Source organism: Pseudoxanthomonas sp. (assembly GCF_035999195.1).
GTDB lineage: Bacteria > Pseudomonadota > Gammaproteobacteria > Xanthomonadales > Xanthomonadaceae > Pseudoxanthomonas_A.
In genome coordinates this window covers 2,088,684-2,144,582 of record NZ_DASYGY010000009.1, presented here as the reverse complement: position 1 = coordinate 2,144,582, position 55,899 = coordinate 2,088,684, and the positions used below count along the sequence as shown (strand labels likewise).

At 68.6% G+C, this 55,899-nt stretch carries 51 protein-coding genes (2 of these 51 running past the window's edge); 34 read left to right on the top strand and 17 right to left on the bottom strand.

Annotated features, from left to right (window positions below; all coding sequences use genetic code 11):
• The 8 genes from VGN58_RS16975 to VGN58_RS16940 form a co-directional block, all read left to right on the top strand.
• A protein-coding gene (locus VGN58_RS16975) for a histidine phosphatase family protein (protein ID WP_327484346.1) crosses the window boundary here: on the top strand, window positions 1-300 show its 3' portion. Its footprint begins 177 nt before the window's first position; the window shows 300 of its 477 coding nt (coding positions 178-477); its start codon lies off the left edge, out of view; the stop codon is at window positions 298-300.
• Window positions 297-881, top strand: coding sequence for a YceI family protein (locus tag VGN58_RS16970; protein ID WP_327484345.1), 585 nt, complete (start codon window positions 297-299; stop codon window positions 879-881). The genes VGN58_RS16975 and VGN58_RS16970 overlap by 4 nt, the downstream gene beginning before the upstream one ends.
• A complete protein-coding gene (locus tag VGN58_RS16965; RefSeq protein WP_327484344.1) occupies window positions 878-2,851 on the top strand; it encodes a phospholipase D family protein in 1,974 nt (657 codons plus the stop codon). The genes VGN58_RS16970 and VGN58_RS16965 overlap by 4 nt, the downstream gene beginning before the upstream one ends.
• 97 nt (window positions 2,852-2,948) lie before the next feature.
• Window positions 2,949-3,371, top strand: a complete 423-nt coding sequence (locus VGN58_RS16960) for a hotdog fold thioesterase (RefSeq protein WP_327484343.1) — start codon at window positions 2,949-2,951, stop codon at window positions 3,369-3,371.
• Between the two features lie 115 nt (window positions 3,372-3,486).
• On the top strand, window positions 3,487-4,284 hold the full coding sequence (locus tag VGN58_RS16955) for a lysophospholipid acyltransferase family protein (protein ID WP_327484342.1): 798 nt from the start codon (window positions 3,487-3,489) through the stop codon (window positions 4,282-4,284).
• 91 nt (window positions 4,285-4,375) lie between these two features.
• Window positions 4,376-5,365, top strand: coding sequence for a YheT family hydrolase (locus tag VGN58_RS16950; protein WP_327484688.1), 990 nt, complete (start codon window positions 4,376-4,378; stop codon window positions 5,363-5,365).
• 50 nt (window positions 5,366-5,415) lie between these two features.
• Window positions 5,416-7,482 (top strand): tetratricopeptide repeat protein, encoded by a 2,067-nt coding sequence (locus tag VGN58_RS16945; protein WP_327484341.1) that lies wholly within the window; start codon window positions 5,416-5,418, stop codon window positions 7,480-7,482.
• 25 nt (window positions 7,483-7,507) lie between these two features.
• On the top strand, window positions 7,508-8,116 hold the full coding sequence (locus tag VGN58_RS16940) for a YbhB/YbcL family Raf kinase inhibitor-like protein (protein WP_327484340.1): 609 nt from the start codon (window positions 7,508-7,510) through the stop codon (window positions 8,114-8,116).
• A 43-nt stretch (window positions 8,117-8,159) separates the two neighbouring features.
• Here the strand turns inward: VGN58_RS16940 and VGN58_RS16935 are convergent, their stop codons facing one another.
• Both VGN58_RS16935 and VGN58_RS16930 read right to left on the bottom strand, forming a co-directional pair.
• The gene (locus tag VGN58_RS16935; protein ID WP_327484339.1) at window positions 8,160-8,981 is read right to left on the bottom strand and encodes an META and DUF4377 domain-containing protein; all 822 of its coding nucleotides are present in this window, start codon (window positions 8,979-8,981) and stop codon (window positions 8,160-8,162) included.
• Between the two features lie 232 nt (window positions 8,982-9,213).
• Window positions 9,214-10,011 carry an undecaprenyl-diphosphate phosphatase gene (locus VGN58_RS16930; protein ID WP_327484338.1) on the bottom strand — a complete coding sequence of 266 codons (798 nt, stop codon included), beginning with the start codon at window positions 10,009-10,011 and terminating at the stop codon, window positions 9,214-9,216.
• 213 nt (window positions 10,012-10,224) lie between these two features.
• On the opposite strand from VGN58_RS16930, the gene glnA reads away from it, so the two are divergent.
• The 6 genes from glnA (at window position 10,225) to VGN58_RS16900 (ending at window position 17,085) form a co-directional block, all read left to right on the top strand.
• Complete coding sequence (gene glnA / locus VGN58_RS16925; RefSeq protein ID WP_327484337.1) at window positions 10,225-11,634, top strand: type I glutamate--ammonia ligase; 1,410 nt, start codon at window positions 10,225-10,227, stop codon at window positions 11,632-11,634.
• 431 nt (window positions 11,635-12,065) lie between these two features.
• Complete coding sequence (locus VGN58_RS16920) at window positions 12,066-12,404, top strand: P-II family nitrogen regulator (protein WP_055941078.1); 339 nt, start codon at window positions 12,066-12,068, stop codon at window positions 12,402-12,404.
• A 16-nt stretch (window positions 12,405-12,420) separates the two neighbouring features.
• A complete protein-coding gene (locus VGN58_RS16915) occupies window positions 12,421-13,896 on the top strand; it encodes an ammonium transporter (RefSeq protein WP_327484336.1) in 1,476 nt (491 codons plus the stop codon).
• A 61-nt stretch (window positions 13,897-13,957) separates the two neighbouring features.
• Window positions 13,958-15,010 (top strand): two-component system sensor histidine kinase NtrB, encoded by a 1,053-nt coding sequence (locus tag VGN58_RS16910; protein WP_327484335.1) that lies wholly within the window; start codon window positions 13,958-13,960, stop codon window positions 15,008-15,010.
• Window positions 15,000-16,433, top strand: coding sequence for a nitrogen regulation protein NR(I) (gene ntrC / locus VGN58_RS16905; RefSeq protein WP_327484334.1), 1,434 nt, complete (start codon window positions 15,000-15,002; stop codon window positions 16,431-16,433). The genes VGN58_RS16910 and ntrC overlap by 11 nt, the downstream gene beginning before the upstream one ends.
• Before the next feature lie 79 nt (window positions 16,434-16,512).
• On the top strand, window positions 16,513-17,085 hold the full coding sequence (locus VGN58_RS16900; protein ID WP_327484333.1) for a superoxide dismutase family protein: 573 nt from the start codon (window positions 16,513-16,515) through the stop codon (window positions 17,083-17,085).
• A 75-nt stretch (window positions 17,086-17,160) separates the two neighbouring features.
• Here VGN58_RS16900 and VGN58_RS16895 read toward each other — a convergent pair whose 3' ends face one another.
• Entirely contained in the window at window positions 17,161-18,045 is an 885-nt protein-coding gene (locus VGN58_RS16895; protein ID WP_327484332.1) for a hypothetical protein, read from the bottom strand.
• A 107-nt stretch (window positions 18,046-18,152) separates the two neighbouring features.
• Here VGN58_RS16895 and VGN58_RS16890 point away from each other — a divergent pair, with 107 nt between their 5' ends.
• Window positions 18,153-19,433 (top strand): acetyl-CoA C-acetyltransferase, encoded by a 1,281-nt coding sequence (locus VGN58_RS16890; protein WP_327484331.1) that lies wholly within the window; start codon window positions 18,153-18,155, stop codon window positions 19,431-19,433.
• Window positions 19,434-19,463: 30 nt separating this feature from the next.
• Window positions 19,464-20,387 (top strand): restriction endonuclease, encoded by a 924-nt coding sequence (locus VGN58_RS16885; RefSeq protein ID WP_327484330.1) that lies wholly within the window; start codon window positions 19,464-19,466, stop codon window positions 20,385-20,387.
• Window positions 20,388-20,448: 61 nt separating this feature from the next.
• Here the strand turns inward: VGN58_RS16885 and ggt are convergent, their stop codons facing one another.
• The 4 genes from ggt to VGN58_RS16865 all read right to left on the bottom strand — a co-directional run bounded on the left by ggt (window position 20,449) and on the right by VGN58_RS16865 (window position 25,449).
• Complete coding sequence (gene ggt, locus VGN58_RS16880) at window positions 20,449-22,194, bottom strand: gamma-glutamyltransferase (RefSeq protein ID WP_327484329.1); 1,746 nt, start codon at window positions 22,192-22,194, stop codon at window positions 20,449-20,451.
• Between the two features lie 158 nt (window positions 22,195-22,352).
• Complete coding sequence (locus tag VGN58_RS16875; RefSeq protein ID WP_327484328.1) at window positions 22,353-23,612, bottom strand: heme biosynthesis HemY N-terminal domain-containing protein; 1,260 nt, start codon at window positions 23,610-23,612, stop codon at window positions 22,353-22,355.
• Complete coding sequence (locus VGN58_RS16870; RefSeq protein ID WP_327484327.1) at window positions 23,609-24,634, bottom strand: uroporphyrinogen-III C-methyltransferase; 1,026 nt, start codon at window positions 24,632-24,634, stop codon at window positions 23,609-23,611. Before VGN58_RS16870 ends, VGN58_RS16875 begins: the two co-directional genes overlap by 4 nt.
• 44 nt (window positions 24,635-24,678) lie before the next feature.
• The gene (locus VGN58_RS16865; protein WP_327484326.1) at window positions 24,679-25,449 is read right to left on the bottom strand and encodes a uroporphyrinogen-III synthase; all 771 of its coding nucleotides are present in this window, start codon (window positions 25,447-25,449) and stop codon (window positions 24,679-24,681) included.
• A 16-nt stretch (window positions 25,450-25,465) separates the two neighbouring features.
• On the opposite strand from VGN58_RS16865, the gene VGN58_RS16860 reads away from it, so the two are divergent.
• The 5 genes from VGN58_RS16860 (at window position 25,466) to VGN58_RS16840 (ending at window position 28,590) form a co-directional block, all read left to right on the top strand.
• On the top strand, window positions 25,466-25,924 hold the full coding sequence (locus tag VGN58_RS16860) for a YiiD C-terminal domain-containing protein (protein ID WP_327484325.1): 459 nt from the start codon (window positions 25,466-25,468) through the stop codon (window positions 25,922-25,924).
• A gap of 27 nt (window positions 25,925-25,951) precedes the next feature.
• Complete coding sequence (locus VGN58_RS16855; protein WP_327484324.1) at window positions 25,952-26,374, top strand: hypothetical protein; 423 nt, start codon at window positions 25,952-25,954, stop codon at window positions 26,372-26,374.
• A 63-nt stretch (window positions 26,375-26,437) separates the two neighbouring features.
• On the top strand, window positions 26,438-26,881 hold the full coding sequence (locus VGN58_RS16850; RefSeq protein WP_327484323.1) for a rhodanese-like domain-containing protein: 444 nt from the start codon (window positions 26,438-26,440) through the stop codon (window positions 26,879-26,881).
• 100 nt (window positions 26,882-26,981) lie between these two features.
• Window positions 26,982-27,500, top strand: coding sequence for a protein-export chaperone SecB (gene secB / locus VGN58_RS16845; RefSeq protein WP_327484322.1), 519 nt, complete (start codon window positions 26,982-26,984; stop codon window positions 27,498-27,500).
• 52 nt (window positions 27,501-27,552) lie between these two features.
• Window positions 27,553-28,590 carry an NAD(P)H-dependent glycerol-3-phosphate dehydrogenase gene (locus VGN58_RS16840; RefSeq protein ID WP_327484321.1) on the top strand — a complete coding sequence of 346 codons (1,038 nt, stop codon included), beginning with the start codon at window positions 27,553-27,555 and terminating at the stop codon, window positions 28,588-28,590.
• A 150-nt stretch (window positions 28,591-28,740) separates the two neighbouring features.
• Here the strand turns inward: VGN58_RS16840 and VGN58_RS16835 are convergent, their stop codons facing one another.
• Window positions 28,741-29,298 carry an Ax21 family protein gene (locus VGN58_RS16835; protein WP_327484320.1) on the bottom strand — a complete coding sequence of 186 codons (558 nt, stop codon included), beginning with the start codon at window positions 29,296-29,298 and terminating at the stop codon, window positions 28,741-28,743.
• Window positions 29,299-29,579: 281 nt separating this feature from the next.
• Here VGN58_RS16835 and VGN58_RS16830 point away from each other — a divergent pair, with 281 nt between their 5' ends.
• Window positions 29,580-30,002: a transposase gene (locus VGN58_RS16830; RefSeq protein WP_327484319.1), complete on the top strand. Its 423-nt coding sequence runs from the start codon at window positions 29,580-29,582 to the stop codon at window positions 30,000-30,002.
• Window positions 30,003-30,258: 256 nt separating this feature from the next.
• Here VGN58_RS16830 and VGN58_RS16825 read toward each other — a convergent pair whose 3' ends face one another.
• The 5 genes from VGN58_RS16825 to VGN58_RS16805 are packed head-to-tail and all read right to left on the bottom strand — an operon-like array spanning window position 30,259 to window position 35,742.
• A complete protein-coding gene (locus VGN58_RS16825) occupies window positions 30,259-31,524 on the bottom strand; it encodes a dicarboxylate/amino acid:cation symporter (RefSeq protein WP_327484318.1) in 1,266 nt (421 codons plus the stop codon).
• Entirely contained in the window at window positions 31,521-32,309 is a 789-nt protein-coding gene (locus tag VGN58_RS16820; protein ID WP_327484317.1) for a L,D-transpeptidase family protein, read from the bottom strand. Before VGN58_RS16820 ends, VGN58_RS16825 begins: the two co-directional genes overlap by 4 nt.
• Window positions 32,309-33,166, bottom strand: coding sequence for a MurR/RpiR family transcriptional regulator (locus VGN58_RS16815; RefSeq protein ID WP_327484316.1), 858 nt, complete (start codon window positions 33,164-33,166; stop codon window positions 32,309-32,311). Before VGN58_RS16815 ends, VGN58_RS16820 begins: the two co-directional genes overlap by 1 nt.
• Window positions 33,167-33,220: 54 nt before the next feature.
• The gene (locus VGN58_RS16810) at window positions 33,221-34,318 is read right to left on the bottom strand and encodes a dipeptide epimerase (protein ID WP_327484315.1); all 1,098 of its coding nucleotides are present in this window, start codon (window positions 34,316-34,318) and stop codon (window positions 33,221-33,223) included.
• Window positions 34,315-35,742 (bottom strand): SH3 domain-containing protein, encoded by a 1,428-nt coding sequence (locus tag VGN58_RS16805; protein ID WP_327484314.1) that lies wholly within the window; start codon window positions 35,740-35,742, stop codon window positions 34,315-34,317. The genes VGN58_RS16810 and VGN58_RS16805 overlap by 4 nt, the downstream gene beginning before the upstream one ends.
• A gap of 184 nt (window positions 35,743-35,926) precedes the next feature.
• Here VGN58_RS16805 and VGN58_RS16800 point away from each other — a divergent pair, with 184 nt between their 5' ends.
• The 5 genes from VGN58_RS16800 to VGN58_RS16780 all read left to right on the top strand — a co-directional run bounded on the left by VGN58_RS16800 (window position 35,927) and on the right by VGN58_RS16780 (window position 43,503).
• The gene (locus tag VGN58_RS16800; protein ID WP_327484687.1) at window positions 35,927-36,673 is read left to right on the top strand and encodes an N-acetylmuramoyl-L-alanine amidase; all 747 of its coding nucleotides are present in this window, start codon (window positions 35,927-35,929) and stop codon (window positions 36,671-36,673) included.
• Window positions 36,674-37,001: 328 nt separating this feature from the next.
• Window positions 37,002-39,881 carry a TonB-dependent receptor domain-containing protein gene (locus tag VGN58_RS16795; RefSeq protein ID WP_327484313.1) on the top strand — a complete coding sequence of 960 codons (2,880 nt, stop codon included), beginning with the start codon at window positions 37,002-37,004 and terminating at the stop codon, window positions 39,879-39,881.
• Window positions 39,882-39,990: 109 nt separating this feature from the next.
• Window positions 39,991-41,535 carry a serine hydrolase gene (locus VGN58_RS16790; RefSeq protein WP_327484312.1) on the top strand — a complete coding sequence of 515 codons (1,545 nt, stop codon included), beginning with the start codon at window positions 39,991-39,993 and terminating at the stop codon, window positions 41,533-41,535.
• A 1-nt stretch (window position 41,536) separates the two neighbouring features.
• Window positions 41,537-42,241 carry a M15 family metallopeptidase gene (locus VGN58_RS16785; protein ID WP_327484311.1) on the top strand — a complete coding sequence of 235 codons (705 nt, stop codon included), beginning with the start codon at window positions 41,537-41,539 and terminating at the stop codon, window positions 42,239-42,241.
• On the top strand, window positions 42,238-43,503 hold the full coding sequence (locus VGN58_RS16780; RefSeq protein ID WP_327484310.1) for an NAD(P)/FAD-dependent oxidoreductase: 1,266 nt from the start codon (window positions 42,238-42,240) through the stop codon (window positions 43,501-43,503). The genes VGN58_RS16785 and VGN58_RS16780 overlap by 4 nt, the downstream gene beginning before the upstream one ends.
• Before the next feature lie 192 nt (window positions 43,504-43,695).
• On the opposite strand, the gene trmL is transcribed toward VGN58_RS16780, so the two are convergent.
• The 3 genes from trmL to VGN58_RS16765 form a co-directional block, all read right to left on the bottom strand.
• Complete coding sequence (trmL, locus tag VGN58_RS16775) at window positions 43,696-44,175, bottom strand: tRNA (uridine(34)/cytosine(34)/5-carboxymethylaminomethyluridine(34)-2'-O)-methyltransferase TrmL (RefSeq protein WP_327484309.1); 480 nt, start codon at window positions 44,173-44,175, stop codon at window positions 43,696-43,698.
• Between the two features lie 107 nt (window positions 44,176-44,282).
• On the bottom strand, window positions 44,283-44,663 hold the full coding sequence (locus tag VGN58_RS16770; RefSeq protein WP_327484308.1) for a hypothetical protein: 381 nt from the start codon (window positions 44,661-44,663) through the stop codon (window positions 44,283-44,285).
• Between the two features lie 400 nt (window positions 44,664-45,063).
• Window positions 45,064-45,768, bottom strand: a complete 705-nt coding sequence (locus VGN58_RS16765) for an SDR family oxidoreductase (RefSeq protein WP_327484307.1) — start codon at window positions 45,766-45,768, stop codon at window positions 45,064-45,066.
• A 142-nt stretch (window positions 45,769-45,910) separates the two neighbouring features.
• Here VGN58_RS16765 and VGN58_RS16760 point away from each other — a divergent pair, with 142 nt between their 5' ends.
• The 5 genes from VGN58_RS16760 to VGN58_RS16740 all read left to right on the top strand — a co-directional run bounded on the left by VGN58_RS16760 (window position 45,911) and on the right by VGN58_RS16740 (window position 52,547).
• A complete protein-coding gene (locus VGN58_RS16760) occupies window positions 45,911-48,778 on the top strand; it encodes a pitrilysin family protein (RefSeq protein WP_327484306.1) in 2,868 nt (955 codons plus the stop codon).
• Between the two features lie 105 nt (window positions 48,779-48,883).
• Window positions 48,884-49,201 carry a DUF4156 domain-containing protein gene (locus VGN58_RS16755; protein WP_327484305.1) on the top strand — a complete coding sequence of 106 codons (318 nt, stop codon included), beginning with the start codon at window positions 48,884-48,886 and terminating at the stop codon, window positions 49,199-49,201.
• A 124-nt stretch (window positions 49,202-49,325) separates the two neighbouring features.
• Entirely contained in the window at window positions 49,326-50,342 is a 1,017-nt protein-coding gene (locus VGN58_RS16750) for a 3-oxoacyl-ACP synthase III (RefSeq protein ID WP_296281297.1), read from the top strand.
• Window positions 50,343-50,474: 132 nt separating this feature from the next.
• Entirely contained in the window at window positions 50,475-51,635 is a 1,161-nt protein-coding gene (locus VGN58_RS16745) for a Fic family protein (RefSeq protein ID WP_327484304.1), read from the top strand.
• Window positions 51,636-51,656: 21 nt separating this feature from the next.
• Entirely contained in the window at window positions 51,657-52,547 is an 891-nt protein-coding gene (locus tag VGN58_RS16740; protein WP_327484303.1) for an alpha/beta fold hydrolase, read from the top strand.
• A gap of 252 nt (window positions 52,548-52,799) precedes the next feature.
• On the opposite strand, the gene VGN58_RS16735 is transcribed toward VGN58_RS16740, so the two are convergent.
• Window positions 52,800-53,180, bottom strand: a complete 381-nt coding sequence (locus VGN58_RS16735) for a YkgJ family cysteine cluster protein (protein WP_327484302.1) — start codon at window positions 53,178-53,180, stop codon at window positions 52,800-52,802.
• Window positions 53,181-53,272: 92 nt separating this feature from the next.
• Here VGN58_RS16735 and oleC point away from each other — a divergent pair, with 92 nt between their 5' ends.
• Both oleC and VGN58_RS16725 read left to right on the top strand, forming a co-directional pair.
• The gene (gene oleC, locus VGN58_RS16730; protein ID WP_327484301.1) at window positions 53,273-54,922 is read left to right on the top strand and encodes an olefin beta-lactone synthetase; all 1,650 of its coding nucleotides are present in this window, start codon (window positions 53,273-53,275) and stop codon (window positions 54,920-54,922) included.
• Window positions 54,919-55,899 carry the 5' portion of a hypothetical protein gene (locus tag VGN58_RS16725; RefSeq protein ID WP_327484300.1) on the top strand. It continues 456 nt past the right edge of the window, so 981 of the gene's 1,437 nt are visible here — the first part of the coding sequence; its start codon is at window positions 54,919-54,921; its stop codon lies off the right edge, out of view. The genes oleC and VGN58_RS16725 overlap by 4 nt, the downstream gene beginning before the upstream one ends.

Sequence of the window (55,899 nt, the reverse complement as noted above, 5' to 3'; positions counted from 1 at the left end):
CGGGAAACCCTGGAAGCGGTGCTGGGCGCGGTGGGCTACGTGGAGCAGCGGCTGGAAGAGCGCATCTACGAAGCCACGCCCGGCACGCTGGCCGATCTGGCCGACCAGCACCGCGAAGCCGAGCGCCTGCTGATGGTGGGGCACAACCCGGGCTTCGAGCAGCTGGCGGCGCTGATGTATTCCGGCGTGACCAGCGAATACCGCGGCATGCCGCCGGCCGGCGTGGTGGTGCTGACGCTGCCGGTGGATGCGGCCATCGAGCCGGGAGTGGCGCAGCTTTCCGCTTTCTGGTGGCCATGACGCCGTTCTTCCCCGGCATGGTGCGGTTTGCCGTGCTGGGGCTGGGGGCGCTGCTGGCGACACCGGCCCTGGCGGACGGGCGCAACGATTTCGATCCCGCGCACACGCGCCTGGGGTTCGAGCTACGCACGCGCTGGGGCCAGGTGCTGGACGGCGTGTTCCCGCGCTACGAAGGCTCGGTGGAGCACCTGCCCGACGGCCGCCAGCAGGTGCGCCTGCGCATGTACACGCGCGAGGTGGAGATCGACGGGCACCCGCGCTACAGCGAGTGGGCGCGGGGCGGGCAGTTCTTCGACGCCGACCGCTATCCGGTGGTCACCTTCACCTCCAAACCCTATGACCCGATGCTGCTCTACGACGGCGGCACCCTGGAGGGCGACCTGAGCATCAAGGGCATCAGCCGGCCGCGCAGCCTGCAGGTGGCGCCGGCGGAGTGTTCGTTGCCCGCGATCGGCTGCGACGTGGTGGCCACGGGCGCGGTGCGCCGCAGCGACTACGACATGGACGACTGGATGCTGGCCGTCAGCGACCGCGTGGTCTTCGTGCTGCGTGCACGCATCCGGAGCGCCAGGACCCCGTGAATTCCGAGTTCCCCAGATTGGCCGCGCGCTGCGTGGTGCTCTGCCTTGCGCTGCTGGGCACGGCCTGCGCCAGCCTGTCCGACCGCCAGCGCGACCGCGCCGCCGCCATCGCCGCGTCCGCCCGGTCCACCGTGGTGGAATGCACGCAGGCCGATGCCTGTGCGCTGCCGTCGCCGCTGTACGACCTGGCCGGCCAGGCCGAGGCCTCGTCCACGCCGGCCGCGCCGCGCCACTACGCGGTGATCCTGGACCAGGGCTCGGATGCGCTGCTGGCGCGCCTGAACCTGATCCGCAGCGCGCGCCAGCGGATCGACCTGCAGACCTACATCTTCGACAAGGACGACAGCGCGCGGCTGGTGCTGGACGAACTGCTGGCGGCGGCGCGTCGCGGCGTGCAGGTGCGCGTGCTGATCGACCAGCTGTCGGCGATCGCCGACCTGGAGATCCTGGCGGCGCTGTCCGGCTCGCACGAGAACTTCGCCATCCGCATCTACAACCCCAGCTTCGGCAAGGCCAAGCTCAACTACTTCGACTATGCCGGAAGCGTGCTGTGCTGCTTCCGCCGCTTCAACCAGCGCATGCATACCAAGCTGCTGCTGGTGGACGACCGCATCGGCATCAGTGGTGGGCGCAACTACCAGGACGACTACTTCGACTGGGATGCGGAGTACAACTTCCGCGACCGCGACGTGCTGGTCGCCGGCCCGGAAGCGGCGGCGATGGCGGCGAACTTCCAGGCGTTCTGGGATGCCCGCCGCAGCGTGCCGGCCGAGCGCCTGAACGATGTCGGCCGCACGCTGCTGAAGACCGGCGTGCCGGCGATGCCGGTGCCGCGCTACCTGCGGCCGGAGCGGGTGGAGGCGGCGCGCGTGGAGGCCAGCGACCCGGCGGTGATGCGGGAGCGCTTCGTCGAACCCGCCTTCGCGGTGGGCGCCGTGCGCTACATCGCCGACCTGCCGCAGAAGCACCGGCGCGAGCGGCGCGACGACGATGCGCCGGCGGCGCCCGAACTGGAGGCGCTGATCCGCAGCGCGCGCGACGAAGTGCTGTTGCAGACGCCGTACCTGGTGATGTCTAAGCAGGCGCAGACGATGTTCCGCGAGATGCGCCAGCGCCAGCCGCCACCGCAGGTGATCGTGTCGACCAACAGCCTGGCCGCCACCGACAACCCGATCGTCTATTCGATGTCGTTCAAGTACAAGCGCCGCTACCTGCGCGAGTTCGGCTTCCGGATCCACGAATACAAGCCGTTCCCCGAAGACGCGCCGGTGGACTACGCCGCGCTGATGCCGGACGGCCCACCGGTGGCGTCGCCGGACGAGGGCGGGCGCGGCGGCAGTGGTGGTATCCGCGGCCCGTCGGGCTCGATCGGGCCTTCGTCCGGTAGCGCGTCCGAGGCGGGCGGCGAGACCACGCGCCGGTTGCAGCGTACCGAGTCGCGTCCGTCGTTCTTCAGCAGCGGCGCGGCCGCCGAACCGTTGCCGCTGAAGCGCGCCGGCGTGCGCATGGGCCTGCATGCGAAGTCGATGGTGATCGACGGTCGCGTCGCGGTGATCGGCACGCACAACTTCGACCCGCGTTCGGAGAACTACAACACCGAGGCGGCGGTGGTCATCGAGGACCCGGTGTTCGCGCAGGCGCTGGCGGGCAGCATCCGCCGTGACATGTCGCCCGAGAACGCGTGGGTGATCGCCCCGCGCGCCAAGCCACCGGTGTTCTCCGGCCTGGACTACAGCCTGGGCAAGGTGTCCGAGGCGCTGCCGATCTTCGACATCTGGCCCTGGCGTTATGCCACCAGCTACGAGTTCCAGCCCGGCCCCGACTGTCCGCTGCCGGTCACGCCGAAAGACCCGGCCTTCCACCGCTGCTACGTGGCGGTGGGCGACTTCCCGGAGGTCAATGTCGGCGCGAAGTGGTTGTACACGCGCGTGCTGACGGCGTTCGGTGCGGGCCTGGTACCGATTCTGTAAGGCAGTAGTGAGGGGAGAGGAGTGAGGAGTGAGTAACGCTCGCGCTCCTGCCCCCTCACTTCTCACTTCTCTCCCCTCACTCCTCCAGAGAACCGCCATGGCCTTCCGCGCTCCCGTCGATCTCGCCGCCGTCAACGCCCATGCGGCCGGCACGCTGGTGTCCCACCTGGGCATCGTCATGACTGAAGCCGGCGACGACTGGCTGCGCGGGACCATGCCGGTGGATGCGCGCACCGTGCAGCCGTACGGGATCCTGCATGGTGGCGCGTCGGTGGCGCTGGCCGAAACGCTGGGCAGCGTGGCCGGCAACCTGTGCGTGGACATCGAAAAGGAGATGGTCGTGGGCCTGGAGATCAACGCCAACCATGTGCGTGCGATGCGCGGCGGGGTGGTCACCGGCACGGCGCGCGCGCTGCACGTGGGCCGCAGCACGCAGCTCTGGGAGATCCGCATCGAGAACGACGACGGCAAGCTGGTCTGCGTGTCGCGGCTGACGCTGGCGGTCGTGCCGCGGAGCTAGTGGGAGCGGAGAGGAGTGAGGAGTGAGCGAAGGCAAAGGCGGTGGCTCTCCTCACGCCTCACTCCTCTTCACTCACGCCTGCCCTTCACCCCCTCACTCCTGCTATCGTGACGGCATGACGCCGCCCCCTGTTCATGTTGCTGGCGGCAGCGGCGTGGCGCGGGTGTTCCGCTACGCGTACCGCGTGCCGTTGCTGCTCATCCACCTGCTGATCTTCCTGCCGATCACCCTGCTGTGCCTGTCGCCGCTGCTGGTGTGGATCCGCGTGGGCGAGGAAAGCCTGGGCGACGTGGCGGTGCGGCACTGGTCCGGGGGGTTGATGCGGATCTTCGGGTTCCGCCTGCGCCGCGTCGGCACGCCGCTGCCGGGCGCCACGATGTTCGTGGCCAACCACGTCAGCTGGATCGACATCGAGGCGCTGCACAGCCAGCGCATGATGGGTTTCGTGGCCAAGCAGGAGATCCGCGGCTGGCCCGTCGTCGGCTGGCTGGCGGCCCAGGGGCAGACCATCTTCCACCAGCGCGGCAGCCAGGAGTCGCTGGGCGGCGTGCTGCAGGCGATGATGCGCCGCCTGCGCGAGGGCCGCTCGGTCGGCGTGTTCCCCGAAGGCCGCACCCGCGACGGCCACGCGGTCGGTCCGTTCCATGCGCGCATCTTCCTGGCCGCGGTCGAGGCCGGCGTGCCGGTGCAGCCGGTGGCGCTGCGCTACGGCGCCAGGGGCAGCGCGCAACCGGTGGTGGCGTTCGGGCCGAAGGAGAGCTTCTTCGCCAACTTCGTGCGCCTGCTGGGGGAGCCGGCGCGCGCGGCCGACATCTGCTTCCTGGAACCGATCCGCGTGGCCGATGTCGAAGGCCGCCGGCGCATCGCCGAGCTGTCGCGCGAGCGGATCGTGCAGGCGATGGCGGACGCCTGAGCGGCCGGCTTGACGGTCCTGCGACGTATTGGAGGGAATACTCGGTCCGTGGGTGCCACCCTCGTGCCGACGCTGCCGCGATGACCCCATGATCACTGCCGCCGATTTCCGACCGCCGCGCTGGCTTCGCAACCCCCACCTGCAATCGGTGCTGGGGTCCAGTGCGCTGCGCCGCCGGCGTGCCTTGCGCGCGTTGGCCGGCAGTGGCGCGGTGACGCTGGAGCACATCGTGGACGGCGGCGACGGCGTGCGCCTGCAGGGCTTCCACAGCCAGGTGCCCGGCCGCGAGGCGCAGGGACTGGTGCTGCTGCTGCACGGCTGGGAAGGCAGCGCCGATTCCAACTACATGCGGCTGACCGCCGCGCAGCTGCTGGCGCGCGGCTTCGACGTGTTCCGGCTGAACTTCCGCGACCACGGCGATACCCACCACCTCAACGAGGACCTGTTCCACTCCAACCGGCTGGACGAAGTGGTGCACGCCGCGCTCGATGTGTCGCGGCGGTTCGCCGGCGGGGCGCCGATGCGGGTGGCGGGCTACTCGCTGGGCGGCAACTTCGCGCTGCGGCTGGCGCTGCGCGCGCCGGAGGCCGGGCTGGCGCTGGCGCACGTGGCGGCGGTCTGCCCACTGCTGGACCCGGCCATCACCATGGACCGCATCGAGCGCGGCCTGCCGCTGTACGACTGGTACTTCTCGCGCAAGTGGCGCCGTTCGCTGGAGCGCAAGCGCAGCCTGTTCCCGCAGCGGCACGATTTCGACGACACCGTGCTGGCGCTGGACATCCGCGCGCTGACCGACTGGCTGGTGCAGCGGCACACCGCGTTCGGCACGCTGGATGCTTACTTCGACGGCTATGCGATCTCGGGTGACCGGCTGGCGGGCCTGACGGTGCCAGCGCACATCCTGATGGCGGAAGACGACCCGGTCATTCCCTTCGACACGTTCCGCGACTGGGTGCTGCCGGCCCAGGCCACGCTGGAGATCGCGCCGTGGGGCGGCCACTGCGCCTTCATTGAGAACGCCGCCGGCGACGGCTACGCCGAGCGCTGGGTGGCCGAGCGGCTGGCCGGCAGCGCCGCCTGAGCCGGGAAGCCCCGCTACAATCGGCGTTTGACCGAACGCTGGTAACCGCAATGTACGACCCGATTCTGGACGCCCTGCGCCGTGGCGCCGTGGCCGAGGCCCTGACCGCCGCCGAGGCTCTGGTGGCCGAACGCCCCGACGACGCGCAGGCGCTGCGCTGGCTGTCCACCGCGCAGATGCAGGGCGGCCAGCCCGATGCCGCGCTGGCATCCATCGACCGCGCCATCGCGCTGGCGCCGGACAACGCCGACCTGCACCTGGCCCGCGCCGGCGTACTGGTGGGCAGCCGCCGCCACGAGGACGCGCAGGCCGCGCTGAGCCAGGCGACGGTGCTGGACCCCAACCAGTTCACCGCGTACGTGATCCAGGGCCAGCTGGCGCTGGGTCGCGGCGACCTGGACGAGGCCGAGCGGCTCAGCCGCCTGGCCGGCCGCGTGGCGCCGGACCATCCGCAGCTGGCCGCCATCGACGGCATGGTCACCCTGCGCCGGGGCAAGGCCGACGATGCGCTGAAGATCGTCTCGGCGGCCCTGCAGCGCGCACCGGACGATGTGCAGCTGCGCTACGCGCTGGGCTTCATCCACATGGCGCTGGGCCACTGGGCGTTCGCCGAACAGGCCTTCCGCGGCGTGATCGAGAAGGTGCCCGGGTCGGACAATCTGCGCAGCCTGATCGCCGACCTGATCCGCCGGCAGGGACGCCCCGCCGATGCGGCCGATGAGCTGGTGCCGCTGGTGGCGATCAACAACGCACCGGCCCTGCACCGCTACATCGGCCACCTGCGCCTGGCCGCCGGCCAGAACGAGGAAGCCCTCGCTGCGTTGCGCATTGCCCTCGCAGGCCAGCCGCGCGACCGCGACACCGTGCTGGCGATCATCGAAGCCTGGCGCCGCCTGGGCGCGCAGGACGACGCGCGCAACACGCTCGATGCCGCGCTGGCCACCGCCACCGACGTGCACTACCTGTGGCTGGCGCGCCTGCTGTTCGAGGCCGTGGGCAGCGCCGAGGCGCGTGCGGTGGTCGAGCGCTGGGTGGCGGCGATGCCGCAGCACGTGCCCGCGCTGGAAGCGCAGATGTCGGTGCTGGACGCGGCCGACGACGAGGAGGCCGCCGAAGCCGTCGCGCGCCGCATCGTGGAACTGGATCCGGGCCGCGCCAGCGGGGAACGGCGCATCGTCGAAGGCCTGCTGCGCCGCGATCCGATGGCGGCGATCGCCCATGTCGGCGAGCTGGCGAACAAGGCGGACGATCCCGACCAGCGGCGCGGCCTGCGCAGCTGGCAGGCGTTCGTGCGCGACCGGGCAGGCCGCTATGCCGATGCGGTCGACACGTGGGCGGCGCTGGCGCGGGAAGCGGCACCGTCGCGCCTGCCGCTGTGGGCTCGTACCGAGGCCCCGCCTGCCTGGCCCGAGCGCGCGGTAATGCCGGACGGTCCTGCCGTGCGTCCGTTCCTGCTGTGGGGCGCGCCGGGCACCGTGGTCGAATCGCTCGCCGGCGTGCTCGGCTACATCACCGACGAGTTCCGCGGTGACCGCTACCTTCCGCAGCCGCCGAACGACGGCTTCCAGAACGTCTTCTCGGCGGCGGCACTGCAGTCGGGCGAGATGTCCGCCGAAAGCTTCATCGGTGGCTGGCGCGAGGCGCTGCCCGCGCGCGGCGTGAACGAAGGGCGCGTGGTCGACTGGCTGCTGGTGTGGGACAACGCGTTCCTGATGGCACTGCGTCCGCAGTTGCCGCAGGGCCATCTGCTGCTCGCCGTGCGCGATCCGCGCGACGCGTTCCTCGACTGGCTGGCGTTCGGCTGCCCCGCGCCGCTGGCGCTGGACGGACTGCAGGAGGGCGCCGAATGGCTGGCCGGCCTGTTCGAGCAGATCGCGACCCTGCACGAGCAGGACCTGTATTCGCACAGCCTGATCCGGATGGACGCCATCAAGGACGATGCCGGCGCCGTGGCCGCCGCCCTCGGCGACGCGCTTGGCGCGCGGTTGCCGGTGCCGCCCTCGTCCGGCGCGCGCCGCTTCCCCGAAGGCCACTGGCGCCACTACGCACAGGCACTGGCCGGTCCGTTCGCCGCGCTGACGCCGGTGGCCGTGCGCCTGGGCTATCCGGCCACCTGATCCCCCCTGTCGAAGGAGAGAACGCATGCGCCTGTGGAGTGACAGTTTCGAGCACACCAAGCCCATCCCGGCCGAGTTCGCGATGGGCCAGCCCGACGGCTTCGCCGCCAACCGCAACCCGCACCTGGCGTGGGATGAGGTGCCGGACGGGACGAAGTCCTTCGCCCTGCTGTGCATCGATCCCGATGCGCCGACCGTGCCGGACACGGTCGGCCGCGACGACCTGCAGATCCCGGTCGAACAGCCGCGCGCGCACTTCATCCACTGGGCGATGGCCGACATCGCGCCGGACGTGCGCGAGATCGCCGCCGGCAGCTGCAGCGATGGCGTCACCGCCAAGGGCAAGCAGCAGCCGGCCGGGCCGGCCGGCGCGCGCCAGGGACTGAACGGCTACACCGGCTGGTTCGCCGGCGACGCGCAGATGGGCGGCGAGTACTACGGCTACGACGGCCCGTATCCGCCGTTCAACGACCTGCGCGTGCACCGCTACTTCTTCCGCCTGTTCGCGCTGGACGTCGCCACGCTCGACCTGCCGGCGCGCTTCACCGCCGCCGACGTGGAGCGCGCGATGCAGGGGCACGTGCTGGCCGAGGCGCTGGTGTACGGGACCTACACGCTGAACGCCAACGCTTGATGCGAGGGCACCGGGCACGTGGTGCGCCCGGTGCCAGTCGACATCAGGGGGTCACGCGCTCCGACTCCACCACCATGTCCAGCACGTACGCCTGCGGCGACGCGTCGGCCGGCGGGTTCTTCACCGTGTAGCGGTCCACGCGCAGCACGTTGCGGATGCCGGGCTCGTGCGTGTAGCCCTCGATGCTGTCGTGGAAGGGCTGGAACTCGCCCGGCGTGCCGATCTTCAGTCCCTTGTCGTCGTACGTGATCTCTCGCACCTGCAGGCATCGCTTGTCGGGGATCAGCGGGTGGCTGCAGGGCGTGGTGTCGGCGGCGACTTCGAGGAACACGCGTTCGCCGGGGCCGCCGTAGCGCGTCTCGGCGGTCGGTTGGCCGGCGAACAGCAGCCGGTCGCCGGTCGCGGTGGTCAGCGTGAGCCGGGCGACGCCGTCCTGGCTGGCGGCGAGTTTCAGCGTGCCTTCCAGCCGCTTGCCGGCTTCCTGGTCCAGCGCCATCAGGGCGGTGTCGGTGCAGGCCATCATCGTGGACGTCAGGCGGCCGAGGGTCAGGCTGGCGTCCGACAGGGTGTAGGTGCCACCCATCCGGTTGCAGGTATTGGCCACGCCCAGGCGACCGTCCTTGAAGTCCAGCTGCAGCGGCTTGTCGGCGCGCGCGAACAGGGCATCGATGCGGTTGCCCTGCGCGTCGGTCGCGTCCGTGAGCTGCCAGTGGTACTGCGGGAGCAGCGTGGAGAGGTCCGCAGACGCGGTCTCGGGCGTTTGCGGTGCCGTGGCCGCGACGGGTGCAGGCGCATCGGCCTGTTCCGCCGGCTTGGGGCAGCCGGCCAGCGCCAGCGGCAGGGCGAGCAGCAGCAGTCGTTTCATGGCGTTCTCCGTCAGGGTGGCGGTATGCAAACGCGCGGCGGGTTGGAACGGGGTGAAGGTCCAGCATCGCGCTTGTCGTGGGAGCGACGTCAGTCGCGACCGCGCCCCGATGGCGGCGCTCCCTGCAGGAACAGGAGCGCGCCCGGAAGGAGAACCACCGGCCTTCCACGCAAACGGTGGCTGTGCGGTCGCGACTGACGTCGCTCCTACAGGGAGCAGGGAGCGCGGCGGCTCAGCTGCCCACCGGCATCAGCAACAGCAGCAGCGCGCCCAGCACGATGCGGTAGATCGCGAAGCCGGTGAAGCGGTGCGCCTTGATGAAGCCGAGCAGCCACTTCACCACCACGAAGCCGGTGGCGGTGGCGGCGGCGAAGGCCAGCGCCACTTCACCCCAGTTCTCGCTGCCCAGGGCGTCGTCCTTTACCAGTTCCAGGAAGGCGTAGCCGCTGGCCGCGAACATGGTGGGAATGCCCACCAGGAACACGAACTCCGCCGCCGACGAGCGCCGGCTGGTGCCGGCCAGCATCGCCATGAAGATCGCGGCGGCCGAGCGCGAGGTGCCGGGGAACACGCCCGCCACCACCTGTGCCAGGCCGACCAGCACCGCCACCTTCCAGGTGATGGTGGCCACGTCGCCGCGCTTCTCGGCGAAATGCTCGGCCACCAGCATCCACACGCCGCCGATGATCAGCGCCCACGCGACCGGCGTGACCGTCTCCGGCAGTTCCCAGCCGGCCAGGCGCACCGGCAGGCCGACCACGGCGGTCACCAGGAAGGCGGTCGCCAGCTTCAGCGAATAGTCGCGGGCCTCGGCATCGCGCCAGCAACCGGTCGTCAGCTCCCAGATGCGGCGGCGGAACACCAGCGTGGTCGCGAGGATGGCGCCGGCCTGGATGACGATGTTGAAGAAGTCCGAGCGCTCGCCCAGCCAGTGCTGGGCGATCAGCAGGTGGCCGGTGCTGGAGACCGGCAGGAACTCGGTCAGGCCTTCGAGGATGCCGAGCAGCAGCGCGGCGAGCAGGTCGGTCATCGGGGGCGCGGACAGAGGGGCGGCGGCAAAGAATAGTGGAAACCGCCATGCCCCGCTTTGGTGCCCAGTGATGAAATGTCGCACCAGAACGGGGATAAAGAGTGATGATCGTGTCAATGGCACCTTTACGGATCAATCATTTACGTCGCCCAGAAGGTTGGCACGGCGATTGCTCTAACCCGTCACACACTTATCCAACCCGAGGTTCCCAAGATGTCCCTGGACAACGTTGAGAAGCTGATCAAGGAGCACAAGGTCGAGTTCGTGGACCTGCGCTTCGTCGACATGCGCGGCATCGAACAGCACGTCACCTTCCCCGCCAGCATCGTCGATGCGTCGCTGTTCGAGGATGGCAAGATGTTCGACGGCTCGTCGATCTCGGGCTGGAAGGGCATCAACGAATCCGACATGGTGCTGCTGCCCGACCCGAGCACCGCCTACCTTGATCCGTTCTACGCCGATCCGACGCTGGTGCTGGTCTGCGACATCCTCGACCCGGCCACCATGCAGGGCTACACGCGCGACCCGCGCGGCATCGCCAAGCGCGCCGAGGCCTACCTGAAGTCCAGCGGCGTGGCCGACCTGGCGTTCTTCGGCCCGGAGCCGGAGTTCTTCATCTTCGACTCGGTGCAGTTCGCCAACGAGATGGGCAACACCTTCTTCAAGGTCAATTCCGAGGAAGGCGCTTGGAACAGCGGCAAGAGCTACGACGGCGCCAACAGCGGCTACCGTCCGGGCATCAAGGGCGGCTACTTCCCGGTGCCGCCGACCGATTCGCTGCACGACCTGCGCGCCGAGATGTGCAAGACGCTGGAACAGGTCGGCATCGAGGTCGAAGTGCACCACCATGAAGTCGCCACCGCCGGCCAGTGCGAGATCGGCGCCAAGTTCAACACGCTGGTCAAGAAGGCCGACGAACTGCAGCGCATGAAGTACGTGGTGCGCAACGTCGCCCACCGCAACGGCAAGACCGCGACCTTCATGCCCAAGCCGATCGTCGGCGACAACGGCAGCGGCATGCACGTGCACCAGTCGCTGGCCAAGGGCGGCCAGAACCTGTTCTCCGGCGACGGCTACGGCGGCCTGTCGCAGCTGGCGCTGTGGTACATCGGCGGCATCTTCAAGCACGCCCGCGCCATCAACGCCTTCTCCAACTCGGGCACCAACAGCTACAAGCGCCTGGTGCCGGGCTTCGAGGCCCCGGTGATGCTGGCCTACTCGGCGCGCAACCGGTCCGCGTCGTGCCGCATTCCGTGGGTGGCCAATCCGAAGGCGCGCCGCATCGAGATGCGCTTCCCCGATCCGCTGCAGTCCGGCTACCTGACCTTCACCGCGCTGATGATGGCCGGCCTGGACGGCATCAAGAACCAGATCGATCCGGGCGCTCCGAGCGACAAGGACCTGTACGACCTGCCGCCGGAAGAAGAGAAGAACATCCCGCAGGTCTGCTCCAGCCTGGACCAGGCCCTGGAGGCGCTGGACAAGGACCGCGACTTCCTCAAGGCCGGCGGCGTGATGACCGACGACTTCATCGATGCCTACATCGCGCTGAAGATGCAGGAAGTGACCAAGTTCCGCGCGGCCACGCACCCGCTGGAATACCAGCTGTATTACGCCAACTGATGCCGGCGTACGCGCACATCGCCATGCACGCGGAGGGCCCCGCACCGGCCCTCCGCACCGCAGCGGCAGCGCACTGAGTTCTCGCGGCGATGGCGACGGATCTCCCCTCCCACCCGTCGCCATCGCCGCACCTTATTGGGCGCATCGTCCTGCGATGCGTTCGACCGGTTGGGGAACCGGGGCACCACCCGTCTTCGATTCACGGAGATCGCACCAACGCTGTACCGGGGAAACACAGGAGAGGTCCATGAACCGCAGCTCCCTCCCACGTCATCCGTTCCCGCCGCAGACGACCGCGGCGGGCACGGATGCGGTTCATGCATCGCTCCGCACCGATCACGTGCTCGCGACCAGGGGGTTGCGCGCACCGGTGACCTGAAACCGCCGGCCGGCTCCGGCCGGCCGGTTCCATCCACCATCGGGGTATGCGCATGAAACTGATCACCGCCATCATCCGGCCGTTCAAGCTCGACGAGGTCCGAGAGTCCTTGTCGCAGGCGGGCGTGTCCGGCATCACCGTGACCGAAGTGAAAGGCTTCGGCCGGCAGAAGGGCCACACCGAGCTGTATCGCGGCGCCGAGTACGTCGTCGATTTCCTGCCCAAGATCAAGATCGAGACCGTCGTGACCGACGAGCGACTGGAGGCCGTCATCGAGGCCATCCAGCAGGCCGCCGGCACCGGCAAGATCGGCGACGGCAAGATCTTCGTCACCACCATCGACCAGGTCATCCGCATCCGCACCGGCGAAGTCGGCGCGGACGCGCTCTAACACTCGGAGCCCCCACATGAAGACTCGACTGTTGTCCGGGTGGAAGACCCGTGCGCACGTGCTGTGCCTGGCCGCGCTGTGCGGCCTGATGACCCTGGGCGTGGCGGCGACCGCCATCGCGCAGGACCCCGCGCCGCCCGCGGCGGAAGCGACCGCCGAAGCCGCACCCGCCGCTGAAGCGGTCACCGAAACGGTCGTCGAGACGGTGACCGAAGCGCCTGCGCCCGAAGCGGCGCCGGCCGAAGAAGCCGCTGCCGAACCGACCGTCGACAAGGGCGACGTGGCGTGGATGCTGACCTCCACGCTGCTGGTGCTGCTGATGGTGGTGCCGGGCCTGGCGCTGTTCTACGGCGGCATGGTGCGGGCCAAGAACGTGCTGTCCGTGCTGGTGCAGGTCATCACCGTGTTCTCGCTGCTGGTGGTGCTGTGGATCGTCTACGGCTACAGCCTGGCGTTCTCGGGCGAGGGCGCGTGGCTCGGCAACCTGGACAAGCTGTTCCTGACGGGCGTGACGCCGGAAACGCTGGCGGCCACGTTCACCGATGGCGTCAGCCTGCCGGAGTACGTGTTCATTGCGTTCCAGTCGACGTTCGCCGGCATCACCGGCGCGCTGATCGTCGGCGCGTTCGCCGAGCGCATCAAGTTCGCCGCGGTCATCCTGTTCTCGGTCATCTGGTTCACCTTCGGCTACCTGCCGATCGCGCACATCGTGTGGGCCACCGGTGGCTACCTGTTCGAGCTGGGCGCGCTGGATTTCGCCGGCGGCACCGTGGTGCACATCAACGCGGGCGTGGCCGGCCTGATCGGCGCTTACTTCGTCGGCAAGCGCCTGGGCTACGGCCAGACCGCGCTGAAGCCGCACAATGTGACCCTGACGTATGTCGGCGCCTCGCTGCTGTGGGTGGGCTGGTTCGGCTTCAATGCCGGTTCCAACCTGGAGGCGAATGCGGGCGCCGCCCTGGCCTTCATCAACACGCTGGTCGCCACCGCCGCCGCGGTCATCGCGTGGGCGCTGACCGAGAAGATCTTCAAGGGCAAGTCGTCCGCGCTGGGAGTCGCCTCGGGTGCGGTGGCCGGCCTGGTCGGCATCACCCCGGCCGCCGGCCTGGTGGGTCCGTTCGGTGCGGTGGCCATCGGCTTCATCGCCGGCGTGGTCTGCGTGTGGGGTGTCACCGGCCTGAAGCGGCTGTTGAAGGTCGACGACACCGCCGACGTGTTCGGCGTGCATGCGGTGGGCGGCATCGTCGGCGCCCTCCTGACCGGCGTGTTCCATGCGCCGTCACTGGGCGGCACCGGCGGCGAGGACTTCGACATGGTGGCGCAGGTCATCAAGCAGGCCACCGGCGTGGGCCTGACCATCGTCTGGATCGGCGTGGTGTCGGTGGTCGGCTTCCTGATCGCCAAGCTCGTGTTCGGCCTGCGCGTGGCCGAGGATGCCGAGCGCGAGGGCCTGGACATCGCCTCGCACGGCGAATCGGCCTACGAGGCCTGAGGGATTGCCGGGGACGGCTTTGCACTAAACTGGTGCAATGTCGTCTCCGGCCCCGTCCCCGATGCGTTTCGAACCCACCACCGACGCGCTGAGCACGCCGGTGGCCTGGGCGGATGCCGCCGGCCTGATCCGCGGCGTGAACCCTGCCTTCGCCCGCTGGCTGGGCGTCAGTACCCGCCGCCTGATCGGGCAACCGCTGGCGGCCCTGGAGATCGAAGGCGACGCCATGGCGCGGTTCCTGGACAACACCGACCGCGATGTCCTGCGGTTGCACCGGCTGGCGCTGGGCATGCCCGGCGAGTCGCCGTGCTTCGCCGAAGGCTGGCTGTCGCGGCTGGACGGCGGCGGCTGGCTGCTGGAAGCGCACCCGGTGGACGAGTTCCCCGCACTGGATCCCACCCAGGCCCTGCCGAACGCACTGAGCGCGGCGCTGAAGGGGCTGGCGCACGAACTGCGCAACCCGCTCGCCGGCCTGAAGGGCGCCGCGCAGCTGCTGGCGCGCCGGGCCGCGCACCGCAACGACAACGACGACGAGCGCGAGCTGATCGAGCTGATCGAATCCGAGATCAACCGCCTCAACACCCTGCTGGAACAGCTGCTGTCGCCCTCGCCGCAGCGGCCGCATGCGCTGCTGAACATCCACACCGTGCTGGAGCGCGTGCTGCGCCTGGCCGAGAACGAGGGCGGCTGGTCGGTGCGCCTGCAGCGCGACTACGACCCCAGCCTGCCGGAGCTGTCCGGCGACGCCGACCGCCTGACCCAGGCGGTCTGGAACCTGGTGCGCAACGCCCTGCAGGCGGGTGCGGCCAACATCATCCTGCGCACCCGGGTCGAACACGGGTCGCGCATCCACGACCACCTGCACGCGATGGCGCTGCGGCTGGAGATCGTCGACGACGGCCGCGGCGTCCCCGAAGCGCTCGCCGAGCACCTGTTCCTGCCGCTGGTCAGCGGCCGCGCCGAAGGCAGCGGCCTGGGTCTGGCGCTGTCGCAGCAGGTCGCGCGCGAACACCGGGGGTCGCTGACCTACCGCTCGCGCCCCGGCCACACGGTCTTCACCCTGCTGCTGCCGCAATCGCCGCACGACACCGACGAGGAACGTCATGTCCACTGATCGCCTGACCGTCACCACGGCCGCCGACGCACGCCGCATCTGGGTGGTCGACGACGACCGCTCGGTGCGCTTCGTGCTGGCCACCGCCCTTCGTGATGCGGGATACACGGTGGACGGCTTCGACAGCGCCGCCGCCGCCCTGAGCGCGCTCGGCGCACGCGGCGCGCCCGACCTGCTGTTCACCGATGTCCGCATGCCCGGTGACGACGGCCTGGTGCTGCTGGACAAGCTCAAGGCCACGCATCCGCAGCTGCCGGTCATCGTGATGTCGGCCTACACCGATGTCGCCAGCACGGCCGGCGCCTTCCGCGGCGGCGCGCACGAATTCCTGTCCAAACCGTTCGACCTCGACGATGCGGTGGCGCTGGCCGCGCGCACGCTGCCGGATGCGGAAGAAGCCGCCGAGGCGGCGCAGGAGAGCGACGCGACGCCCACGCCGCAACTGATCGGCGACACGCCGGCCATGCGCGCGCTGTTCCGTGCGATCGGCCGCCTGGCGCAGGCGCCACTGTCGGTGCTGGTCACCGGCGAGACGGGCACCGGCAAGGAACTGGTCGCGCACGCGCTGCACCACGAGTCGCCGCGATCGCGAAAACCGTTCGTGGCCCTGAACACGGCCGCCATCCCGTCCGAGCTGCTGGAGAGCGAGCTGTTCGGCCATGAAGCCGGCGCGTTCACCGGCGCGCAGAAGCGCCATATCGGCCGCTTCGAGCAGGCCGACGGCGGCACGCTGTTCCTCGACGAGATCGGCGATATGCCGCTGCCGCTGCAGACGCGCCTGCTGCGGGTGCTGGCCGAGGGCGAGTTCTTCCGTGTCGGCGGACGCGAACTGATCCGCGTGGACGTGCGCGTGATCGCCGCCACCCACCAGGACCTCGACGGCCTGGTCGCCGAAGGCCGCTTCCGCGCCGACCTGCTGCACCGGCTCAACGTGGTCCGCCTGCAGCTGCCGCCGCTGCGCGAGCGTCGCGCCGACGTGCCGCAGCTGGCCGAGAACTTCCTCGCCATGGCCACGCGCAAGCTGGATATCGCGCCCAAGCGTTTCAGCAATCCGGCGCTGGACCTGCTGCAGGCCCACGACTGGCCGGGCAACGTGCGCGAGCTGGAAAACGTCTGCTGGCGGCTGGCGGCGCTGGCGCCGGCCGACGTCATCAACACCACCGACCTGCAGGGCGCGCTGTCGCATGCGCCCATCGCCGGCGGCCGCGGCGAGTGGGACCATGCGCTCGGCGAATGGGCGCGCCGGCGCCTGCTGGAAGGCGCGGAGTCGCTGCATGCGGAAGCGCGCGAGCGGCTCGACCGCACCCTGCTGGAAGTGGCGCTGGAGCTGACCCATGGCCGCCGCGCCGAAGCCGCGGCCAAGCTCGGCGTGGGACGGAACACGGTGACGCGCAAGCTCGGGCCGGGCCGCAAACGCGCCTGAGCGGGGGCGCCGGCTTTCATTGAACGTGAAGGTAGCGCTGGTTACGGTAGCGGGCCACGACCTGCACCCGGAGCTTCCCATGCGCATTGCCCTGCTGGCCGCCGCGACGGCCCTCACGCTCGCCGCCTGCGGCACCACGCCCGCTCCGTCATCGTCGTCGCCAACCGCCACGACCGTCGTGCCCACCACCAGCACCGCCAAGCAGGCGGTCGCCGTGCTGGCCTCAGCGTCCGGCAGTCTCGTCAGCGGCAGCGTCACCCTCACGCAGATGGGCAAGGGCCTGCACCTGACCGGTGAAGTCGGTGGCCTGCCCGCCAACGGCACGCATGCGTTCCACATCCATGAGAAGGGCGACTGCAGCGCCGCCGACGCCAGCAGCGCCGGCCCGCACTTCAACCCGTTCAACGCCGCGCACGGCAAGGCCGGCAGCGGCGCGCACCACGCCGGCGACATGAACAACCTCACCGCCAATGCGGATGGCGTGGCGAAGGTCGACGCACACATTGAAGGCGTCACGCTCGGCGGTGGTGCCGTCAACGATGTCGCCGGCCGTGCCCTGATCGTGCACGCCGCGCCGGACGATTACGCCAGCCAGCCGGCCGGCAACGCCGGCGCGCGCGTGGCCTGCGGCATCATCAAGGTCACCCAGTAATACCCAAGACCGTAGCGTGCGCCGCGCGCACGACCGCACGATGTGTCGTTCAAGTGGTCGTGCGCATAGCGCGCGCTACGACTGCAGGGTTTCCCGTGCGTCGGTCTTGCCCGGGCAATGCGCGAAGGTCACCGGGATGCCATGCGCTTCCAGCACGGCGGCGATCTGCTGCTGGCGCGCCTGGAAGTGCTGGTAGGCGCGCTCCAGGCGTTCGTCGGTGGCCTCCTGCGGCGCATAACGCGCGCGCCAGGCGGCCGGCTCGAACAGGGCGATGTGCACTTCCCCGTTCGCGTAACGCAGCAGGGGCTCCGGCGGCGCATCCAGCCACTGCTCGTCGGTCGGCGCCATCAGGGCGGTTTCGATGACCGGCCACAGCGCGCCGAGGCCGCCGTGCTCGTACTGCATGGCGGTCATGGCCGCCAGATCGTGCAGGGTCATGTAGCGCGCGTGCTCGATCTGCGCGCCGAACGCGGTCTGCGCGAGCAGCGCGGTATCGGCCTGGGCCATGCCGGTTTCCAGCAGGACGGCTTCCAGCCGTTCGCCGACGGCGTCGACCGTCGCGTCGTCGCCGGTCAGCAGGAATGGGACCACGCGCAGCAGCCCGCCACGCAGGCCCTCGTCCGCCTGCAGCGGCAGTGGAACACCACCCTGTTCGTCCGCGCCGAACGCGATCAGGCGTGCGCCCTCGCCGCGGCCGGGCGCGCGCTGGTGCAGCTCGCGCAGCCGCTGGTGCAGCGACCAGCCGGGGCGCAGCGCCTCGGCCGGGTCGAAATGCGCCGCGGCCAGGACGAGATCCAGATCGCGGACCTGGGAGGCGTGTGCAGCGAGGTCGCGACCGAGCTTGTCCGCCAGCTCGCTGGCCTCGGCCGCCCCGAGCGCCGCGCGCTGCGGCGCATGGCCGGCGGCCAGTTCCAGGGCCATCACGCCCATGACGACAGGGCCGGTTGGGGATCGAGTCATGTCAGCGGTTGGAGGCGATGGAGGGGCGCATTACACTCCCCCATTATGCCTGCCGTACGCAGGCGCATCTTCACCCTCCCGTCATCGCCATCCGTACCGAGGTCCCCATGCCCGCTCCCCGTCCCGTCGCCATCCTCGGCGGCGTCCGCATTCCGTTCTGCCGCCAGAACACGGCCTACGCGGATGTGGGGAACCTGGGCATGTCGGTGCGCACGCTGGGCGCCCTGGTCGAACGCTTCGGCCTGCACGGCCAGCAGCTGGGCGAAGTGGCCATGGGCGCGGTGATCAAGCATTCGTCCGACTGGAACCTGGGCCGCGAAGCCGCGTTGTCGTCGGGCCTGTCGCCGCTGACCCCGGGCATCACCCTGCAGCGCGCCTGCGGCACCAGCCTCGACACGATCATCCACATCGGCAACAAGATCGCGCTGGGCCAGATCGAGTCCGGCATCGGCGGCGGTTCCGACACCACCTCCGAGGTGCCGATCGTCTACGGCAAGAAGCTGCGCGCGCGCCTGCTGGCCGCCAACCGCGCCAAGACCACGCAGGACAAGATCAAGGCGCTGGTCAGCGGCTTCAGGTTCGGCGAGCTGAAGCCCGAGTTTCCCGGCGTGGCCGAGCCGCGCACCGGCAAGAGCATGGGCGAGCACTGCGAGGACATGGCGAAGGAGTGGAGCATCTCGCGCGATTCGCAGGACGAACTGGCGGTGGCCTCGCACAAGAAGCTGGCCGCCGCCTACGAGCGCGGCTTCTTCGACGACCTGATCGCGCCGTTCCGCGGCCTGGAGCGCGACAACATCCTGCGTCCCGACACCTCGCTGGAAAAGCTCGCCACGCTGAAGCCGGCGTTCGACAAGACCTCCGGCCGCGGCACCCTGACCGCGGCCAACTCCACGCCGCTGACCGACGGCGCGGCCGCCGTGTTGTTGGCCAGCGACGAGTGGGCCAGGGCACACGGCCACGAGCCGCTCGCCTACCTCAAGGATGCGCAGGTATCCGCCGTCGACTTCGTCCATGGCGAAGGCCTGCTGATGGCGCCGACGGTCGCCGTGCCGGAAATGCTCAAGCGCCACGGTCTGACGCTGCAGGACTTCGACATCTACGAGATCCACGAAGCCTTCGCCGCGCAGGTGCTGTGCACGCTGCGCGCATGGGAGAGCGAGGACTACTGCCGCAACCGCCTGGGCCTGGACGCGCCGCTCGGCAAAATCGATCCGGCCAAGATGAACCCGAACGGCTCCTCGCTGGCGACGGGCCATCCCTTCGCCGCTACCGGTGCGCGCATCGTCGCGACCGTGGCCAAGGAACTGAAGCAGCGCGGCGGTGGCCGCGCGCTGGTGTCCATCTGCACCGCCGGTGGGATGGGCGTGGTGGCGATCATCGAGCGTTAGTATCGTTTGATTGTTTGGCAAGGAGGCTGCATGCCGGTTCCGACCTACGATCAATTGATGTTGCCTCTCCTGAGGTTGGCGGCTGCCCGGCTCGCAAACGACCTACCAACCGCCGAGAGGCTGTTGGGCGACGAGTTTGGGCTGACCTCGGAAGAGCGCACGACAATGCTGCCGAGCGGTCAGCAGACGGCGCTCAGAAACAGGACAGGCTGGGCCAGTTTCTATCTGATGAAAGCGGGCTTGCTGGCCAAGCCGAAACGAGGGTACTTCGAGATCACCGAGCGAGGTCGCGAAGTACTTAAAGCACCGCCTGTCAGTATCGACAAGACGTTCCTTGCGAGCTTCCCGGAGTTCAGGGAATTCCTGATGGGATCCCCGGAGCAGTCGGTCGCGAATGTCACCCAGGTGTTGTCCCAGTCGACGGCAACAGACCAAGTGACGCCGGATGAGGCGTTACAGGGCGCTTATCAACAGTTGCGAAGCGAGCTCGCATCGCAAGTCCTTGAGCGGCTGCTGCAAGCCAACCCCGAGTTCTTTGAGCAGATTGTTGTGGAGTTGCTGGTCGCCATGGGATACGGCGGATCCAGGCGGGACGCGGGAGAGCGTATCGGGCGATCCGGTGATGGCGGGATCGATGGCATCATCAAGGAGGATCGTCTGGGCCTGGACGTGATTTACCTGCAGGCCAAACGCTGGCAAGGAACCGTCGGCCGTCCCGAGATCCAGAAGTTCGTCGGCGCGCTGCATGGTCAGCGCGCGCGAAAAGGCGTCTTCATGACGACCAGCGCTTTCTCCGCAGAAGCCAGGGACTACGTCTCGCACATCGACGTCAAAGTGGTGCTTCTGGACGGCATCCAGATTGCCAGTCTGATGATCGATCATGGCGTCGGTGTAACACCCGTGGCGACCTACGTGGTGAAGCGTCTGGATTCGGACTATTTTGAAGAAGTCTAGATCCCTGGCTTTGCGGAGCCTATTCGATCACCTCAACCCGAGCAGCCGGATTCTGTGTGGGTCATCTGGCAGGCGTCTGCACCCCCGCACTCCCCACCCCATGCCGACGGCCTTCGCTCACCGCCGTCACCGTGCCGTCCGCATTGAACACCAACGCGTTCGCCGCACCGATGTCCTCTGCCTGCGCTGACCAGCGTTGCCCGCGCGCCATCAGCGCCTTCGCCTGTTCGCTGTCCGAGTAGCCCGGCTCGATGTCGGTGGCCGCGCTGTTGCGCTGTGAGAGCCGCGGCGCGTCGATGGCCTGGTCCATCGGCATGCCGAGATCGATGTAGTTGACGATGGTCTGCAGCACGGTGGTGATGATGGTGGAGCCGCCGGGACTGCCGATCGAGAACGCGGGCTTGCCGTCCTTCAGCGCGATCGTCGGCGTCATGCTGCTGCGCGGGCGCTTGCCGGCTTCGGGCACGTTCGGGTGTGGGCCGGTGAAATCGAAGTCGGTCAGTTCGTTGTTGAGCAGGAAGCCGTAGCCCGGCACCACCATGCCGCTGCCGCCCCAGTCCTCGATGGTGAAGGTGTAGGCGACGACGTTGCCCTCCTTGTCGGAGACGGTGAGGTGCGTGGTATGCGCGCTTTCCGGCTGCAGCGTGCGCGGTGCCGGACGCAGTGGAGGACTGGGATCGTGCTGGAACGGGTAGGGGTCGCCGGCCAACACGACGCCTGACGCGGCCCGGTTCGGATCGATCAGCGCGCGGCGTTGTGCGGCGTAGTCCTTGCTCAGCAGGCCCGCGACGGGTGCGTCGACATATTCGGCATCGGCCAGGTAGGCATCGCGGTCGGCGAAGGCCAGTCGGCTGGCTTCCAGGTACAGGTGCTCGACCTCTGCGCGTGGCAGCGATGCGAGGTCGTAGCCTTCCAGGAGGTTCAAGGCCTCGAACACGGTCACGCCGCCGCTGCTCGGCAGCGGCATGCCGTAGAGCTCGTAACCGCGGTAGGTCGAACGCACCGGCAGGCGCACGCGCGCATCGTAGTTGGCCAGGTCCGCCAGCGTCATGCGGCCGCCGCGCACCGAGACGCCGCGCGCGGTCGGTGGGCGGTTGACCGTGTCGACGATCGCGTTGGCCAGCGGACCCTGGTAGAACGCGTCCACGCCGCCGCTCGCGAGCAGGCGATACGTGCGTGCGAGATCCGGATTGCGAAGCATCGCGCCGGCCGGAATCGCCTTGCCATCGCGCAGGTACAGCGCGGCCGTGGCGGGGAAGCGGGCGAACTTGGCTTCATTGCGCGCGACCAGCCCCGAGAAGTTCGCATCGACGCGGAAGCCGCGTTCGGCTACGTCGATGGCCGGGGCAAGGACCTGCGCGAACGGCAGGGTGCCGTAGCGCTGCAGTGCCTCATGCCAGCCGCGCACGGTGCCGGGCACGCCGACGGACGGGCCGCTGGCGACGGCCGTGTCGTAGTCGATCTCCTTGCCGCCTTCGACGAACAGGGTCGGCTGCGTGGACGCCGGCGCCGTCTCGCGATGATCGAGGGTGATCACGCGCCGGTCCTTCGCCAGATACACCACCATGAAACCGCCACCGCCGATGCCGCAGCTGAAAGGATCGGTGACGCCGAGCGTGGCGGCAGCCGCCACGGCGGCATCCACCGCGTTGCCGCCCTGGTCGAGAATGGTGATCGCCGACTGCGTGGCCTGTTCGCTGATCGTGGCGGCCGCGCCTCCCGTTCCCCGGGCCACCGGCGTCTTCGCGTGCAAGGTGACCGCGAACAGCAGAACCAGCAGCGGCCAGAGGCGCAGGCGTCGGATCATGATCGGTCACCGGAGAGGGGATATCCGGATTGTCACACGCGTCCCCGGGTCATGCCGGGTCAGCGCAGGTGGCCTGCCTGAAGCGCGCGGAACCCGCCAGATGCGCGGCACAGCGTCCGGATCGCGCCGCTGGAGCGAGCGCGCGGCTGCCATCGCCGTCACTCCTTCAGCCGTGGCAGCCCATGCGCGTCGCGCTCTTCGACGACGGCGGCGTCATGGATCTCCTGCCGCATGTCGCGCACCGGCAGTTTCACCGGCAGGTCGCCGCGCGCGGCCCTGACGGCGTTGGCGTGGCATTGCTGGGCCGATGCGGTGTCGCCGGCTTCGTTGAAGCCGATCGCCAGTTCTTCCCACGCCTCCGCCCCTGCGCCCTGGGCAACCGCGCGATGCAGGAATTCCTGTGCCGCCGTCCACTGACCCTGCTGGCGCGCCAGTCGGCCCAGCGTCACCAGCAGCGCCGGACTCGAAGGATGCGCGTGCAGCCAATGCTGGGCGCTGGCGCGGCGGGAATCCAGCTTGCCGACCGGCAGTCGGCCGTACAGCGCCACTAGATTTTCGTCCCAGCGCGATTCCAGCGCCTGTTCGATGCTGCGCGTGGCCGCATCCTCCCAGCGTAGCGCCGCGGCGCGTTCGGCATAGGCGGCCACCACCGACGGCTGCAGGCGCAGCGGCTTGGTGAGGACTTCCCAGCGCTCGGCCAACACGTTGGGATCGGCCGCTTCGCGGAGCGACTGCTCGGCCAGGCGTACTTCCAGGGCATCGAACGCGGCGGGGGCGAGGGCCTGCTGCTGTTTCAGAGCGCCCAGCAGTCCGTAGGCCTCGCCTGCGCGCGCGGTGCCGGCCAACGCGTCCGCGCGCAACGCCAGGCCGCGCGGCGGCAGTGGTTGCACCTCGGCCGCATCCAGCACGGCCAGCGCCTCCTGCGGGCGGCCGGCGTCGATTGCGATCTGCGCCGCGGTGATCGCATGCGCCTGGACGGAGCGCTCGCGCAGGGCGAGCAGATGTCGCTGCACCGCTGCGTCATCGTCGCGGGCCTGGGCGGCGCGGACGGCGGCAGCGCGTGCGACGGTGCCGACCTCGGCATCCTCCGACGCGCGCTCCAGCAGTTTCTCGGCTTTCTGCCAGTAGCCGGCGTGCAGCGCATCCAGGCCATCGATGAGGCGTGCGCGCGCCTGCTTGCGGCGATGGCGACTCCAGGCGCGGAACGGCAGGCTCAGCAGGCGCCAGGCGATCCACAGTGCCGCCGCCACCAGCACCAGCGAAAGCAGGGCGCGCGGAACATTGGTGTGCAGGTCGTAACCGCCGAGCCGGACGAACACCTCGCCCAGGTCGCGATCGGTCGCCGCCATCCATTGCGCGGCCAGCACGCCGGCCAGCAGCAGCAACAACAGCATCACGACGGTACGGAATGGCTTCATGGCGCGACCTCCGGTGTATCCGAGGATGGCGTCGGCACCTGCAGCCTCAGGCCCGCACCACGCAGCGCACGCAACTGCTGCAGCGTGCTGCCCAGTTCCGTGGGGCGAGGCGCCGACACCGCCTGCAATGTGCGCAACTGCGCGTGAACCTGCCGTCGTTCGGGTGAATTCGGCCACAACCGCGGCAGCCAGCCGTCGATGCGCGCCAGGGCCGCGCGCCAGGCCGCCTCGTCGTTGCGTTCCAGCGCGGCGCGCGCCAGGCTGATCTCGACCTGCAGCGCCGTCTCGGCCGTCGTGCGCGCGTCGGGCGCCACCAGCGTGGTGTCGCGCGTGGGACGCACATCGACCAGCGGCGCCAGCCAGCGCTGCCAGGTCGGCCGGGCGGTGGCATCGGCGGCCGGGGATGTATCGCGGGGCAGACCGGACAACGCCGCGGCGATGGCGTCCAGGCGTTTCGCTGCGGCGGCCTGCGGTCCCTCTCCCAGCGCGTCGAGCGCACTGCGTTCCTGCGCCAGCGCCTGCTTGAGATTGAGCAGGCGATGGTCGTCGATGCCGTCCAGCGCGCCGGCCGCCAGCGCGTAGGCACGACGCGCGCCGGCGACGTCGTGGGCGATGTCCAGGCGCTGCGCCGCCAGCGAGAGCAGCAGTTCCACTTCGTCCAGCCGCAGCGCCTGCGCGCCGTGGCGGGTGGGGTCGGAAAGTTTGGCGACGCTCTCTTCCAGCAGGGCGCCGCGCTGGCCGAGGCCGAGCACTTCGTCGCGCAGCACGCGGTTGGTCGCGGCGGCGTCGAGCAGGCGTTGCGCCTGCGCGCGCTGGTCGCGACGCAGCGCCTCGGTACGGGATTCCAGCGCGTCGAGGCGCTGTTCCGCCGCCGATTGCATCGATTGCGCCTGCGCACTGCGTGCCTGCCACCACGCCCAGCCCCGCCAGGTGCCGATGGCGACGACGATCAACGCCAGCGCGACGAACGCAAGGCGTGCCCGATGGTCGGCGCGGGGCGGAGAAGCGGACTGGTCGTTCACAGGCGTCCTTGGCGACAGGCAAAACGTGATGGGTGCCGCAGATGCTACCGGATGCCGGCGGGTCCGATCGTGCACGCCGCCTTCATCAGCTGCGCGGGGCGGGGGCCGTCGGCGAGCACGACACGCGCGAAGCCGGCTTCGTCCGCTGCCCGCGCCAGGCGTTCGCTCGCGGCGACGACCGGCATCGTCCTGAGGCGTACGGCCAGCGGCGCGCTGAGCTGCGACAGGACTTCGTGCAGGGCACCGCCGCTGCTGAGCAGCAGGCAGGCGGGCGCCTGCAGGGCCGCGAGCGCCGCCAGCGCGGGAGCGGCCAGCGGAATCGGCTCGCGCCGGTACACCTCGGCGCGTTGCACGCGCGCGCCACGGGCTTCGAGCGTCGGCACCAGCAGATTGCGGCCGTCCGGCGCGGTGACGAACCCCAGTCGCTGGCCACGGATCGCGGCCAGCGGCGGCAGCGCGAGCAGGCCTTCGCTGTCCATGCGACGGGGAAACCCCACGTCGTCGATGCCGCAACGACGCAGGGCCGCCGCCGTGCCCGCACCCACCGTCAGCCAGGTCTGCCCGGCGCCCGCCCGCAGGGGCTGCAGTGCGTGCGCGGCGGACACGGCCGCCGGGCTGGTGAAGACGACGATCGGACACGCGAGCGCATCGCGCAGGGCGCGCCGGGTGCCATCGTCGTCGCAGCGACGGATGCGCCATGGCGACAGCGCCAGCAGGCCCGCCCCGTGTCGCCGCGCGGCGCGCCTCAGCGCATCGTGCCCGCCCTGGGGCCGCAACGAGATGACGTACCATGCCGGCGGCGTTGGATGTCCCATACGCGGATTATGAGCGATGAGCCCGGAGCAAGCCCTGCAGGAACTGCGTGACTACTGTCGCGGCATGCCGCCGGTGGCGGCGATGCGCGTGGAGGTCGACGGTTTCCACGACGACGCCCTGCGACTGACCGCGCCGCTGTCCGCCAACGTCAACGACAAAGGCAATGCCTTCGGCGGCAGCCTGACCTCGCTGATGACCGTGGCGGGCTGGGGCCTGGTGACGCTGAAGCTGCGGCTCGCCGGACTGAAGGCGGAGGTCTACGTGGCCGACAGTCAGATCCGCTATCTGGCACCCCTCTACGGCGACCTGGTCGCCGAGGCCCGGTTCGCCGAGGGCCAGTCGCTGGAGGCCTTCGTCGACACGCTGGTGCAGCGCGGTCGGGCCCGCATCCAGGTGGACGCGTACGTCCGCCTGCCTGAAGGCGGCATGGCGACCACGCTGAGCGGACGCTTCGTGGCCATCGCGAAGCGGTAGCATGGGGCCATGACGAAGGGGACGCGCATGCATCGGATCGGAACGTGGCTGCTGGCGATGGGCCTGTTGGCGGTGCTGGTACCGGCAGCGGCGCAGAGCCGGCTGCAGCGCGGCAAGCTGCAGCCGATGCAGGATGCCTACGCCGCCGCGATCCGCTGGGGCGACTTCGAGACCGCCTGGCAGCTGGTCGACCCGGCCTACCAGGCCGAGCACCCGATGACCGAGCTGGAGTTCGAGCGTTACCAGCAGGTGCAGATCTCCGGCTACCGCGACCTGACCACAGGCAGTGGCCCGGACGGCACGGTCGAACGGGTCATCGAGCTGCGCGTCATCAACAAGCACACCATGGCCGAGCGCACGATGCGCTACCGCGAACGCTGGCGCTGGGACCCCGAAGCCAAGCGGTGGTGGCTGGTCGTGGGCCTGCCGGACCTGTGGAACGGCGAGTAGCCGTCCGGCGCCCCCTCGGCGTCCTGTGCGACAATCGCCGCCCGCTCGAAGATCGCCCGCCCTGTGAATTTCGAAGAAGTCCTGGCTTTCGCCACCCGTTCTCCCTACAACCAGATCCTGTCGCTCGGCCTGGTGGCCCTGACGGTCGGCATCGTCTACACCGAAGTCGCGCGCCTGTTCCGGGGCTACAAGGTGCTGCGCCCCGCCGAGCTGACCCACCTGGTCAACAGCGAAAACGCCCTGGTCATCGACCTGTCGGCGAGCAACGACTTCGAAAAGGGCCACATCGCCGGCAGCCGCAACGTGCTGCCCAGCGCGTTCGACCCGGAAGGCAAGCTGCTGGCCGGGGCCAGGTCCCAGCCGGTGGTGCTGGTCTGCCGCACCGGGCAGGCGTCCGGCGCCGCCGCCAAGCGGCTGAAGAAGGCCGGCTTCGAAAAGGTTTACGTGCTGGAAGGCGGCATCGCCGCCTGGCAGCAGGCCGACCTGCCGCTGATCAAGGGCCGCTGAGCCCCCGGGTGGCCGCGGACCCGCCCTTGAAGCGGGCCCCGCGTGTCGCCATGACATACTTTCCATTCACCGCCGCAATCCAGATTCCGGAGTCAAAGAAATGTCCGACGAGACCACCAACGGCGCGGTTGCGCCTGCCGCCGAAGCCGCTGGCCCCGCTTTCACTGTCGAGAAGATCTACGTCAAGGACGTTTCCTTCGAAGCCCCGGGCGCGCCGGCCGTGTTCGCCGAGAACGTGCAGCCGGAACTGCAGCTCAACCTCAACCAGCGCGTGCAGCGCCTGGGCGAGAACGCGTTTGAAGTGGTGCTGGGCGTGACCCTGACCTGCAAGGCCGGCGACAAGACCGCTTACGTGGCGGAAGTGCAGCAGGCCGGCATCTTCGGCCTGATCGGGCTGGAGCCGCAGGCCGTCGACGTGCTGCTCGGCACGCAGTGCCCGAACATCCTGTTCCCGTACGTGCGCCAGCTGGTCAGCGACCTGGTGCAGGCCGGCGGCTTCCCGCCGTTCTTCCTGCAGCCGATCAACTTCGAAGCGCTGTACGCCGAGTCGCTGCGCCAGCGCGCCAACCAGGGTGGCGACGCCAGCCTGGCCAACTCGGAACCGGCCGGCAACGCCTGATCGCCGGTGCGTGGTCCTGTCAGGGCGGCGCTGCCGCACACAGGGGTGACGGATGTCTGACCCGAAATCCGCCGATGTCCTGAAGATCGCGGTGCTGGGCGCCGGATCCTGGGGCACCGCCCTGGCCGCGCTGATGGCGCGGCACGGGCACCAGGTGACGTTGTGGGGTCGCGACCCGGTGGTCGCGGCCGCCATCGACGGCCAGCACGAAAACACCCGCTACCTGCCCGGCATCCCGTTGCCGGACAGCCTGCGCGCCACCACCGACCTGGCCGCATCGCTCGCCGATGCCGACCAGGTGCTGGTGGTCGTGCCGTCCCATGCCTTCACCGAAACCCTGCGCAAGCTCGCGCCGCTGCGCCCGGCCAGGGCCGGCGTGGCGTGGGCGACGAAAGGCTTCGAAACCGGCTCCGGCCGCTTCCTGCACGAGGTCGCCGAGGAAGTCCTCGGCCCCGACGTGCCGATCGCCGTGGTGACCGGCCCTTCCTTCGCCAAGGAAGTGGCGCTGGGGCTGCCCACCGCGGTGACCGTGCACGGCGCGGACCCGGTGTTCGCGCAGGCGGTGGCCGACGTGATGCATGGCCCGGCGTTCCGCGCCTACACGGGCGATGACATGGTCGGCGCCGAACTCGGTGGCGCCATGAAGAATGTGCTGGCCGTGGCCACCGGCGTGGCCGACGGCATGCAACTGGGCCTCAACGCCCGCGCCGGCCTGATCACGCGCGGACTCAACGAGATGCTGCGCCTGTCCGCCGCCATCGGTGCCAAGCCGGAGACCCTGATGGGCCTGGCCGGCCTGGGCGATCTGGTGCTGACCTGCACCGGCGACCTGTCGCGTAACCGCCGCCTGGGCCTTGCGCTCGGTCGCGGCCAGTCGCTGCAGGATGCGGTGCGCGACATCGGCCAGGTGGTCGAATCGGTGCAGACGGCTGACGAAGTCATGCGCCAGGCGGACCGCCACGGCATCGACCTGCCGATCTCCAGTGCCGTACGCGCCGTGCTGCACGGTGACCTGACCCCGCGCGATGGCTTGCAGCATCTGCTGGCCCGCGAACAGAAGCCGGAGTACCCCGAGACGCTGTTCAAGTAGGACGCGTCCGTATGCGAACAGACGAGCCCGGCGATGCCGGGCTCTTTTGCGCCCGTCATCCGGCCAAAGAAAAGCCCGGCCACGAGGGCCGGGCTTGGGGTGCGACGCGGGGAGAGAGGGGACGCGTCGCGGGGGAGAGCGCCTTGCGGATTACCAGGTGAAACGCGGGCCGACGAACCACTGGGTGTCGTTGTCGGCGAACTTGACGTCGCCGCTCAGGCCCCAGTTCTGGTTGAACTTCACCTGGGCGCCGAGGCGGCCGTAGAAGTCACCGTCGAAGTCGCTGCCGTCTTCGTAGCCGACGGTCGCATAGCCCTCGAACTTCGGCGCGATCGCACCACGCACGCCGACTTCGGCGCTGTAGCCGTTCAGATGGTCGCCCGGCACCTTGTAACGCTCATAGGCCACGCGCGTGATCAGATCCGCGCGCTGGCTGATCTCATGGTTGTAGCCCAGGCCGAACCGGTAGTTGTCGATGTCGACGTTGGTGTTGTCGAACTCCTGGGTGGTGTAGTCGCCGAACAGATGGAAGTTCGGCGCGATCGCGACCGAACCCTTCACGCCCCAGCCATCGGCATCCGGCAGGCCATCGCTGAGGTTGGAGGCGACGTAGCCGCCTTCCACGTAGTTGTAGGAAACGCCTTCGGCCGCCGAAGCGGCAAACGGAGCGGCGGCCAGCAGGGTCAGGGCAAGCAAGGACTTCTTCATGGGACGTGTTTCTCTCTTGTTGTTGTGTGTCCGCAGCCTCGCGGGAAGCGGCGGTGGGCGAAGTATCCGCCTCGCCTCACAACACCTCCTGAATATCAAACTGACCGGTACATAAATTCAGCGCGGACAGGGGAACTTCTGGCACACGCGTGATGACCGTCGCCATTGACGCATGACGCGTGTCCGCTTTTTCTATCGGATAGCGAGTCGAAGAAAAAAGCGGATGGATTCCGCGGCGCGTGGATACGCGCAGGCTTTTTCCGGGCGTCAGGAGATACTCGATGATGGAAGAACGGAGCTGGGAGCAGGGGATCGGCGCCGGCGATGCCGAGATGATCGATTCGTTCGCGGTGGTGCAGCTGGACCAGGCGCGCTGGGACGCGATCGTCGCGACGCTGCCGCGGCTGGTGCGTGCGCGTGCCGTCAATGGTGAGCGCACGCGGGCGTTTCTTGAGGCGGTGCTGTGGGTGGCGGTGACCCGGCAGCCGTGGGGGCGCCTGCCGCGCATGTGGGGTCCGTGGCACAGCGTCTATGTCCGTTTCACCCGCTGGGCGCAGGACGGTATCTGGGATGAAGTGATCGCGTCGCTGCACGCACACGCGGACATCGCCGAACCGCTGCAGCGACTCGTCAATACCTACCTGGAGTCGCGGCACCCCGCCTCGGTCGCGCGGCGCGAAGGCCCTCGATTCCGTCCGTTCTGACGGCCGACGATCTGGCCGCAGGCTCGCACCCGAGAGCCGACAGGACCGCCTGCGACATCCTCATGGTGAGCGAAGCGGCGTCCTGGCCGGTCACTGGCATCCCGCCTGTCCGGCGAGCAGGCGGTCATCTGTCGATGCATGATTTCATGGGCTTCGCATCGTCTACTTGCGCGATGTGGCAACCGCCGGGCGCGGTGGTGGATCGAGTAGAGATGGGATCAATCGAGAGCGATTGATCCGAGCCTGCAGACGCCTGTCAGCCGGCTGCATCCCCATCGCCATCGCGGGCATCCGGCGATTGGCGTGCCACGATACTGGTGGCGGTGAGATCCCCGGTGACGTTGCCGGTGGTGGCGAACACGTCGGGAATCGTGTCCACTGCCAGCAGCAGGCCCAGCGGCTCGATCGGCAGGCCCATCGACTGGGTCACCGGCATCACCGTGGCCATGAAGCTCACCTGCCCAGGCAGGCCGATCGAACCGAGGCTGATCACGACCGCCAGCGCGGCGCCGGCCGCCAGCGTCACCACGTTCACGTCGATGCCGTAGGCCCATGCGACGAAACAGGCGGCGACGATGTACTGGATCGGACTGGTGATGCGGAACAGCGTCACCGCCATCGGCAACACCAGGGCCGCAACGGCGCGCGGATGACCCAGCCGAAAGCGCGCGCTCTCCACCATCGCGGGCAGCGACGCCAGCGAAGACTGCGTACTGGCCGCCACCACCTGTGCGGGCAGGATGGCCTTGGCGAACGCGAGCGGCGACTGCCGTGCCAACACCGCCACGAGCACGTAGCAGATCAGCGTCGCACCCAGGTACATGCCGCACTGCAGGGCGATGTAGCCGGCGAGCGCGCCGATCACGCCGATGCCGGCCTGTGCGCACACCGCGAGCACCAGCGCGAACACGCCGACGGGCGCGGCCAGCAGCATCCAGCGCACGATCACGATCATGGTGTCGGCGATGCCGTGGCAGAAGCCGATGACCTGGGCGCGGCGATCCGCCTGCACCCGCGTGAGCGCGAAGCCGAAGAACAGCGCAAACACCACCACCGGCAGCATCGCGCCCTGCGCCGCCGCCATGATCGCATTGCTCGGCACGATGGATCCGATCCAGTCGGCGAGCGCCGGCGCGCCGCCCGCACCGGCGGGCGGAAGCGTGCCGTGCAGGGTGGCCGTCAGCGCTTCGCTCGGCGGCACCATCGCCAGCACGAGGGGCGCGACGATGGCCGCATACGCGGCGAACAGCGACAGCAGGGCGATGAACACCACCATCGCGCGACGCGCGACGCGGCCGGACGCGGCGGCATCGCTGGCGGTGGCGACGCCGAGGACCACCAGCGACAGCACCAGCGGAACCACGGTCATCTGCAGGCCACTGAGCCACAGCTTGCCGATCGGTTGCGCGATGGCCACGGCCGTGGCGGCGGTCGCGGGCGACCAGTGCGCCAGCGACAGGCCGACGATCGCGCCGGCCGCGAGTCCGAGCAGAACGCGCGCGGTGGCGCCCGGCCACCTCATCGCGCCGCCTCCGGCAACCGCCAGTCGCGGGCCAGGCGGCGATATTCGGCGCGGGGCAGCAGCACGAAGACCGGGCGCGCCTCCGGACGCAGCCACGCCAGCAGACGGTTCATCGTCTCCGAGGCCATCGCCGTGCAGCCGGCGGTCGGCTCCCCGGGCGTCCGCCACAGGTGCGCGAAGATGCAGCTGCCCGCACGCGGTGTGGCGGTCGAGTTGTGCCCGATCACCAGCCCTTCGCGATAACGGACATCGCCGTCGTTGTGCAGGTCCAGCCGCATCGGCTCGGTCGATCCCTGCGCGGCGGCCTCGCCCTCGGTGCGCGTGTCGATGATGCGGTTGTACAGCGGCGAATCCGGGACATCGATGCAGTAACTGGTCGCCTGCATCGCGCGGTACGGCATGGCGGTATCGATCTTGTCCGCATAGCCGAAGGCCTCGCCCAGGGTGAACACGCCTGCCGGTGCACGGCCATCGCCTTCCTGCTTCTGTGGTCCTTCAACTTGCACGGGGTGAAGGCCGAGACCCCACGCGGTGCCGTTGCGGCCCACCGAGATCGGTGCCGCTGCCGCGTCCGCACGCCAATGCCCGTCGCGCAACTCGAAACGCTGCAGCGTGCCGGTCGTGGCATTCCAGTCATCCGTCAGCACCAGCACCAGCTGGCGGGCATCGCGCCAGGGATACGGCGTCGGCGGTTCCACCGCATGGGCGCGGATGCTGCAGGCGAGCAGCACGGCGGCGAGGGCGAGCGAGCGCAGCGGAACAGGCGGTAGCGACAGGGTCGGCATCACGACTCCAGCAGGTGATGGATGCGCTCGAGGTTGATGGCGAGCTGGCGGTGACGGTCCGGATTGGTCTCGCACAACAGCACGAAGACGAAATCCAGCAGGGACTGCAGCGATGAGCGGTAGAGCAGCTGTTCGACGTGCGGCGCCGGATCGTGCGCCGAGATCACCAGCGCGGCGTCCGCATGCGCGCGCAACGGGTTGGCGGTGTGGCGGGTGATCGAGATGACCTTGCCTTCGCAGGCCTGGAACTGGCGACTGACCTGCGACAGCTCCGGCAGCTTGCCGAATTCGGAGAACATCAGCAGCACATCGCCGGGACGCGTGGCCGCCAGGTTGGCCATCATCAGGATGGGGTCGGCGTGATGCACCGTCAGCAGGCCCAGCAGCGAGAGCCGCATGGCGAACTCGCGCGCGAACAGGCCATCGTCGCCCAGCCCGCAGACGAACACCTTGTCGGCCCGGTCGATCAGGCCGACGATGGCGTCGATGTGGGCGCGCGGATTGAGGCTGCGGGTTTCTTCCTCGGCCGCCATCTTGCTGCGGCGCAGGCCCTCCTGCAGCCGCTCGTAGGCATCGCCGGCATCCGCCTTCTCCGCGTCCGGTGGCCGCGCGTGGCTGCCGCCATTGCGGGCGACCGCCTCGCCGATCGTGTACTTGAGGTCCGGATAGCCCTTGAAGCCGAACTTCTGCGCGAACTTCACCACGCTCGACTGGCTGATGCCCAGCGCACTGGCCAGCTGCTGCGAGGAGTAGTCGCGCAGCAGGTGGGCGTTGTCGAGGATGAAGTCGGCGATGCGGCGTTCGATGGCCGACATCTGGTCGCGTTCGGAGCGGATCTTCACCAGGGGCGCTGTCATGGAGTGAGTGTGCTGGCGGGAGACGGGGCTGACAACGGGCCATCGCCGCCGGGCTCAGCCCGGCAGCATCTCCAGGCCGCGGATCTCGCGGATGCCCAGGCCGGGCGCCTCGGTGATGGTGATCTCCGACTCGTTGAAGATCACCCCGCCCTCGACCGGGTTGAACTGGCCCAGCGACGGACCGTCCAGGTCCACCTTGGTGATGACGCTGGCCTTCGCCGCGGCCACGTGCACGGCGGCGGCCACGCTGATGCTGGTCTCGATCATGCAACCGATCATGCATTCCACGCCGTAGAGCGAGGCGATGTCCGCGATGCGGATGGCGTTGGAGATGCCGCCGGTCTTCATCAGCTTGATGTTGATGATGTCGGCCGCGCGCATCTTGATCAGGTCGATGACCTCGGCCGGACCGAACACGCTTTCGTCGGCCATCACCGGCGTGTGCACGCGGTCGGTCACGTACTTCAGGCCCTCCAGGTCGCGCGCCTTCACCGGCTGCTCCAGCAGTTCCAGCACCACGCCGGCGTCTTCCAGGTGCTGCATGGCGAACACCGCCTGCTTGGCGGTCCAGCCCTGGTTGGCGTCCAGCCGCAGCAGGGCGCGGCCTTCCACGGCGGAATAGATGGCCTTGACGCGTTCGATGTCCAGGCCGATGTCCTTGCCCACCTTGATCTTCAGCGATTCGAAGCCGCGCTCCACTGCGCTGATGGAGTCGGCCACCATCTTGTCGATGTAGTCCACGCTGATGGTGATGTCGGTGGTGATGACCGGATCGCCTCCCCCCAGCATCTTGTACAGCGGTGCGTCGTACAGCTGCGCCCACAGGTCGTAGACCGCGATCTCGACCGCCGCCTTGGCGCTGGTGTTGCGCTCCAGCGCGGTCTGCACCAGCTCGGTGATGTGGTTGAGGTTGGCGATGTCCTGGCCGATCAGGCGCGGCCGGATGAACTTGCCGATGGCCTCGATGATCGAGCCGTGGGTATCGCCGGTGATCACCGCCGTGGCCGGCGCTTCGCCATAGCCCACGTGGCCGGTGTCGGTCTTCACGATCACCACGATGTCTTCCACCGTATCGACGGTGCGCAGCGCGGTCTTGAACGGGGTTTTCAGCGGCACGCGCAGCATGCCGAAGGTGATCTCGGTGATCTTCATGGTGCCCCTTGGGGACGGATGCGCTGGATGGCGGTGATGCGGTCGACGGTGGACTGTTCGGGGTTGAACAGCAACGGTTCCAGCGGCGTGACCGCCACCGAATTGAGCGTGGTACGGACGACGTTGCCGTCGGCATCGCGGTAGCTGATGCCCGTCGTGTCGTGGATGGTGTAGGTGATGCCATTGTCGTGGCCGATCACCATCATCACGTGGCCGGGGATGTAGACCAGGTCGCCGACCTGCAGCGTCTGCAGCACGGCCAGCCGCTTCTCGTGGCGGTCGCCGGCGTCGAAGCCGATGCGGTCCAGCGCCGGACTCACTGCCTGCGCGCTGGTATTGCGCGGCAGGACGATGCCCATGCTGCGATACACCTCGGACACGAAGCCGCTGCAGTCGCGGCTGTCATAACGGTGTCCCCAGCCGTAGCGCTCGCCCAGGAACTTGAAGCTCTGGTGGAGAAGGTTGGCGGCGGTGTAAGGCAGGTAGTCCGATGCGACATCGGCGGTCCGCGGCAGCAGGGCCGGCAGCAGCTCCAGCGAACCGTCGGCACGACGAACCGGCAGCTGGATCACGTGGGAGGTATAGGGATGTTGTCCGTTCACCGGCTTGTCGGCCTGCCAGTCGGCCAGCAGCGGAACGCGCACGCCCATGTCCAGCTGCAGCGCGGACAGGCCGGGTTCCTCGGGGTTGTGAACGGTCCGCACGGTGGCGCCGGTCACCACCAGCGCGGCGTCGCCTTTGCCGTAACCGAACACCGTGTCGCGGCTGCCCTCGCCGACGAACCGCTTCTCGATCCACGCCGCGTACAGCGGGCTCACCACGAAGTACCAGTCGCCATCGGCGCTGGTGTGCGCGATCACCACCGGCGTACCGGGGAACAGCGCGCTCTCCTGGAAGCGGTCGATGTCGGTGTCGTCCGGGCTGCTGAAGACGCGCTGGCGCGTCGGGAACGTGCGCAGGTCAGCGCGCTGCACCACCAGGCCGTAGCGCGCAGGGGCCTGCGCGGGGATGGCGACGAGGTTCGCGTTGGCGACGACGCGGTTCACCTGATCGGCGGTCAGCACCTGACCCTGCGCGTCGTAGAGCGCGCGTGTCGGCGGTGACGACAACGGGACCAGCCATGCCCGCACGTCGGCGTCGCGCAGCTGCGCGGGTAGCGCCTCCAGTCCGTTGACGTGCGTGTCGGTGGCCTGCATGCGTGCGTTCTGCTCGGCGATCTCGGCGCGGGTCAGGCGTGGCCGCTCCGCGTGCGCTTGGCGGGAGATCCAGTAGTCCGGCGAGAGGTGCCGGTCGGCGACGCCGATGACGCCGTGGTCCGGCACGGCATCGCGGGCGTGGCTGACGCCGGCGATGGCCAGCAGTGCGCCGAGCAGCCACCCCACGCGGCGCGCACGCGCCCCGTCGCGCCGGCGTTTGCACCGCATGCCTGCCTTCATCCCGCCCCTCCGCATCGCGATGTCCGCGCGAAGGGGGAATATTTATTTCTCGATCTGAAAAAATCAAGAATAAATTATTGACCCCCTCGCCGAGGTCATGGTACACAGCCAGGACGGTTGGCTTGGGGCGTTCTGCGTGGACAGCAACAACATCGACTCGGGCGGCGCACGAATGCGCGTCCGCTGGCGGCGCGTCCTGCTCGCGGCGCTGATCCTGCTGCTGGGCGCCTGCGCCCATTCCGGCCCGCGCAATCCGCTGGCCACCTGGGTGCCGTCGAAGAATTTCGACGAACGGCGGCCGGTGGTGATCGTGCTGCACTACACCGAACAGGATTCGGTCCAGCAATCGCTCGACACCCTGCGCAGCCGCAACAGTGGCGGGCGCGTCAGCTCCCATTACCTGCTGGGCAAGGACGGCAAGGTCTACCAACTGGTCAGCGATACGAAGCGCGCCTGGCATGCCGGCGCCGGTCGCTGGGGCGCGATCACCGACGTCAACAATGCCTCCATCGGCATCGAGATCGACAACGACGGCAAGAGTCCGTTCCCCGATGCGCAGATCGACAGCCTGATCGTGCTGCTGCGCGACCTGACCCAGCGCCTGCGCATTCCGCCTGCGCAGATCATCGGCCACTCGGATCTGGCGCCGTCGCGCAAGATCGACCCGGGCCCGCTGTTCCCGTGGAAGCGCCTCGCGGAAGCGGGCTTCGGCGTGTGGCCGGCCGCCGACGCCGGCGATCCGCCGCCGGGGTTCGACCCGTGGCTGGCCCTGCAGGCAATCGGCTATTCCGTCGACAACCGCGCCGACACGGTGCGTGCGTTCCATCACCGCTTCCGCGGCATGGAGGGCACGGAACTGGATGCGGAAGACCTGCGCATCCTGCATGCCCTGACGGCGCCCGCAGCGTCCGCGCCATGACGGGCAGGAATATTCAAGTCGATTTTTTATCGGCGCAAGAATAATTTATTGACTACGGTTAGGCTGCGTGCTACACCGCCGTCACAGGGGTTTTGCCGGCAGGGGTGCCGGAGTGGTTCCGTTTCACTGGGCAATCTGTGGTGCGCATCCGGGATGGAATGTGCAGCAAGGCGCGAATGGGGAGCCATCCGGGCCGGGGATCGACGAACGACCGCGACGCATGCCTGAGCAAACGAGGGCGTCGCACCCGGAACGGCGCGTCGAGCGCATCGCAGTTGCCGTACATCCGTCGCGCGCACCGCGCGTCCAGACTTCAGAGGAGATCCGCATGTCCGCTCGACGCCGTTCGCCCAGGCCCACCCATCTCGCCACCGCCGTCCTGCTGGGACTGGCCATTCCGGGCGTGGTGTTCGCGCAGGAAGAGCCCTCCACCACCGGTGCACGCACCCTGGACACGGTGACGGTCACCGGTTCGCGCATCAAGCGCACCGACGTGGAAGCCGCGTTGCCGATCACCATCATCCAGAAGGCCGAGATCGAAGCGCAGGGCATCACCTCGGCCGAGCAGCTGCTGCAGTTCCTCAACATCGCCAGCAACGGCTCGGACAGCCTGGCGTCCAATGCGGGCATCGCACCGGCCGACCTGCGCGGCAACAACGGTGTGTCCGGCGCCAACCTGCGCGGCCAGGGCGCCGATGCCACGCTGGTGCTGCTCAATGGCCGTCGCGTCGCCACCCACGGTCTGCGTGGCCAGGCGGTCGACCTGAATTCCATTCCCTTCGCGGCCATCGATCGTGTCGAAGTGCTGCGCGACGGCGCGTCGGCGGTCTACGGCACCGACGCCATCGGTGGCGTGATCAACTTCATCACCCGCAGCGATTACCAGGGCATCACCGTCAACGCCGGTTTCGACGTGACCCAGGAAGGCGGCGGCAACATCTACACCTACAGCGTGCTCGGCGGCATGGGCGATATCGATGCGGACGGCTGGAACGTCTGGGGCACGATGAACTACCGCGAAAACGAGATCCTGCTGGGCACCGATCGCGATTTCTCCAACACCTTCCAGCCCGAACGCGGCCTGTCGCCGGATACGCGCGGCACGCCGTTCGCCACGGTGACCAATGTGGCCGGCGGCATCATCACCGGCACGCTGACCGATCCGGATGGGGGCGGTGGGCAGGGCTTGATCAACATCCTCAACCTGCCGGGCGCTGCCGGCTGCGAAGCCGGCGGCGACCTGATGGGGCCTTACGCCTACCGCCTGTGGGGCGTGGCGAATTCCAAGTACGCCTGCGCCTGGGACTATCCGGCCGCGCAGGTGATGCAGCAGCCGCAGGAAAGCATGCAGGCGCTGGGTCGTGCGACGTTCAAGATCAGCGACAACCATCGCTTCTACGCCGAAGCGATGGCGTCGCGCTCGGAATCCAACCGCCAGTTCGAGGCACAGCAGATCAGTTCCAGTGCATCGACCGCTGCCACCGCGCTGGGTCCGAGCACCTGGTATCCGCTCAACGCGAACACCCAGGCCACCTACGACATGGTCTATAACGCGCTGGCCAGTTATTTCGGCACCGCGAACCTCGTCTACGGCAATCCGATTCCCTACCGCTGGCGCTGCGAGATCTGCGGGCCGCGCCAGATCGAGACCACCACCAAGGCTTACCGCTTCCTGGTGGGGATGGAAGGCACCATCGGCAGCTGGGACTACGATGTCGGCCTGTCGCGCGCGTCCAGCGAAGCCGAATCCGTGCTGGGCAGCGGCTACTACTTCACCCCCGCGTTCAAGGCGGTGCTGGGCAGCGGCCTGCTCAACCCGTTCCTGATGCCGGGGCAACAGCACGATCCGGCGGGCGTGGCGGCATTGCAGGCCGCCTCTGCCGCGGGCGTCACCCTGTATGGCGGCGAGTCGACGGTCACCACGCTGGATGCGGCGTTCTCCGGCGGGCTGGGCTTCAACCTGTGGGGCGGCGAAGTGATGGCGGCGGTCGGCGTGGACCTGCGCCGCGAGGAATTCGAGTTCGGCTCGACCAAGGACGGCATCGTCCTGGACAACAGCTACATCTTCGGTGCGCCGTTCGATGCCACCAACAACCTGCCCAAGGTGTCGCGCGACGTGAAGGCGGTCTATGCCGAAGCCTTCCTGCCGGTGTTCGACAGCCTGGAAGTGAGCCTGGCCGTGCGCCGCGACGATTACGACGGATTCGGCAGCACGATCAATCCGAAGTTCTCCTTCAAGTGGCAGCCGATCGATTCGCTGGCGTTCCGCGGCGCGATCAGCGAAGGCTTCAAGGTGCCGGAGTTCACCAAGCTGTTCAGTGGCGTCACTGAAAGTCCGTACACGGGCTTCGACCTGGCCGATCCGGCGACCTGTCCTTCCGGTGCGGCGAATCCTGCCGTGCCGGGCTGCGAAGCCATCCAGCCGGCCATCCTCACCGGCGGCAAGGTCGACCTGCAGCCGGAAACGTCCGACCAGAAGAGCTTCGGCGTGGTGTTCGCGCCGAGCGACTGGTTCAACATCAGCCTCGACTGGTGGGAGATCGAGCGGACCAACACCATCCGCACGCCCAACCAGGCCACGCTGATCTCCAACTACGACCTCTTCGTCGACAACTGGATCCGCGACGCGGGCGGCGAAGTGGTGGCGATCGACCGCCGCTTCATCAACTCCGGCGGCACGCTGATCAGCGGCGTGGAAGTGGACGCCAACCTGACTGGCGAACTGGCCGGCGGCATGTGGCGGCTCAACCTCAATGGCAGCTACATCGACAACTTCCAGGAAAAGGCGCTGGAAAGCTCGCCCTACGGCGACAACCTGGTAGGCAAATACGTCCGTTACTACAGCCTGCCCCTGAAGTGGAAGCACACCCTGGGCTTCAGCTGGGCCAAGGGCGACTGGTCGCACACGCTGACCCAGATCTACCGCGATGGCTACAAGGACGAGTTGCCGGTGAGCGTCAGGAACGGAAGCTTCATTCCGGAAGACTGGAACCCGGACGTCGACGACTACATCACCTACAACTACAGCGTCGGCTGGACCGGTCTGGAGAACGCCAAGTTCACTCTCGTCGTCCGCAACCTGCTCAACGAGGATCCTCCGTTCACCGCGCACCAGAACGACTTCGCGTCCGGTGCCGCGTGGGAACCGCGTGTCGCCGATCCGCGCGGCCGTTCGTTCGCGCTGATGGTCGAGTACAAGTTCGACTGACCTGATCCGCCAGCGGATCGCCCGCAGGTCAGGGCCGTCGCCGCCAGCCGGCGACGGCCTTCCCGCATGCGTGTTCCGGCGCTGCCGGCACGCGGAACCGAGTCATGCCATGAAGCGTCTTCTTGTCCTGCTGGCGGTGTGGTCGCCCGCCGCGCATGCGGCACCCGACACTGCCAGCGTCGACACGGCCGTCCAGCAGACCTTCGAGCGCTACCAGCTGCCCGGCCTGGCGGTGGGTGTCATCCGCGACGGCGAGGTCGTCTACACGCGCACGCTGGGCGAGCTGCGAGCCGGCAGCGGTGAGAAGATCGACCGGGACACGCTGTTCAAGATCGCCTCCAACAGCAAGGCGATGACCGCCGGTGTGCTCGCGCGCCTAGTCGATGCCGGCAAGCTGAAGTGGGACGATCCGGTCACGAAACATCTGCCGCAGTTCCGCATGCACGATCCGTGGGTCACGCAGCAGATGCAGGTCCGCGACCTGCTGATCCACAACAGCGGCCTGGGCCTGGGCGCCGGCGACCTGATGCTGTGGCCGGAGCCGAACCGGTTCACCCGCGACGACATCATCGCCGGCCTGCAGCATCTCAAACCCACGCACAGCTTCCGCTCGACCTACGCCTACGACAACCTGCTGTACGTGGTCGCAGGTGAAGTCGCGGCCGCGGCCGGTGGTGCCCCGTACGAGGAACTGGTGAAGCGCGAACTGTTCCGGCCGCTCGGCCTGTCGCGCTGCCAGGTCGGCGAATGGAACAGCGCCGAGGTCGGCAACGTGGCGCAGCCGCATATGCGCACGGCGCAGGGCAACCGCGTCATCCGTGAAGACGGCGAGGTCGTTCCCAACGTCACCTCGATGGCGGCGGGCGGCATCCGCTGCAGCCTGGACGACATGCTGGCGTGGATGCGCATGTGGCTGTCGCCCGACGCGACCCCGGCCTGGCTGTCGCCGGCGCAGCGCAAGGCCGTGTGGGCCGCCCACATGCCGATGCCGGTCAGTGCGCGCATGCGTGCCTGGGACAACAGTCATTTCTCCGCGTACGGCTACGGCTGGCGTCTGTCGGATGTGGACGGGGCGTGGAAGGTCGCGCATACCGGCACGCTGGCGGGCATGTATTCGTCCGTCATCCTGCTGCCCGACCAGCGTGCCGGCATCGTCATCCTGATCAACGGTGAAGGCGAAGCAGCGCGCACGGTGCTGGGACAGGTGCTGACCAAACAATTCACCGCACCCCAGTCCTCGCCCACGGTGGCGCACTACGCCGACCTGCTGGATCGGGAAACCGCTGGCGATCGAGCCGCCAGACCCGAGCCGGACACCAGCGCGCGCGAAACCGCCAATATTCGATCGCTGTGGGCATGGACCGGGCACTATCGCGACCCCTGGTTCGGCGAGGTGACGCTGTGTCCCGATGGCGATCGCGTCCGGTTCGCCGCCGCACGTTCGCCGATGCTGACGGGCACGGTGATGCGCGTGGGCGAACGCTGGCTGGTGGACTGGGACGACGACAGCGTGGATGCGGAGCCATGGCTGCACTTCGCCGCCGCGGCGGCTGGCGGCGGCGCCGGACTTACACTGTCGCATGTCGATCCCGACGCCGACTTCAGCTACGACTATGCAGATCTCGATTTCCAACGCACGCAGGCGTGCCGCTGACATGCGTGGCGTCTGGCTGCTGCTGTGCGTGCTGCCGTGGCTGGGTGCCTGCGCGTCGACGCCGGGCGTGCAGGTCTCTCCGGCGCAACGCGCGGCCGAAGTGGATCTCGTCGACGTCGGCAGCGTCGTGCCCGGGCTGCGACAGGAGATCCGGTATGCCGGTGGCCAGAATTTTGTCGGCACCCCCATCACGGGTTACGAGGCGCCGAAATGCTTGCTGCTGGCGCCTGTCGCGCAGGCGCTGGCGCGCGTGCAGCAGGACGTGCAGCGCGAAGGCCTGTCGCTGAAGGTGTTCGATTGCTATCGCCCGGTACGCGCGGTGCAGCACTTCGTCCGCTGGGCGCGCGATCCGGCCGACCAGCGCACCAAGGCGGTGTACTACCCCAACCTCGAGAAGGCCAGCCTGCTGGACGGGTATATCGCCGAGACCTCCGGCCACAGTCGTGGCGCGACGCTCGACGTGACGCTGGTGCGCTGCATGGACGACGACTGCGTGGAACTGGACATGGGCACGCCGTTCGATTTCTTCGATCCCCGCGCCAACACCGCGCATCCGTCCATCACCGATGAACAACGCCGCCATCGCGCGCAGCTGGTCCAGGCGATGGCGCGGCACGGTTTCCAGAACTATGCGATGGAATGGTGGCACTTCACCTTCCGTCCCGAACCCACCCCCCGCACCGCCTACGACGTTCCGATCCGATGAGCGCTTCCCCTTCCTCCACCTCGCCGCGGACGACCGACGTCGCGGTGATCGGCAGCGGCATCGTCGGCCTGGCCACCGCGCATCACCTGCTCGATCGCGGACTGTCCTGCATGTTGATCGATGCCAAGGGACCGGCGGGCGAAACCTCGTTCGGCAACGCGGGGTCCATCTCGGTCGGCAACGTGATGCCGCAGTCCACGCCGGGCATCGTGGTCAAGGCGCTGCGCATGCTCGCCAATCCGCTGGCACCGCTGAAGCTGGACTGGGCGGTCAGTCCGTCCTACGCGCGCTGGCTGCTGCAGTTCCTGAGTCAGGGTCGCCGGGAACACGTGTTGCCCATCATCGACGCGCTGCACGCGATCAACACCGCGTCGCGCGGTGCCTGGCTGGAACTCGGCGAACGGATCGGCGCGAGCGGATTGATCGCCCATACCGGCTACCTGCACGTCTACAGCGAGGACGCCACGTTCGCGAAGGGCGAGTGGGAGCGCGGACTGATGCGCGAGCGCGGCGTGGCCTTCGACGTGCTCGACGCGGCGCAGCTGCGCGATCTGGAACCGGGCATCGGCGCAGGCTTCCAGCGCGCGGTCTTCCAGCGCGAGTCGCTGGCGATGCGCGATCCGGGCGAATTCTGCCGTCGCCTGTTCGACGACCTGCGCGCGCGCGGTGCGGCATCGCTGACCGCCAGCGCGTCGGCCATCGTGCGGCAAGATGCGGGTTATCGCATCGATACCGACCGGGGTCCCGTGCATACGGGACGCGTGGTCGTGGCCGCCGGTGCGTGGAGCAACGCGCTGCTGCGTCCGTTCGGGCTGAAGATCCCGGTGATTCCCGCGCGCGGCTATCACCTGATGTACCCGCAGACAGCGGCCGTCGTGCAGCGCCCCACACTGTGGGCCGAGCGCTACATGGTGGTGTCGCCGATGCAGGCGGGCATCCGCATGACCAGCATCAAGGAACTGACCGCGCTGGGACGCGATCCGCACTATGCGTTGATCCACCGGCTCGATCCGGAAGCGCGCAAGCTGTTTCCGGGCATCACCGGCGAACCGGTGTCCGAGTGGGCCGGCAATCGTCCGTGCACGCCGGATTCGCTGCCGATCATCGATCGCGTGCCGGGCGAGGACATCTTCGTGGCGACCGGCCATGGTCATCTAGGGCTGACGCAGGGGCCGGTCACGGGGAAGCTGATCGATCAGATGATGGCCGGCGAGGCGCCGGAGATTCCGCTGGCGCCGTATGCGCTGGCGCGGTTCGGATGAACGATGTGGCGGTGGATGTGGGAGCGACGTAAGTCGCGATCGCAGATATCGGTGGTCAGCGCGTCTCGATCGAGACGCGCGTTCTCGGCAAGGTGGAAGCCTTCTTCGCCTTGAGGGGCGCCCGGCCGGGCACATGGTGTCTTGCGGTCGGCGTTCGCGACTTACGTCGCTCCCACAAGGGCGAACTGCGCGTCACGCGCCGCCGGCGAACCCGGCCTGCCGCCACGCCTCGAACACCACCACGGCGACCGTGTTGGACAGGTTGAGGCTGCGGTTGTTCGGGCGCATCGGCAGGCGCAGGCGCTGCGCTTCCGGCACACCGTCCAGCACCTCCTGCGGCAGGCCGCGCGTTTCCGGGCCGAACAGGAAGGCGTCGCGCGGCCGATAGGCGGGCTGGTCGTAACGGACGGTGCCGCGCGTGCTCAGCGCGAACAGGCGCGCAGGGCGGATGCGCTGCAGGGCGGCATCGAGCGAGGCGTGGACCTGCAGCGTGGCGTACTCGTGGTAATCCAGGCCGGCGCGCTTGAGCTGCTTGTCTTCCAATGCGAACCCGAGCGGTTCGATCAGGTGCAGCCGCGCGCCGGTGTTCGCGCAGAGGCGGATGGCATTGCCGGTATTCGGGGGAATTTCCGGCTGATACAGCAGGACGTCGATGTCCAGGGTGTCGGTCATGGCGCGCATTCTACGCGGCGCTGCATGGCCTCACGGGCGGGGGTGCGGTGGAACTCCGGCCGGCCGGCTTGCGTGAAGACGCAGGTGGAACGTGTACCGCTTGCGACTCAGCGCGAAGCCAGCTGGCCGGCCAGCGCGCCCGCCTGCACCGCGATCTGCTGCATGTCCTCGGCCGAGGGACGCACGGTGACCACCGGCATGTCGACCACGCGCACCGCCTGCTGGGCGAGGAACTGGGCCAGTTCGTCGGCGCTCGGGGTCACGGTGATGGTGGCCAGGTCGACGATCTTGGTGTCCTTGTACGTCTGGTAGTGCGCCAGGTCGGCGGCGTCCGGAGTCACGGTGACGGTCGGCAGGTCGACGATGCGCGCAACCGGGGCAACGGTGCCGCGGGAGGTATCGGCGTGCGTGGCGGAGACGACCATGGCACCGGCGCACAGGGCGAACACGGCGGCGGCGGTCAGGGGGAGGAGGTTCTTGGCGTTCATTGTCATGCCTCTGTAGTGATGTTGTTGAGTGGTGTGGTAGTAAGGTAGTACACCTAAACGCAGCGATCAAGCAAAACGGGTTGTTTTGGTGAGTTGATTCAGGCTTCAGTCAGCTTTGATGGGGTGCTGCGCGTTCTTGTTCTGGGTTACGCAGAAACCATGCCAGCTTCAAGTGGTTGATTCTTATGTGTTTCGTTACGCATCCTGCGTGTCCGCTCTCCGGAATCGCTGTCCGTCCGGCTGTCCGTCCTGCTTGAATCCAGACGTAGCGGGGCGTGCTTTGTGACCTCGAACACGCCGCTTCGCCCCGTGTCCGGTCAATCCGGTGCACACGGGTTTGGATGCCGTTCAACTCGGAAGCGTTGCGCCGTTGAGGGAGGTGCGCGGCGAACGTTCAGCTTCACCAGGGCAGCGGGTCGCCCTGCCAGTCGAGGAAGCGCCCGCTGTCCTCGAGGCCGAGGTGGTCGATCACGTGCAGCAGGCCGTTGGCGGAGTCCGCCACGGAAAGTGCGGCGTTGTCGCCGCCCATGTCGGTGCGCACCCAGCCTGGGTGCAGCGCGACCACCTTGATGCCGCGCGGCGCCAGCGCCTGGGCAAGCAGCGACGTCACCATGTTCTGCGCCGCCTTGCCGATCGCGTAGCTGGGCGTGCGGAACTCCTGGCGCAGGGCGATCGAACCGATCTCGGAGGAGATGTTCGCCACCACCGCACCGTCGGCGAGCTGCGGCGCCAGCGCCTGGGTCAGCAGGAGCGGTCCGCTGGCGTGCGTGTGGAAGCTGAGGTCCAGATCGGCGGCGGCGACCTGGCCGAAGCGTTCGCCGCCGCGCAGCACGCCGGCATTGTTGATGAGCAGGTGCAGCGGCGCTTCGTCGATGACCAGCGGCAACTCGCGCAGCAGCACGTCGCGGCTGCGCGCATCGGTCACGTCCAGCGGCAGTACATGCAGGCGGCCGGGGTGCTCGCCGGCCAGCCGGTTCAATGCCGTCGCCTTGCCGGGATGGCGGCAGGTCGCCACCACGTGCCGCTGGCGGGCCAGCAACTGGGAAGCGAGTTCCAGTCCGAGGCCGCGATTGGCGCCGGTCACCAGGCAGTGCTTGCGGTCCATGTCGCCTCCGCGTCAGGGGTTCGAGGGCATCGGCGCGGCGACGGCCGTGCCGAAGGTCATGGCTTGTGGCCTAGTGTAATGACCGCGGACGGGGGCTAGCATCGGGGGTTCTGCAGGCCCATTCAGTATCGAAGGAGTGTCCATGTCCCTTTCCCGCCGGCCCCGCGCCGCCCTGCTCGCCGTCGTCCTGTCCGCCGCCCTCGGGGGCCTGGCGTACGTCCCGGCCGCCACGTATGCAACGCCGGCCGTCGGTGCGGACATCGTCATCCCGTACGAGGAGTTCACCCTGCCCAACGGCCTGCGGGTGATCGTGCATACGGACCGCAAGGCGCCGATCGTGGCGGTCAACATCTGGTACCACGTGGGCAGCAAGAACGAGACCCCGGGCCGCACCGGCTTCGCGCACCTGTTCGAGCACCTGATGTTCCAGGGCAGCGAGAACCACGACGGCGAATTCTTCACTCCGTTCGAGCTGGTCGGCGCCACCGACCAGAACGGCACCACCAACCAGGACCGCACCAACTACTTCCAGAACGTGCCGACCACCGCGCTGGACATGGCGCTGTGGATGGAGTCCGACCGCATGGGCCACCTGCTCGGCGCGATCGACCAGAAGGCGCTGGACGAGCAGCGCGGCGTGGTGCAGAACGAGAAGCGCCAGGGCGAGAACCAGCCCTACGGCCGCCGCATCAGCGCGCGCATGTTCGAGGCGCTGTACCCGGCCGGGCATCCGTACAGCTGGCAGACCATCGGCTCCATGGCCGACCTCGATGCCGCCACGCTCGATGACGTGAAGACCTGGTTCCGCAGCTGGTACGGCCCCAACAACGCCGTGCTGGTGCTGGCCGGCGACATCGACGTTGCTACGGCGAAGGAGAAGGTGACGCGCTACTTCGGCGACATCCCGGCCAGCGCCACGCTGGCGGACATGAAGACCAACATTCCCAAGCATCCCCGCGACACCAGGGAGGTCATCCCCGACCGCGTGCCGCAGGTGCGCGTCTACCGGGGCTGGCCGGTCGCCGAGATGGGGACCCGGGACGCCACCCTGCTGGACCTGTTCGCCCAGGTGCTGGGCGGCAGCGCCGCGTCGCGCTTCGACACGCGCCTGGTCCACGGCGACAAGATCGCCGACCAGGCCAGCGCCTACCAGTGGAGCAGCGAGATCAGCGGCACCTTCTTCCTCATGTCCACGGTGAAGGAAGGCGTCGACCCGGCCAAGGTCGAGGCGGCGCTGGACGAAGAGCTCAAGCGCCTGATCGCGCAGGGTCCGACGGCCGAGGAACTGGAGCGCGCGCGTGTCTCCGGCGTGGCCGCCTTCGTCCGGGGCATCGAGCGCATCGGCGGTTTCGGCGGCAAGTCCGACGTGCTGGCCTCGTGCGCCGTGTATCAGAACAAGCCCGACTGCTACCGGGACGAACTGGCCGTCTACGCCAGCGCCACGCCGGCCGAGGTGCAGGCCGCCGCGAAGAAGTGGCTGAGCGGCGCCTCGCACACCATCCTGGTGCAGCCCAGCGAGACACCGGCCTCGGCGCTGCCGGAGACCGTGTTCGCGGCACCCGCCACCACGCCGGCGGCCACGCCGACGGTGGACCCGAAGTTCAAGACGGTGAAGACCGACGTCGACCGCCGCCTGGGCGTGCCGAAGACCACCACCTTCCCCGACCTGAAGTTCCCGGCCGTGCAGCGCGCCACGCTGTCCAACGGCATGCAGGTCACGCTGGCCGAGCGCCACGAAACGCCGGTGGTGCAGATCAACGTGGAATTCCCGGGCGGTTACGCGGCCGACGTCGGCAAGAAGCTGGGCACCGCCAGCTTCGCGCTGCAGATGATGGACGAGGGGGCCGGCGAGTACGGCGCGCTCGACTTCGCCGCGCGCAAGGAAGCGCTGGGCGCCGAACTGACCACCGGCGCCGGCCTGGATTCGGCGTCGGTCGGGCTGTCGGCGCTGACCGACAAGCTGGCGCCCTCGCTGGACCTGCTGGCCGACGTGCTGCGCCGTCCGACCTTCGCGCCGGCGGAAATCGAGCGCGTGCGCGCCACCTGGATCGCCGGCATCAAGCAGGAGAAGGCGCGTCCGCAGACCGCCGCGCTGCGCACGCTGCCGCCGCTGCTGTACGGCGCCGGTCATCCCTACGCGATTCCGTTCACCGGCTCGGGCACGGAGGCCTCCATTGCCTCGCTGACGCGCGAGGATCTGGTCGGGTTCCACCGCGACTGGCTGCAGCCGTCGCAGGCGCGCATCACCGTGGTCGGCGACACCACGCTGGCCGAGATCGTGCCGCTGCTCGAAGCCCGTCTGGGCGACTGGACGTCGGCGCCCAACGCGCCCACGCTGGCCGCCGTGCCGACGGTGGCCAACCCCGCCAAGCCGCGCGTGTTCCTGATCGACCAGCCGGGCGCCATCCAGTCCAACGTGTATGCCGCGCAGCTGGTGCCGCCGACCGGCGATGCCGGCACCATCGATTTCGACTTCGCCAATGGTGTGCTGGGCGGGCAGTTCAGCTCGCGCCTCAACATGAACCTGCGCGAGAACAAGCACTGGGCTTACGGCTCCTACAGCGGCGCCCGCAATGCGCTCGGCCAGCGTCCGTGGTGGGCCAGCGCCGCGGTGCAGAGCGACCGTACGGCCGATTCGATGAAGGAGCTGCAGAAGGAAATCAGCGAGTTCGCCAAGGGCCAGGCCCCGGCGCGGCCGGACGAGATCGCCAAGATCCGCGCCGCCAACACGCTGGAACTGCCCGGCGCGTACGAGACGGCCTCGGCGGTGCTGGGCCAGATCGCCTCCAACCAGCGCTACGGCCGGCCGGACGACTACATCCTGCAGTACAAGGCCCGCAACGAGGCCATCGGCGCCGCCGATGTCGCCAAGGCCGCCGCCACCCTGTCCCCGTCCTCGCTGACGTGGGTGGTGGTCGGCGACCTGTCCAAGGTGGGCGACTCGGTCCGCGCGCTGCAACTGGGCGAGGCGGTCGAGCTGGATGCCGACGGCAACATCAAGAAGAAGTAAGCCCGTGGCTTGCGCCGCTCCCCGTGGCCGAGGGGCGGCGCATGGCCCGGATCGATTCATCCGGCATCGGCCAGAATGGCCGCGACTCACACCAAGGTGATCCCGATGCGTTTCGTCCTGCTGGCTGCGGCTTCCACCGTCTTGTTGTCCGCCTGCACCTGGGTGCACCTGGCGCCCAACGCCAAGGCCGTGCGAGTGGTGGCGCCCGGCGCCGCCCCCGCCGGTTGCGAGAAGCGCGGCGAGGTGTCGGTCTCCGTCAAGGACAGCGTGGCGTTCTACGAGCGCAATGAACTGCGGGTGCGCGATGAGCTGGAAACGCTGGCCCGCAACGAGGCGCCCGGGTTGCAGGCCGACACGCTGCAGGCGCTCGGCGATCCGGCCAATGGCGAACAGCGGTTCGCGGCCTATCGCTGCGGCAGGTAAAAATGTGACGATAATCACATTTGAAGTCGGGTCTGGCCGATGCCGCCCTCCCGTAAAGATGCGGTGAAGGCGGGAAGCCGTTACCCTTGTCGGCCCCCTCGCCTGAGCCTTGGCGCTAACCTCGATGCTCTTCAAGAATGTCTCCATCGCGGGACTGGCGCACATCGATGCGCCGCACACGCTGACGTCCGCCGAAATCAACGCCCGGCTGCAGCCCACGCTCGACCGCCTGGGCATCAAGACCGACGTGCTGAACGACGTGGCCGGCGTGCACGCCCGCCGCCTGTGGGACGACGACACTCAGGCCTCCGACGCCGCCACGATGGCGGCGAAGAAGGCGCTGGCCGACGCCGGCATCGGCGCCGACAAGGTCGGCCTGGTGGTCAACACGTCCGTCAGCCGCGATTACCTGGAACCGTCCACCGCCAGCATCGTCTGCGGCAACCTGGGCGTGGGCGACCACTGCCAGACCTTCGACGTGGCCAACGCCTGCCTCGCCTTCATCAACGGCATGGACATCGCCGCCCGCATGCTGGAGCGCGACGAGATCGACTACGCGCTGGTCGTCGATGGCGAGACCGCCAACCTGGTATACGAGAAGACCATCGAGCGCCTCAACGCGCCCGACGTCACCGAGCAGCAGTTCCGCGACGAACTGGCCGCCCTGACCCTGGGCTGCGGTGCCGTGGCGATGGTGCTGACGCGCCGTGCGCTGGCTCCGGAAGCCCCGCGCTACAAGGGTGGCGTGACCCGCTCGGCCACCGAGTGGAACAAGCTCTGCCGCGGCAACCTGGACCGCATGGTCACCGACACCCGCATGCTGCTGATCGAGGGCATGAAGCTGGCCACCAAGACCTTCGCCGCCGCGAAGGTCGCGCTGGGCTGGGCGGTGGACGAACTGGACCAGTTCGTCATCCACCAGGTCAGCCGTCCGCACACGCAGGCGTTCGTGAAGTCCTTCGGCATCGACCCCAAGAAGGTCATGACCATCTTCACCGAACACGGCAACATCGGCCCGGCCAGCGTGCCTATCGTGCTGAGCAAGCTCAAGGAACTGGGCAAGCTGAAGAAGGGCGACCGCATCGCCCTGCTCGGCATCGGCTCGGGCCTGAACTGCACGATGGCCGAGGTGGAGTGGTAACGACAGGCGAATCAGCCGTTACTTAAAATCCACCATCACCGCCTAAGTAACGGTAGCGATCCTCAAGAAGCTCGCCTTCCATTTAAGTAACGAAAATAATAGTATTCGTTACTTAGATGGATGGTGGGATGTATGGAGCGGCAAACCGGAAATTACATTCTCAGCAGTCTGAACGGGCAAGCTTACAAAGCATTCGTTCCTGCACCGCTGCCTCCCCTGCCTCCGCTGCAGCTGGATCACGCTCTGGTCGTGCTGCGGGACCGTGCGCTCGTGGCATTGGGCGAGTTAAAGGGCATCACGCGTATTCTTCCTGATGCAAGGTTGTTCCTTTATCAGTACGTGCGAAAGGAAGCCCTGTTATCGTCACAGATCGAAGGCACTCAATCTTCCTTGTCCGATCTGCTGCTTTTCGAGCTGGACGAGGCTCCCGGCGTCCCCTTGGACGATGTACGCGAAGTGTCCAACTACATGGACGCGCTGGAGCACGGTCTGTCGCGTCTTCGCGGAGAATTTCCACTCTCGCTGCGATTACTGCGGGAGATGCATGAACATCTGCTGCGAAGGGGGAGGGGCAGCTCGAAAGCGCCGGGTGAATTCAGGAAGACGCCGGTCTGGATCGGAGGCCCGAGTCCGGACCGCGCACAGTTCGTGCCGCCGCCGGCAGATGCCCTTCTCGAATGCCTGGATGCCTTAGAGCGATTCCTGCACGCCACCGAAGATGGCATTTCACCTCTCGCACGGGCTGGCTTGGCGCATGTGCAGTTCGAGACCATCCACCCATTCCTCGACGGCAATGGAAGGCTGGGGCGTCTTCTGATCGTCCTGATGCTATGTGATGCTGGACTGCTGGATGAGCCGTCGCTCTACCTTAGCCTGTACTTCAAGTCGCGGCGTGACGAGTACTACCAGCGTCTGGATGCTGTACGCACGCAAGGCGACTGGGAGGGATGGCTGCGCTTCTTCTTCGATGGTGTCGCTGCGACTTCGGGTCAAGCGGTGGACACCGCGCAGCGACTGTTGCGTCTGTTTCAGGACGATCGCGAACGTCTGCGGGCAACCGGCAGGATCGCGGGTACGGTGTTGCAGCTGCATGAAGCGTTCACTCGCAATCCCCTACGTACCATTCCCAGGCTGGTCGATGAGTCGGGCCTTTCCAAGCCGGCAATATCGCGCGGCCTTGATGTCATGCGGAAGCTCGGCATCATTCGTGAGATCACGGGGAAGCAGCGCTACATGATCTTTGCCTATCAACCTTATCTCGACATCCTGAGTGAAGGTGCACAGCCCCTCTGACATGACGTGGTGACCCATCCCATGAACCTTCCCGGCTACCCCTCCCATCCCAAACGTTTCGAGGTCCGTCCGGGCCTGTCGATGAACTACCTCGACGAAGGTCCGCGCGATGGCGAGGTGGTGGTGATGCTGCACGGCAATCCGTCGTGGAGCTATTACTGGCGCACGCTGGTGGCGGGGCTGTCGGACAAGTACCGATGCATCGTGCCCGACCATATCGGCATGGGCCTGTCCGACAAGCCGGACGACAGCCGCTACGAGTACACCCTGCAGTCGCGCGTGGACGACGTCGCCGCGCTGCTGAAGCACCTGGGCATCACCGGCCCCGTGACACTGGCCGTGCACGACTGGGGCGGCATGATCGGCTTCGGCTGGGCGCTCTCGCACGCCGCGCAGGTGAAGCGCCTGGCGGTCACCAATACCGCCGCGTTCCCGATGCCGGCCGCGAAGAAGATGCCGTGGCGGATCGCACTGGGTCGCGACTGGGCGGCGGGCGAATGGATCGTCCGCGGTTTCAATGCGTTTTCCGCCGGCGCGTCGTGGATCGGCGTGAAGCGGCGCATGCCGGCCGACGTTCGCCGCGCCTACGTGGCGCCGTACGACACCTGGGCCAACCGCATCGCCACCATCCGCTTCATGCAGGACATTCCGCTCGGCCCGCAGGACAAGGCATGGCCATTGCTGGACGCCGCCGGCAAGGCGCTGCCGTCGTTCGCGGACCGGCCGGCATTCCTCGGCTGGGGCCTGCAGGACTTCGTGTTCGACAGGCACTTCCTGGACGGTTTCCGCGCCGCGTTGCCGAACGCGGAAGTGCATGCGTACGAAGACGCGGGCCACTACGTGCTGGAAGACAAGCACGAGATCCTGGTGCCGCTGATCCGCGATTTCCTGGATCGCCATCCGCTGGATTGAATCCTTGCCGAGGGCGCGTAGCCGGGGAAGGCCGAAGGCCGCACCCGGGGAACCAGGCGCCACCGCATCGCATCCCGGGTTCGCTGCGCTTACCCGGCTACCCAGTCTTCCTAGACCGCCTGCCGTCGAATCGATCCGTCGTCCCCAAAATGATGAGGGACCGATTCGCTGCTGTCGTAGAGCCGAGCTTGCTCGGCTGCTCCTTGCTGACGCGGGGAAGGCAAGGAGCAAGCTCCGCTCTACGATGGCCGGTCAGAACTCCGGCAACGGGTTCTTCTCCGCCTCCACCACACCCACCCAGTCCGCGTCCACCAGCAACGGCAGGCCATGCGCCAGCCGCGCCTTGTCGCACTGTGTGCTGCGCTCGCCGAACTCCAGCGACGCCGGCACCAGCGCGCAGACCGAGGGCCGCCGGTCGTGGATGGTGCAGCGGCTGTAGCGGCCGATGTCGGCGTCCAGCGCCACGCAACGCGGATCCTTCTGGGACGTGCCGCGCATCACGCGCTCGTGCACGCGCAGCGGCTCGGTCAGCTCGATCGGCACCACGCCGCCCTGGTCGGGGTCCGCCTCGCTCCAGTGGAAGCTGACGCGGAAGTGGGCGCAGCAGGCGCCGCAGGTCAGGCAGGGGTGCATCGGCGTGGGCGGGCGTCAGGACGCGGGCGGGACGCGCATTCTGCCAACGCCGCGGGCTGACGCAAGTACCGCCCAGCGGCGACAATGCCCGCATGACCGATCCGTGCAACATCGCCGCCAGCCTTCCGCGACTGGCCCGCGAGCAGCCCGACCGTGTGGCCATGCGCTGCCCCGATGGCGCCGGCCGCTACACCCGCGCGCTCACCTACGCGCAGCTCGATGCCCGCAGCGACGCCATCGCCGCCGGCCTGGGCGCCTACGGCATCGGCCGCGGCAGCCGCGCCGTCGTGATGGTGCGGCCCACGCCGGAGTTCTTCCTGCTGATGTTCGCGCTGTTCAAGGCCGGCGCCGTGCCGGTGCTGGTGGACCCCGGCATCGACCGCCGCGCGCTGAAGCAGTGCCTGGACGAAGCCGAGCCCGAGGCCTTCATCGGCATCCCGCTGGCCCACGTCGCGCGCTGCGTGCTGGGCTGGGCGAAGTCGGCGAAAAAGATCGTCACCGTCGGCACGCGCTGGGGCTGGGGCGGTACCACGCTGGCGAAGATCGAGGCGCGCGGTAGCGGCGCGGGCCAGCAGCTCGCGGACACCTCGCCCGACGATGTCGCCGCCATCCTGTTCACCAGCGGCTCCACCGGCGTGCCGAAGGGCGTGGTCTACCGCCACCGCCATTTCGTCGCCCAGATCGACCTGCTGCGCAACGCGTTCGGCCTGCAGCCCGGCGGTGTCGACCTGCCGACGTTCCCGCCGTTCGCGCTTTTCGATCCCGCGCTGGGGCTGACCTCGGTGATCCCCGACATGGATCCCACCCGACCCGCCAGCGCCGATCCGCGGAAGCTGCACGCCGCCATCGCGCGTTTCGGCGTCACCCAGCTGTTCGGTTCGCCCGCGCTGATGAAGGTGCTCGCCGACCACGGCGCGCCGCTGCCCACCGTGCAACGCGTGACCTCGGCCGGTGCGCCGGTGCCGCCGGACACGGTGGCGAAGATCCGCACGCTGCTGCCCGTCGGCGCGCAGTTCTGGACGCCGTACGGCGCCACCGAATGCCTGCCCGTCGCCGTCATCGAAGGTCGCGAACTGGAAGCCACGCGCGCGGCGACCGAAGCCGGCGCCGGCACCTGCGTCGGCCGCCCCGTGCCGCCGAACGAAGTCCGCATCATCCGCATCACCGATGACGCCATCGCCGACTGGACCGGGGCCGAGGTGTTGCCCGAGGGCGGGATCGGCGAGATCACCGTCGCCGGTCCCGCCGCCACCGACACCTACTTCCGCCGCGAGACGGCCACGCGCCTTGCCAAGATCCGCGAAGCGCTGCCCGACGGCGGCGAGCGCATCGTGCATCGCATGGGCGACGTTGGCTGGTTCGACGGCGACGGCCGGCTGTGGTTCTGCGGGCGCAAGACGCAGCGCGTGAAAACCGCCGCCGGTCCGCTCTACACCGAGCAGGTCGAACCCGTGTTCAACACGCATCCGCAGGTCCGCCGCACCGCGCTGGTCGGCGTCGGCGATGCGGGCCGGCAGCGGCCGGTGCTGTGCTACGAGCTGATGCCCGGCGCCAGCGTCGACCGGGCGCAGATGGAAACCGAGCTGCGCGCCATCGCCGCGCGCCATCCGCATACCTCGCGCATCACCACCTACCTGCCGCATCGGGGTTTCCCGGTCGACATCCGCCACAACGCCAAGATCGGCCGCGAGACGCTGGCCGCATGGGCCGCCGGCCAGTTCGCGCGCGAGTCGCAACGATGACCGGTACGGTCAGCCTCTTCCTCTCGCGCACCGGCGGGCCGCCGTTCCTGGGATCGGTGGGCTATGTCAACGACGCTGTCCGGCCGCTGCTGGAAGCACGCGGGATGCAGGTGGACAGCTTCCAGCCGCCGCTGGCCGGCGGCGGGACCGAAGAAGCCATGCTGCCGTTCGCCCTGGCGGCGGAATACGCACGCCACGCGGGGCGACCCCGCGCCGACGTCGCGCTGTACGACGGCGCCGGCACGCTGGTGCTGCCGCCGGACCGGACGCACGCCGGGCGCAACGTGGTGCTTTACCACGGCCTGGTGTACGGCACAGGCAACTGGCTGACCAATCCCGACGTTGACCTGCATCTGGGTAATTCGCCCTATCAGGCGGCCGTGCTGCGTGCCCTGTTCGCCACACCCGACTGGACCCGGCGCCGCCTGCTGAATCCGGGCGGTTTCAGCGTCACGCGCGACGTGCGCCTGCCGGTACCGTGTGTGGAAGCGCCCGACGGCCATCCCGGTTTCGCACGGGGGAACGACCTGCCGCCCGGTGTGCTGGCATTGGCGGACAAGGCGGTGCTGGGCCATGCCCTGCAGCACGACAAACAGGATCTCGTCGCGACCGTCGCCATCCTGTACTGGCTCAACCTGCGGGCGAGAGAGGCGGGCACCCCGCACGTGATGCTGCTGATCTCCGATGCGTCGCTCAGCCACGAGCGCTACGCCGCCCTCGACGGCCTGCTCGCCGGAACCGGCTTCCGCTGCGCGGATTTCCTCGTGCCGCTGCCGCACCTCACCCAGCGCGCGGTCGTGCAGGTCATGCGCGCCTGCCGCTTCGCGCTTGCGTACAACCGTTTCCCCGAGCCGTTCGGTTTCTACCCGCTGGAATCGGTCTACCAGGGCTGTCCGGTCTATACGAATGGCGTTGGCAACAATCGTCACCTGCTGCCCGCGGACCACGGCATCCAGGTCCTGGAAACCGCCGGCATG

What these genes read in the sequence shown, in the direction of transcription:
- VGN58_RS16970 (WP_327484345.1), top strand. Translation starts at nt 297, where the DNA reads ATGACGCCGTTCTTCCCCGGCATGGTGCGGTTTGCCGTGCTGGGGCTG.
- VGN58_RS16960 (WP_327484343.1), top strand. Translation starts at nt 2,949, where the DNA reads ATGGCCTTCCGCGCTCCCGTCGATCTCGCCGCCGTCAACGCCCATGCG.
- VGN58_RS16955 (WP_327484342.1), top strand. Translation starts at nt 3,487, where the DNA reads ATGACGCCGCCCCCTGTTCATGTTGCTGGCGGCAGCGGCGTGGCGCGG.
- VGN58_RS16945 (WP_327484341.1), top strand. Translation starts at nt 5,416, where the DNA reads ATGTACGACCCGATTCTGGACGCCCTGCGCCGTGGCGCCGTGGCCGAG.
- VGN58_RS16940 (WP_327484340.1), top strand. Translation starts at nt 7,508, where the DNA reads ATGCGCCTGTGGAGTGACAGTTTCGAGCACACCAAGCCCATCCCGGCC.
- VGN58_RS16935 (WP_327484339.1), bottom strand. Translation starts at nt 8,981, where the DNA reads ATGAAACGACTGCTGCTGCTCGCCCTGCCGCTGGCGCTGGCCGGCTGC.
- VGN58_RS16930 (WP_327484338.1), bottom strand. Translation starts at nt 10,011, where the DNA reads ATGACCGACCTGCTCGCCGCGCTGCTGCTCGGCATCCTCGAAGGCCTG.
- glnA (WP_327484337.1), top strand. Translation starts at nt 10,225, where the DNA reads ATGTCCCTGGACAACGTTGAGAAGCTGATCAAGGAGCACAAGGTCGAG.
- VGN58_RS16920 (WP_055941078.1), top strand. Translation starts at nt 12,066, where the DNA reads ATGAAACTGATCACCGCCATCATCCGGCCGTTCAAGCTCGACGAGGTC.
- VGN58_RS16915 (WP_327484336.1), top strand. Translation starts at nt 12,421, where the DNA reads ATGAAGACTCGACTGTTGTCCGGGTGGAAGACCCGTGCGCACGTGCTG.
- VGN58_RS16910 (WP_327484335.1), top strand. Translation starts at nt 13,958, where the DNA reads ATGCGTTTCGAACCCACCACCGACGCGCTGAGCACGCCGGTGGCCTGG.
- ntrC (WP_327484334.1), top strand. Translation starts at nt 15,000, where the DNA reads ATGTCCACTGATCGCCTGACCGTCACCACGGCCGCCGACGCACGCCGC.
- VGN58_RS16900 (WP_327484333.1), top strand. Translation starts at nt 16,513, where the DNA reads ATGCGCATTGCCCTGCTGGCCGCCGCGACGGCCCTCACGCTCGCCGCC.
- VGN58_RS16895 (WP_327484332.1), bottom strand. Translation starts at nt 18,045, where the DNA reads ATGACTCGATCCCCAACCGGCCCTGTCGTCATGGGCGTGATGGCCCTG.
- VGN58_RS16890 (WP_327484331.1), top strand. Translation starts at nt 18,153, where the DNA reads ATGCCCGCTCCCCGTCCCGTCGCCATCCTCGGCGGCGTCCGCATTCCG.
- VGN58_RS16885 (WP_327484330.1), top strand. Translation starts at nt 19,464, where the DNA reads ATGCCGGTTCCGACCTACGATCAATTGATGTTGCCTCTCCTGAGGTTG.
- ggt (WP_327484329.1), bottom strand. Translation starts at nt 22,194, where the DNA reads ATGATCCGACGCCTGCGCCTCTGGCCGCTGCTGGTTCTGCTGTTCGCG.
- VGN58_RS16875 (WP_327484328.1), bottom strand. Translation starts at nt 23,612, where the DNA reads ATGAAGCCATTCCGTACCGTCGTGATGCTGTTGTTGCTGCTGCTGGCC.
- VGN58_RS16865 (WP_327484326.1), bottom strand. Translation starts at nt 25,449, where the DNA reads ATGGGACATCCAACGCCGCCGGCATGGTACGTCATCTCGTTGCGGCCC.
- VGN58_RS16860 (WP_327484325.1), top strand. Translation starts at nt 25,466, where the DNA reads ATGAGCCCGGAGCAAGCCCTGCAGGAACTGCGTGACTACTGTCGCGGC.
- VGN58_RS16855 (WP_327484324.1), top strand. Translation starts at nt 25,952, where the DNA reads ATGCATCGGATCGGAACGTGGCTGCTGGCGATGGGCCTGTTGGCGGTG.
- secB (WP_327484322.1), top strand. Translation starts at nt 26,982, where the DNA reads ATGTCCGACGAGACCACCAACGGCGCGGTTGCGCCTGCCGCCGAAGCC.
- VGN58_RS16840 (WP_327484321.1), top strand. Translation starts at nt 27,553, where the DNA reads ATGTCTGACCCGAAATCCGCCGATGTCCTGAAGATCGCGGTGCTGGGC.
- VGN58_RS16835 (WP_327484320.1), bottom strand. Translation starts at nt 29,298, where the DNA reads ATGAAGAAGTCCTTGCTTGCCCTGACCCTGCTGGCCGCCGCTCCGTTT.
- VGN58_RS16830 (WP_327484319.1), top strand. Translation starts at nt 29,580, where the DNA reads ATGATGGAAGAACGGAGCTGGGAGCAGGGGATCGGCGCCGGCGATGCC.
- VGN58_RS16825 (WP_327484318.1), bottom strand. Translation starts at nt 31,524, where the DNA reads ATGAGGTGGCCGGGCGCCACCGCGCGCGTTCTGCTCGGACTCGCGGCC.
- VGN58_RS16820 (WP_327484317.1), bottom strand. Translation starts at nt 32,309, where the DNA reads ATGCCGACCCTGTCGCTACCGCCTGTTCCGCTGCGCTCGCTCGCCCTC.
- VGN58_RS16815 (WP_327484316.1), bottom strand. Translation starts at nt 33,166, where the DNA reads ATGACAGCGCCCCTGGTGAAGATCCGCTCCGAACGCGACCAGATGTCG.
- VGN58_RS16810 (WP_327484315.1), bottom strand. Translation starts at nt 34,318, where the DNA reads ATGAAGATCACCGAGATCACCTTCGGCATGCTGCGCGTGCCGCTGAAA.
- VGN58_RS16805 (WP_327484314.1), bottom strand. Translation starts at nt 35,742, where the DNA reads ATGCGGTGCAAACGCCGGCGCGACGGGGCGCGTGCGCGCCGCGTGGGG.
- VGN58_RS16800 (WP_327484687.1), top strand. Translation starts at nt 35,927, where the DNA reads ATGCGCGTCCGCTGGCGGCGCGTCCTGCTCGCGGCGCTGATCCTGCTG.
- VGN58_RS16795 (WP_327484313.1), top strand. Translation starts at nt 37,002, where the DNA reads ATGTCCGCTCGACGCCGTTCGCCCAGGCCCACCCATCTCGCCACCGCC.
- VGN58_RS16790 (WP_327484312.1), top strand. Translation starts at nt 39,991, where the DNA reads ATGAAGCGTCTTCTTGTCCTGCTGGCGGTGTGGTCGCCCGCCGCGCAT.
- VGN58_RS16785 (WP_327484311.1), top strand. Translation starts at nt 41,537, where the DNA reads ATGCGTGGCGTCTGGCTGCTGCTGTGCGTGCTGCCGTGGCTGGGTGCC.
- VGN58_RS16780 (WP_327484310.1), top strand. Translation starts at nt 42,238, where the DNA reads ATGAGCGCTTCCCCTTCCTCCACCTCGCCGCGGACGACCGACGTCGCG.
- trmL (WP_327484309.1), bottom strand. Translation starts at nt 44,175, where the DNA reads ATGACCGACACCCTGGACATCGACGTCCTGCTGTATCAGCCGGAAATT.
- VGN58_RS16770 (WP_327484308.1), bottom strand. Translation starts at nt 44,663, where the DNA reads ATGAACGCCAAGAACCTCCTCCCCCTGACCGCCGCCGCCGTGTTCGCC.
- VGN58_RS16765 (WP_327484307.1), bottom strand. Translation starts at nt 45,768, where the DNA reads ATGGACCGCAAGCACTGCCTGGTGACCGGCGCCAATCGCGGCCTCGGA.
- VGN58_RS16760 (WP_327484306.1), top strand. Translation starts at nt 45,911, where the DNA reads ATGTCCCTTTCCCGCCGGCCCCGCGCCGCCCTGCTCGCCGTCGTCCTG.
- VGN58_RS16755 (WP_327484305.1), top strand. Translation starts at nt 48,884, where the DNA reads ATGCGTTTCGTCCTGCTGGCTGCGGCTTCCACCGTCTTGTTGTCCGCC.
- VGN58_RS16750 (WP_296281297.1), top strand. Translation starts at nt 49,326, where the DNA reads ATGCTCTTCAAGAATGTCTCCATCGCGGGACTGGCGCACATCGATGCG.
- VGN58_RS16745 (WP_327484304.1), top strand. Translation starts at nt 50,475, where the DNA reads ATGGAGCGGCAAACCGGAAATTACATTCTCAGCAGTCTGAACGGGCAA.
- VGN58_RS16740 (WP_327484303.1), top strand. Translation starts at nt 51,657, where the DNA reads ATGAACCTTCCCGGCTACCCCTCCCATCCCAAACGTTTCGAGGTCCGT.
- VGN58_RS16735 (WP_327484302.1), bottom strand. Translation starts at nt 53,180, where the DNA reads ATGCACCCCTGCCTGACCTGCGGCGCCTGCTGCGCCCACTTCCGCGTC.
- oleC (WP_327484301.1), top strand. Translation starts at nt 53,273, where the DNA reads ATGACCGATCCGTGCAACATCGCCGCCAGCCTTCCGCGACTGGCCCGC.